Source organism: Oceanobacillus locisalsi (genome assembly GCF_042675985.1).
Classification (GTDB): domain Bacteria; phylum Bacillota; class Bacilli; order Bacillales; family Amphibacillaceae; genus Oceanobacillus; species Oceanobacillus locisalsi.
Genome location: NZ_JBHTKK010000010.1, coordinates 57672 through 115342 on the forward strand (window position 1 = coordinate 57672; position 57671 = coordinate 115342).

The 57671-nt window shown below is 39.9% G+C and carries 59 protein-coding genes (1 of these 59 only partly in view); 54 read left to right on the forward strand and 5 right to left on the reverse strand.

Annotation, left to right across the window (positions count from 1 at the left end; all coding sequences use genetic code 11):
* Positions 1 to 347 precede the first annotated feature (347 nt).
* The 11 genes from ACFQ19_RS09785 to ACFQ19_RS09835 all read left to right on the forward strand — a co-directional run bounded on the left by ACFQ19_RS09785 (position 348) and on the right by ACFQ19_RS09835 (position 9146).
* Complete coding sequence (locus ACFQ19_RS09785; protein WP_379591894.1) at positions 348 to 863, forward strand: YqeG family HAD IIIA-type phosphatase; 516 nt, start codon at positions 348 to 350, stop codon at positions 861 to 863.
* Positions 864 to 865: 2 nt separating this feature from the next.
* Positions 866 to 1975 carry a ribosome biogenesis GTPase YqeH gene (yqeH, locus tag ACFQ19_RS09790; protein ID WP_379591895.1) on the forward strand — a complete coding sequence of 370 codons (1110 nt, stop codon included), beginning with the start codon at positions 866 to 868 and terminating at the stop codon, positions 1973 to 1975.
* Positions 1976 to 2032: 57 nt separating this feature from the next.
* The gene (gene aroE, locus ACFQ19_RS09795) at positions 2033 to 2863 is read left to right on the forward strand and encodes a shikimate dehydrogenase (RefSeq protein WP_379591896.1); all 831 of its coding nucleotides are present in this window, start codon (positions 2033 to 2035) and stop codon (positions 2861 to 2863) included.
* 1 nt (position 2864) lies between these two features.
* A complete protein-coding gene (gene yhbY, locus ACFQ19_RS09800) occupies positions 2865 to 3158 on the forward strand; it encodes a ribosome assembly RNA-binding protein YhbY (protein WP_379591897.1) in 294 nt (97 codons plus the stop codon).
* 120 nt (positions 3159 to 3278) lie between these two features.
* Positions 3279 to 3860: a nicotinate-nucleotide adenylyltransferase gene (locus ACFQ19_RS09805; protein WP_379591898.1), complete on the forward strand. Its 582-nt coding sequence runs from the start codon at positions 3279 to 3281 to the stop codon at positions 3858 to 3860.
* A complete protein-coding gene (gene yqeK / locus ACFQ19_RS09810; RefSeq protein WP_379591899.1) occupies positions 3835 to 4419 on the forward strand; it encodes a bis(5'-nucleosyl)-tetraphosphatase (symmetrical) YqeK in 585 nt (194 codons plus the stop codon). The genes ACFQ19_RS09805 and yqeK overlap by 26 nt, the downstream gene beginning before the upstream one ends.
* On the forward strand, positions 4412 to 4768 hold the full coding sequence (gene rsfS, locus ACFQ19_RS09815) for a ribosome silencing factor (RefSeq protein ID WP_379591900.1): 357 nt from the start codon (positions 4412 to 4414) through the stop codon (positions 4766 to 4768). Before yqeK ends, rsfS begins: the two co-directional genes overlap by 8 nt.
* Before the next feature lie 5 nt (positions 4769 to 4773).
* On the forward strand, positions 4774 to 5520 hold the full coding sequence (locus tag ACFQ19_RS09820; protein WP_379591901.1) for a class I SAM-dependent DNA methyltransferase: 747 nt from the start codon (positions 4774 to 4776) through the stop codon (positions 5518 to 5520).
* A gap of 107 nt (positions 5521 to 5627) precedes the next feature.
* On the forward strand, positions 5628 to 6254 hold the full coding sequence (locus ACFQ19_RS09825) for a helix-hairpin-helix domain-containing protein (RefSeq protein WP_379591902.1): 627 nt from the start codon (positions 5628 to 5630) through the stop codon (positions 6252 to 6254).
* Between the two features lie 25 nt (positions 6255 to 6279).
* Positions 6280 to 6858 carry a ComE operon protein 2 gene (locus ACFQ19_RS09830; protein ID WP_379591903.1) on the forward strand — a complete coding sequence of 193 codons (579 nt, stop codon included), beginning with the start codon at positions 6280 to 6282 and terminating at the stop codon, positions 6856 to 6858.
* Entirely contained in the window at positions 6855 to 9146 is a 2292-nt protein-coding gene (locus ACFQ19_RS09835; protein WP_379591904.1) for a DNA internalization-related competence protein ComEC/Rec2, read from the forward strand. The genes ACFQ19_RS09830 and ACFQ19_RS09835 overlap by 4 nt, the downstream gene beginning before the upstream one ends.
* Positions 9147 to 9224: 78 nt before the next feature.
* On the opposite strand, the gene ACFQ19_RS09840 is transcribed toward ACFQ19_RS09835, so the two are convergent.
* Complete coding sequence (locus tag ACFQ19_RS09840) at positions 9225 to 9359, reverse strand: YqzM family protein (RefSeq protein WP_379591905.1); 135 nt, start codon at positions 9357 to 9359, stop codon at positions 9225 to 9227.
* Between the two features lie 330 nt (positions 9360 to 9689).
* On the opposite strand from ACFQ19_RS09840, the gene holA reads away from it, so the two are divergent.
* Positions 9690 to 10694, forward strand: a complete 1005-nt coding sequence (holA, locus tag ACFQ19_RS09845) for a DNA polymerase III subunit delta (protein ID WP_379591906.1) — start codon at positions 9690 to 9692, stop codon at positions 10692 to 10694.
* Between the two features lie 278 nt (positions 10695 to 10972).
* On the opposite strand, the gene rpsT is transcribed toward holA, so the two are convergent.
* Positions 10973 to 11230, reverse strand: coding sequence for a 30S ribosomal protein S20 (rpsT, locus tag ACFQ19_RS09850; protein WP_379591907.1), 258 nt, complete (start codon positions 11228 to 11230; stop codon positions 10973 to 10975).
* A 260-nt stretch (positions 11231 to 11490) separates the two neighbouring features.
* Here rpsT and gpr point away from each other — a divergent pair, with 260 nt between their 5' ends.
* The 12 genes from gpr (at position 11491) to ACFQ19_RS09910 (ending at position 26962) form a co-directional block, all read left to right on the forward strand.
* Entirely contained in the window at positions 11491 to 12591 is a 1101-nt protein-coding gene (gene gpr / locus ACFQ19_RS09855) for a GPR endopeptidase (protein WP_379591908.1), read from the forward strand.
* 171 nt (positions 12592 to 12762) lie between these two features.
* Positions 12763 to 13881, forward strand: coding sequence for a stage II sporulation protein P (locus tag ACFQ19_RS09860; protein WP_379591909.1), 1119 nt, complete (start codon positions 12763 to 12765; stop codon positions 13879 to 13881).
* A gap of 11 nt (positions 13882 to 13892) precedes the next feature.
* The gene (locus ACFQ19_RS09865) at positions 13893 to 14198 is read left to right on the forward strand and encodes a hypothetical protein (RefSeq protein ID WP_379591910.1); all 306 of its coding nucleotides are present in this window, start codon (positions 13893 to 13895) and stop codon (positions 14196 to 14198) included.
* Between the two features lie 927 nt (positions 14199 to 15125).
* Entirely contained in the window at positions 15126 to 16934 is a 1809-nt protein-coding gene (gene lepA / locus ACFQ19_RS09870) for a translation elongation factor 4 (RefSeq protein WP_379591911.1), read from the forward strand.
* Between the two features lie 180 nt (positions 16935 to 17114).
* A complete protein-coding gene (hemW, locus tag ACFQ19_RS09875) occupies positions 17115 to 18287 on the forward strand; it encodes a radical SAM family heme chaperone HemW (protein ID WP_379591912.1) in 1173 nt (390 codons plus the stop codon).
* Between the two features lie 148 nt (positions 18288 to 18435).
* Positions 18436 to 19467, forward strand: a complete 1032-nt coding sequence (gene hrcA, locus ACFQ19_RS09880; RefSeq protein ID WP_379591913.1) for a heat-inducible transcriptional repressor HrcA — start codon at positions 18436 to 18438, stop codon at positions 19465 to 19467.
* A gap of 103 nt (positions 19468 to 19570) precedes the next feature.
* Positions 19571 to 20134, forward strand: a complete 564-nt coding sequence (gene grpE / locus ACFQ19_RS09885; protein WP_379591914.1) for a nucleotide exchange factor GrpE — start codon at positions 19571 to 19573, stop codon at positions 20132 to 20134.
* Between the two features lie 39 nt (positions 20135 to 20173).
* Positions 20174 to 22021, forward strand: coding sequence for a molecular chaperone DnaK (gene dnaK, locus ACFQ19_RS09890; RefSeq protein ID WP_379591915.1), 1848 nt, complete (start codon positions 20174 to 20176; stop codon positions 22019 to 22021).
* Positions 22022 to 22225: 204 nt separating this feature from the next.
* Positions 22226 to 23356 (forward strand): molecular chaperone DnaJ, encoded by a 1131-nt coding sequence (gene dnaJ, locus ACFQ19_RS09895; protein ID WP_379591916.1) that lies wholly within the window; start codon positions 22226 to 22228, stop codon positions 23354 to 23356.
* 477 nt (positions 23357 to 23833) lie between these two features.
* Positions 23834 to 24775, forward strand: coding sequence for a 50S ribosomal protein L11 methyltransferase (prmA, locus tag ACFQ19_RS09900; protein WP_379591917.1), 942 nt, complete (start codon positions 23834 to 23836; stop codon positions 24773 to 24775).
* A gap of 17 nt (positions 24776 to 24792) precedes the next feature.
* The gene (locus ACFQ19_RS09905; protein WP_379591918.1) at positions 24793 to 25560 is read left to right on the forward strand and encodes a 16S rRNA (uracil(1498)-N(3))-methyltransferase; all 768 of its coding nucleotides are present in this window, start codon (positions 24793 to 24795) and stop codon (positions 25558 to 25560) included.
* Positions 25561 to 25756: 196 nt separating this feature from the next.
* Entirely contained in the window at positions 25757 to 26962 is a 1206-nt protein-coding gene (locus ACFQ19_RS09910) for a Bcr/CflA family efflux MFS transporter (protein WP_379591966.1), read from the forward strand.
* Between the two features lie 403 nt (positions 26963 to 27365).
* Here the strand turns inward: ACFQ19_RS09910 and ACFQ19_RS09915 are convergent, their stop codons facing one another.
* Positions 27366 to 28772, reverse strand: a complete 1407-nt coding sequence (locus tag ACFQ19_RS09915; RefSeq protein ID WP_379591919.1) for a catalase — start codon at positions 28770 to 28772, stop codon at positions 27366 to 27368.
* A gap of 227 nt (positions 28773 to 28999) precedes the next feature.
* On the opposite strand from ACFQ19_RS09915, the gene ACFQ19_RS09920 reads away from it, so the two are divergent.
* From ACFQ19_RS09920 to erm, 5 genes are all read left to right on the forward strand, one after another.
* Positions 29000 to 29791, forward strand: a complete 792-nt coding sequence (locus tag ACFQ19_RS09920; RefSeq protein WP_379591920.1) for a MerR family transcriptional regulator — start codon at positions 29000 to 29002, stop codon at positions 29789 to 29791.
* Positions 29784 to 30719, forward strand: a complete 936-nt coding sequence (locus ACFQ19_RS09925) for an ABC transporter ATP-binding protein (protein ID WP_379591921.1) — start codon at positions 29784 to 29786, stop codon at positions 30717 to 30719. The genes ACFQ19_RS09920 and ACFQ19_RS09925 overlap by 8 nt, the downstream gene beginning before the upstream one ends.
* Complete coding sequence (locus tag ACFQ19_RS09930; RefSeq protein ID WP_379591922.1) at positions 30716 to 31486, forward strand: ABC transporter permease; 771 nt, start codon at positions 30716 to 30718, stop codon at positions 31484 to 31486. The genes ACFQ19_RS09925 and ACFQ19_RS09930 overlap by 4 nt, the downstream gene beginning before the upstream one ends.
* Before the next feature lie 101 nt (positions 31487 to 31587).
* The gene (locus ACFQ19_RS09935) at positions 31588 to 32667 is read left to right on the forward strand and encodes a hypothetical protein (protein ID WP_379591923.1); all 1080 of its coding nucleotides are present in this window, start codon (positions 31588 to 31590) and stop codon (positions 32665 to 32667) included.
* A 318-nt stretch (positions 32668 to 32985) separates the two neighbouring features.
* The gene (gene erm / locus ACFQ19_RS09940; protein ID WP_379591924.1) at positions 32986 to 33732 is read left to right on the forward strand and encodes a 23S ribosomal RNA methyltransferase Erm; all 747 of its coding nucleotides are present in this window, start codon (positions 32986 to 32988) and stop codon (positions 33730 to 33732) included.
* A 69-nt stretch (positions 33733 to 33801) separates the two neighbouring features.
* Here erm and ACFQ19_RS09945 read toward each other — a convergent pair whose 3' ends face one another.
* On the reverse strand, positions 33802 to 33963 hold the full coding sequence (locus ACFQ19_RS09945) for a hypothetical protein (RefSeq protein ID WP_379591925.1): 162 nt from the start codon (positions 33961 to 33963) through the stop codon (positions 33802 to 33804).
* Between the two features lie 197 nt (positions 33964 to 34160).
* Between ACFQ19_RS09945 and ACFQ19_RS09950 the strand changes: the two genes are divergently transcribed.
* From ACFQ19_RS09950 to ACFQ19_RS09975, 6 genes are all read left to right on the forward strand, one after another.
* Complete coding sequence (locus ACFQ19_RS09950; protein ID WP_379591926.1) at positions 34161 to 35108, forward strand: ABC transporter ATP-binding protein; 948 nt, start codon at positions 34161 to 34163, stop codon at positions 35106 to 35108.
* Between the two features lies 1 nt (position 35109).
* Entirely contained in the window at positions 35110 to 35847 is a 738-nt protein-coding gene (locus ACFQ19_RS09955; protein ID WP_379591927.1) for an ABC transporter permease, read from the forward strand.
* The gene (locus ACFQ19_RS09960; RefSeq protein WP_379591928.1) at positions 35844 to 36527 is read left to right on the forward strand and encodes an ABC transporter permease; all 684 of its coding nucleotides are present in this window, start codon (positions 35844 to 35846) and stop codon (positions 36525 to 36527) included. Before ACFQ19_RS09955 ends, ACFQ19_RS09960 begins: the two co-directional genes overlap by 4 nt.
* A 198-nt stretch (positions 36528 to 36725) precedes the next feature.
* Positions 36726 to 37835, forward strand: coding sequence for a sensor histidine kinase (locus tag ACFQ19_RS09965; protein ID WP_379591929.1), 1110 nt, complete (start codon positions 36726 to 36728; stop codon positions 37833 to 37835).
* 24 nt (positions 37836 to 37859) lie between these two features.
* On the forward strand, positions 37860 to 38465 hold the full coding sequence (locus ACFQ19_RS09970) for a response regulator (RefSeq protein WP_379591930.1): 606 nt from the start codon (positions 37860 to 37862) through the stop codon (positions 38463 to 38465).
* Positions 38466 to 38653: 188 nt separating this feature from the next.
* On the forward strand, positions 38654 to 39376 hold the full coding sequence (locus tag ACFQ19_RS09975; protein WP_379591931.1) for an EcsC family protein: 723 nt from the start codon (positions 38654 to 38656) through the stop codon (positions 39374 to 39376).
* 95 nt (positions 39377 to 39471) lie between these two features.
* Here the strand turns inward: ACFQ19_RS09975 and ACFQ19_RS09980 are convergent, their stop codons facing one another.
* Positions 39472 to 39927: a hypothetical protein gene (locus ACFQ19_RS09980; protein ID WP_379591932.1), complete on the reverse strand. Its 456-nt coding sequence runs from the start codon at positions 39925 to 39927 to the stop codon at positions 39472 to 39474.
* Between the two features lie 424 nt (positions 39928 to 40351).
* Between ACFQ19_RS09980 and ACFQ19_RS09985 the strand changes: the two genes are divergently transcribed.
* The 19 genes from ACFQ19_RS09985 to glyS all read left to right on the forward strand — a co-directional run.
* Positions 40352 to 41032 carry a hypothetical protein gene (locus ACFQ19_RS09985; protein WP_379591933.1) on the forward strand — a complete coding sequence of 227 codons (681 nt, stop codon included), beginning with the start codon at positions 40352 to 40354 and terminating at the stop codon, positions 41030 to 41032.
* A gap of 191 nt (positions 41033 to 41223) precedes the next feature.
* Positions 41224 to 42585 carry a tRNA (N(6)-L-threonylcarbamoyladenosine(37)-C(2))-methylthiotransferase MtaB gene (gene mtaB / locus ACFQ19_RS09990; RefSeq protein ID WP_379591934.1) on the forward strand — a complete coding sequence of 454 codons (1362 nt, stop codon included), beginning with the start codon at positions 41224 to 41226 and terminating at the stop codon, positions 42583 to 42585.
* Positions 42586 to 42602: 17 nt separating this feature from the next.
* The gene (gene deoC / locus ACFQ19_RS09995; protein WP_379591935.1) at positions 42603 to 43268 is read left to right on the forward strand and encodes a deoxyribose-phosphate aldolase; all 666 of its coding nucleotides are present in this window, start codon (positions 42603 to 42605) and stop codon (positions 43266 to 43268) included.
* A 110-nt stretch (positions 43269 to 43378) separates the two neighbouring features.
* Positions 43379 to 43558, forward strand: coding sequence for a 30S ribosomal protein S21 (gene rpsU / locus ACFQ19_RS10000; RefSeq protein WP_040980621.1), 180 nt, complete (start codon positions 43379 to 43381; stop codon positions 43556 to 43558).
* Between the two features lie 14 nt (positions 43559 to 43572).
* On the forward strand, positions 43573 to 44019 hold the full coding sequence (locus tag ACFQ19_RS10005; RefSeq protein WP_379591936.1) for a GatB/YqeY domain-containing protein: 447 nt from the start codon (positions 43573 to 43575) through the stop codon (positions 44017 to 44019).
* A 266-nt stretch (positions 44020 to 44285) separates the two neighbouring features.
* Positions 44286 to 45578: an NfeD family protein gene (locus tag ACFQ19_RS10010; protein WP_379591967.1), complete on the forward strand. Its 1293-nt coding sequence runs from the start codon at positions 44286 to 44288 to the stop codon at positions 45576 to 45578.
* 207 nt (positions 45579 to 45785) lie between these two features.
* On the forward strand, positions 45786 to 46781 hold the full coding sequence (gene floA, locus ACFQ19_RS10015) for a flotillin-like protein FloA (RefSeq protein ID WP_379591937.1): 996 nt from the start codon (positions 45786 to 45788) through the stop codon (positions 46779 to 46781).
* Between the two features lie 27 nt (positions 46782 to 46808).
* Positions 46809 to 47363: a hypothetical protein gene (locus ACFQ19_RS10020; protein WP_379591938.1), complete on the forward strand. Its 555-nt coding sequence runs from the start codon at positions 46809 to 46811 to the stop codon at positions 47361 to 47363.
* A 164-nt stretch (positions 47364 to 47527) separates the two neighbouring features.
* A complete protein-coding gene (yqfC, locus tag ACFQ19_RS10025) occupies positions 47528 to 47830 on the forward strand; it encodes a sporulation protein YqfC (RefSeq protein WP_379591939.1) in 303 nt (100 codons plus the stop codon).
* 113 nt (positions 47831 to 47943) lie between these two features.
* On the forward strand, positions 47944 to 49161 hold the full coding sequence (gene yqfD / locus ACFQ19_RS10030; protein WP_379591940.1) for a sporulation protein YqfD: 1218 nt from the start codon (positions 47944 to 47946) through the stop codon (positions 49159 to 49161).
* A gap of 2 nt (positions 49162 to 49163) precedes the next feature.
* The gene (locus ACFQ19_RS10035) at positions 49164 to 50135 is read left to right on the forward strand and encodes a PhoH family protein (protein WP_379591941.1); all 972 of its coding nucleotides are present in this window, start codon (positions 49164 to 49166) and stop codon (positions 50133 to 50135) included.
* Positions 50136 to 50327: 192 nt separating this feature from the next.
* A complete protein-coding gene (locus ACFQ19_RS10040) occupies positions 50328 to 52448 on the forward strand; it encodes an HD family phosphohydrolase (protein WP_379591942.1) in 2121 nt (706 codons plus the stop codon).
* Positions 52448 to 52912 carry an rRNA maturation RNase YbeY gene (gene ybeY, locus ACFQ19_RS10045; protein ID WP_379591943.1) on the forward strand — a complete coding sequence of 155 codons (465 nt, stop codon included), beginning with the start codon at positions 52448 to 52450 and terminating at the stop codon, positions 52910 to 52912. The genes ACFQ19_RS10040 and ybeY overlap by 1 nt, the downstream gene beginning before the upstream one ends.
* Entirely contained in the window at positions 52902 to 53264 is a 363-nt protein-coding gene (locus ACFQ19_RS10050; protein ID WP_379591944.1) for a diacylglycerol kinase family protein, read from the forward strand. The genes ybeY and ACFQ19_RS10050 overlap by 11 nt, the downstream gene beginning before the upstream one ends.
* A gap of 413 nt (positions 53265 to 53677) precedes the next feature.
* A complete protein-coding gene (gene era / locus ACFQ19_RS10055) occupies positions 53678 to 54580 on the forward strand; it encodes a GTPase Era (protein WP_379591945.1) in 903 nt (300 codons plus the stop codon).
* A 196-nt stretch (positions 54581 to 54776) separates the two neighbouring features.
* Positions 54777 to 54938 (forward strand): YqzL family protein, encoded by a 162-nt coding sequence (locus ACFQ19_RS10060; protein ID WP_379591946.1) that lies wholly within the window; start codon positions 54777 to 54779, stop codon positions 54936 to 54938.
* A gap of 133 nt (positions 54939 to 55071) precedes the next feature.
* Positions 55072 to 55818 (forward strand): DNA repair protein RecO, encoded by a 747-nt coding sequence (gene recO, locus ACFQ19_RS10065; protein WP_379591947.1) that lies wholly within the window; start codon positions 55072 to 55074, stop codon positions 55816 to 55818.
* A 386-nt stretch (positions 55819 to 56204) separates the two neighbouring features.
* Positions 56205 to 57083: a glycine--tRNA ligase subunit alpha gene (glyQ, locus tag ACFQ19_RS10070; RefSeq protein WP_379591948.1), complete on the forward strand. Its 879-nt coding sequence runs from the start codon at positions 56205 to 56207 to the stop codon at positions 57081 to 57083.
* A gap of 1 nt (position 57084) precedes the next feature.
* On the forward strand, positions 57085 to 57671 hold the 5' portion of the coding sequence (glyS, locus tag ACFQ19_RS10075; RefSeq protein WP_379591949.1) for a glycine--tRNA ligase subunit beta. The gene runs 1489 nt beyond the window's last position; the window shows 587 of its 2076 coding nt (coding positions 1–587); it begins with the start codon at positions 57085 to 57087; its stop codon lies off the right edge, out of view.

A 57671-nucleotide genomic window follows, 5' to 3' on the forward strand; every position in this document is an offset into this window, starting at 1 on the left:
TGGGTAACCTCGCTTGATATTGTTATTGGTACATTTTCATGTTGATAAAGTTATCCACAAAAACGAATAATATCGGAATTTGTCGAACGATTTTTATGGATTATAAGCATATTTAGAGAATAGCTGGTATCATTTCATGGATTAAAAGAATAGAGCGGAGTGCAATGTCAATTGGTTATACTCGTTTCTATAGAGATAATAATTCTTTGAAAAGCTAGTCAGCTGTAGCAGGATTAGGTATAATGTGTTGTAGCGTGGAGTTACCATACCTAATCGACGTGAAATGAAGGAAGGAACTTTACATAAAAAGAATACTATTAATTAATTGGAAATCTTGAGGTGTATGTATGTTTTCTAAATTTTGGCCGGATGAGCAAATTGATCAAATTTTTGACTTAAAACCTGAAAAATTAAAAGAACAGGGAATAAAAGGTATTATTACGGACTTGGATAATACGCTGGTTGCATGGGATGTAAAAGATGCAACACCTGATGTAATTGCATGGTTTAAAATAATGGAAGAAAATGATATAAAAGTGACCATCATATCAAATAATAATCAAGAACGTGTTACTGTTTTTTCAGAACCACTCGGAACACCGTTTGTATTCAGTGCCAAGAAACCTTTAAGCAGAGCTTTTAAAACAGTAGCAAAAGAGATGGATTTGAATAAAGAAGAGATTTTAGTTGTCGGTGATCAGCTGCTGACAGATGTGCTAGGCGGTAATATAGCCGGTTTTTACACTGTTCTGGTTGTTCCAGTAGTGCAGACAGACGATAAAAAAACAAAATTTAATCGTCTGGTTGAGCGAAAAATTTTAAAAAGAATGCCGGTCAAAGATAACCGTCGTAAGGAGGAATAAGGTTGGAGCAATATATTTGCCAAGGATGTGGAGCTGTTATTCAAACAGAGCATCCCAATGAACCAGGATATGCACCTAAAAGTGCATTAGAAAAAGAGGTTATTTTATGTAAAAGATGTTTCCGTTTGAAGCATTATAATGAAATTCAAGATGTATCCCTGACGGATGGAGACTTTTTAAAAATGGTCAGTTCCATTCGTGACAGAGATGGTTTAATTGTACATCTTATTGATGTTTTTGATGTGGAAGGAACTTTATTAAGTAATTTGCCGCGAATTACAGGGGATAATCCAATTATTTTAATAGGAAATAAACTGGATTTATTGCCAAAATCAACAAATGAGAATAAATTGAAACAATGGCTGCGTCATGAAGCAAGTCAGCTGGGCATTAAAATCAAAGATGTCATTTTAATTTCTTCAGTGAAAGGAAAAGGGATGGACGAGCTGAAGCAGAAAATAGAATTACATCGGGCCAATAAGGATGTCTTTATTGTCGGTGTAACCAATGTTGGTAAATCAACGTTTATCAATCACTTAATTCAAGAGACGACTGGAGAAGAAAATGCTATAACAACATCCTATTTTCCAGGAACAACGTTAGGTTTTATCGAAATACCGTTGGATGAGGAGTCAGCTTTGGTAGATACACCCGGTATTATGAATAAACAACAGATGGCTCACTATGTTTCGGAAAAGGAATTAAAAATGATTACACCGAAAAAAGAAGTAAAGGCTCGGGTGTATCAATTAAATGAACAGCAAACATTGTTTATTGGCGGATTGGTGCGCCTTGATTTTATTAAAGGAGAGAAACAGTCCTTTATCTGCTATTTCTCAAATGATTTGACTATCCACCGGACAAAATTGGAGAATGCGGACGCATTGTATGAGAAACACGCCGGAGAGCTGCTGTCTCCACCATATGAAGACCAGGTGGATCAATTTCCGCCGTTGGTGGCGCACAGCTTTAAAGTAGAGGAAGGTAAAGTGGATATTGTCTTTCCTGGACTGGGATGGATCAGTGTGCAAGGAGATGGTGCTACAGTGGCTGCCCATAGTCCAAAAGGAGTTGCGGTAACAACAAGAAAATCTATTTTATCAGGCCATTAAGAAGGCTGCTATTTTAGACAAGTACGTATTTACTATGGAGAGACGGGAGGCATTTTGTTGCATTTAACATTGAAATTAATCGGTTATCCAATCAAACATTCTTTATCACCTTGGATTCACCATACTTTTATAGAGCGCTCTGGTATAGAAGGGTCCTATTCGCTGCATGAGATACCAAGTGAGGAAGTCTTTGAAGAAGAGATCAACAAGCTGAGAGAGGCAAAAGTTAACGGTTTTAATATTACAGTTCCTTATAAACAGACCATTATACCTTATCTGGACAGAATGGATGTTACTGCAGAGCGGGTCGGAGCAGTGAATACCGTGTCTCTGGAAGGAGATAAATGGGTTGGGTATAACACAGATGGCATCGGTTATGTACAGGCCTTACGTGACAAGTTTCCTGATATGGATCGCAATATCGACGTTTCTATTTTAATACTCGGTGCAGGCGGTGCTGCACGAGGTATTTTTCATGGTCTCATTCAGGCAGGCTATAATGATTTGACGCTTGCTAATCGCACGAAAACAAAATGCGAAGATATTGTCAAAGGATATCAAGCTTCTGTTATTACCCTGGAAGAAGCGGAGGAAAATTTGGCGGCATATGATGTCATTATTCAAACAACTTCGGTGGGGATGAATGAGGCAAAACAAATTGTAGACCTCGCGAATTTACGGAAAGACACTATTGTAAGTGATATTGTTTATCAGCCGCTGGATACACCATTTTTAAATCAGGCAAAAGAAAAAGGCGGGCGCACACATTACGGGCATTTGATGCTGCTTTATCAAGCGCAGAAAGCCTTTGAAATTTGGACAGGTCAACCTATAGATGTTACGGGAATGGACGAAGAAATGATAGCAAGAATTAAAGGAGATAAATAAAATGTTAACAAATAAACAAAAGCAATTTTTACGCAGTGAATCTCATCAAATTAAGCCGATATTTCAGGTTGGCAAGGACGGCGTAAATGAAAATATGGTAACACAAATTAGTGAAGCATTAGAAAAAAGGGAATTAATCAAGGTAAGTATTTTGCAAAATTGTTTGGAAGATAAACATGTTGTAGCTGAGCAAATATCTTCTGGAACCGATGCGGAAGTGGTTCAGGTTATCGGCAGCACAATTATTTTATACCGCGAATCAGAAGATCATAAAGAAATCAAACTACCACAATAAAGAGCATTCCAAAGGTTTCCATGTTTTCGACGAAGTGCGGACGAGAGATTTTGTATAATTCCCCCGCCAAAAACATCGGAAGCTTTTGTACATGTATTTATTATTGCAGAAGGTGAGTATTTGAAAAAGATTGGAATTCTGGGGGGGACATTTAATCCTCCCCATATAGGTCATTTATGGATTGCCGAAGAAGTTAGAATCAGAAAGCAATTAGATGAGATTTGGTTTATTCCCACAAGCACACCACCTCATAAAGAGACAGAAGTTCTTGATGCAGCACATCGGCTGGAAATGCTGCGTTTAGCCATTCAGGATAATCCGCATTTTCAAGTCAATGCTTTAGAACTGGAAAGAGAAGGGAAATCGTACACCTACGATACCGTAAAGGAATTAACAATGAACTACGCTGAAGTTGATTTCAGTTTTATTATCGGCGGTGATATGGTAGCGTATTTGCCCAAATGGAACCGGATAGATGAATTAATGAATATGATTCATTTTATCGGCGTGTCGAGACCGGGATACCGATTAGAAACGCCGTATTCTGTTGAATGTTTGGAAATACACCCGCTGGACATTTCCTCTACCTTTATAAGAACGCGGCTGGAAGAAGGGGAGAAAGTCCGCTATTTGCTTCCTGATGATGTGATGAATTATATTAAGGAGAATCGGATTTATGGATATAGAGAATCTCAAAGTTGATTTGAAAGAAAGGCTGACTGGGGGAAGGTATGAACATACATTGCGAGTGACAGATACAGCAATAAAGCTTGCTGAAAACTTTGGTGAATCAGTGGAAAATGCAAAAATAGCTGCTTTACTTCATGATTACTGTAAATGTGATCCTTTAGAAGATATGAAGCAAACCATTGAGTCAGACAGCAATTTGCCAGATTCACTGCTTTCCTTTCATCACGAATTATGGCATGGTCCAGTTGCGTCGGTTCGGATTGAAGAAAAATATGGCGTTACCAATCAAGCCGTCAAAGATGCTATTTTCTTTCATACAACGGGAAGAGCAAATATGACAAAGCTGGATAAAATTATCTTTCTTGCTGATTATACAGAGCCGGGCAGAAACTTTCCTGGAGTAGATGAAGTAAGGGCTACAGCTGAAACAGATTTAACAAAGGCATGCTATCAGGCGGCAAGAAATACAGTTCGTTTCTTAATGGAAAAGAATAACACCGTATACCCTGACAGCTTTCATGCTTATAATGATTTAAACCAACAAGTTTTTGGAGGAATAGAAAATGGATAATAAAGCATTAATTCAAGCAGTTGCAGAAGCCTGCGATGATAAAAGAGCAGAAAATATTGTGGCATTAGATATGCATGACGTATCGCTCGTTTCAGATTATTTTATCATTTGCCACGGAAGTAATGAACGGCAGGTGCAAGCAATTGCCCGTGCAATCAAAGAAACAGCTGAAGAAAATGGAAACGACGTAAAGAGACTGGAAGGCTTTGAAGAAGCACGCTGGGTTCTTGTTGATATTGGCGATATTGTTTGCCACGTTTTCCATATAGATGAAAGATACTATTACAATTTAGAAAAACTTTGGGGCGATGCCGATCGTGTTGCGCTGAATGTGGCGCAAGAAGGGTAATGAAAATGGCATACCATAAAATGGCTGACGTTTATGATGCGCTGATGGATCATGTTCCTTACGATGATTGGATGGTGATGATTCAGCACATCATAGCGCAGGCAGAAAAGCCGGTTCAATCGATTATAGATATAGGTTGCGGCACAGGTGTTATCACAAGGAAACTGGCAGCGGGCGGCTACACTATGACAGGAGCAGATCAGTCCGGGGACATGCTGAGACAAGCTCAAAAAGATGCAACTGCTGCTAATAGCATAAACTGGCTGGAAGCGGATATTACACAATCAGTTGATTGGGAACAGCACTATGATATGGCAATTAGCTGTTGTGATGTTATGAATTATATAACGGATGTTTCCGAAGTGGAAAAAGCGTTTGATAATATTTATCACGCTTTAAAAACAGATGGGATATTTTTCTTCGATGTGCATTCCATGCATACCGTGGAAGATATCTATATCGGCCAGACATTCGCTGATGTAATGGAAGAAGCGGCATATATTTGGGAATGCATCCCCGGGGATGAAACAGGAGAAATGTATCATCAGCTCACCTTTTTCCAGCAGGAACAAGGAAACCATTTTACCCGTTTTCAAGAAACACATCATCAACGTACATTCCCTGCAGCGACATATCAATCTATTTTAAAAAAAATTGGATTCAAAAAAATCCATATTTACGCTGATTTTTCATTAGAAAAAGGTATTTGGGATGAACAATCGGAAAGAATTTTCTTTTTAGCTGAAAAATAAACGTGTAAAAGTTCATTTTGAGCTGTTTTTTTGAAAAAAGGAGATTACCTTTCTTTGTCGAAATAATATTATGGAATACTATTTTGACAAAGAAGGAGGTAATATCGTTGTATTGGCTGAAGAGAAATAAATTTCTTTTGCTTGGCATGGTTGCTGTTATTGTATTTGTAATTTTTCTCAGTAAGGAAGACACCTCTGATCCGCTGTCTGCCTCATTAATATCTCCTGAACCGGACGAACCGGCAGAAACTCCGCTTGTTGAAGAAGCCGTGGAAGACCAGCCTCAACCTCAGCCGCAAACGCAAACTGCATTGGTCGATGTCAAAGGAGAAGTAACAGACCCGGGAGTATATGAAATGGAAGAAGGCGATCGTGTCCAGGACATGGTGGAACGGGCCGGCGGCTTTACCGGAGACGCGGACGTTGCGCAAGTAAACTTAGCTCAAGCCGTCCAGGATGAAATGGTTATCGTCGTACCTACTGCCGGGCAGGAAGAAGAGACCACAGATAATAATGCCGAAGAAGGGCAGACGGGAGACGGAAAGGTAAACATTAATACCGCTTCCAGTGAGGAAATGACCCAATTGCCCGGTATTGGTCCTGCTAAAGCGGAAGCAATTATTGCTCATCGTGAAGAGCATGGACAGTTTCAAAAGGCAGATGATTTACTAGAGATTTCCGGTATCGGTGAAAAAACGCTGGAGACGCTTATTGAGCACATCCAAGTGCCGTAGAAAAATAGAGAAGGAGGTAATGATTATGGAGAGAATTGCTTGGAATCAGTATTTTATGGCGCAGAGTCATCTTTTAGCTTTGCGAAGTACATGTACGCGCTTGATGGTCGGTGCGACAATTGTTCGTGATAAGCGTATTATTGCCGGCGGTTATAATGGCAGTGTTTCTGGTGATGTGCATTGTATTGATGAGGGCTGTTATGTCATTGATGGGCATTGTGTACGGACGGTACATGCTGAAGCAAATGCGTTGCTTCAGTGTGCCAAATTTGGCGTGCCGACGGAGGGTGCAGATATTTATGTTACACATTTTCCTTGTTTGCAATGCTCAAAACAACTCATACAAAGCGGCATAAAAAACTTATACTACGCAGAAGATTATAAGAATCATCCCTATGCCGTCCAATTATTTGAACAGGCCGGAGTCCGCACGCAAAAGGTGCCGTTGGTAGATGCTATGGTGGATACAAAGTTTGAGGAAAAGAATGCTTTTGTACAGGATCTGATGGAAAAGCTGGATACCGCAAATTTATCTCCTGATGAAAGGGAGAAAATAAAAGCAGATGCCTCGCGGCTATTTTTTAGTGAAGAGAACAAATCGTGAGGGGATACTGGCATTTTCCTGCCATTGCATCTGTATTAGCCATTTTATATCATTTATTGGATATGAAATGGCTGCTCCTGCTTTTTATCCTATGGCTCTTGTGGCTAAAGTTTCTTAAAAACATGAGCACCCTTGTCTGTCTGCTGACACTCCTCAGTTTTACCACTTTTAACTATATGATTCCCGAAGTTCCCCAGACGGCATTTGAAGAAGATGCCGTGCAAGCGGAGATGAACGGTAAGATTGAAGGGGAAGTAAAAATCAGCCCCGAACAAATCCAATTTACACTCGCTCCATCACATCATTCTTCCAAACTTTTGGTTACGTATTTTCCTGAAAAAGATGAAAATTATCGTGAAATTCCTCTCACACATTCCCTGTTTCACGGCTCCATATGTACCCTCCAGCAAAGTATTGAAATCCCGCCTTCCAATACAAATCCCGCCCAATTTGATTTCCGCCAATTTTTACTGAAAAAACAAATTACTCATCAGGCTGTGTTAGAAGACATGAATGAAATAGAATGTACCTCGGAAAAAGGCGTGTTTCCTTTTTTGTATAAATTGCGGACAAATTTATTGAGTCAGATGGAAGATGCATGGAGTGCGGATACATCTCCATGGATTCATGCTATTGTGCTTGGAGATACCTCATCGATGGAAGAATCCGTGACAGAGTTATTCCAGCGATTTGGTTTATCGCACATCATTGCTATCTCTGGCACGCATGTGACACTGGTTATTGCTTTTTTATATTTGATTTTAGTAAAAGGGAATATCATGACCAAAGAGAAAACACAGATCCTGCTTATTTTGTTTCTTCCGATTTATTCCATATTAGCTGGTGCTAATCCGCCTGTTCTCCGTGCTGCTTTGATGATGGCGGTTGTTTTTCTTCTTCAAAAACTGCAATGGAAACTTCCATATTCTGATTTGTTATGTATTATTTTTATGCTGTTTATTCTTTGGGACCCTTATATCATTTATCAAGTCGGCTTTCAATTTTCATTTGCTGTAACCTTTGCCATTCTCTTATCTCAAGAGTGGGTTAGTCGATCAACATCACCTGTATGGAAAGTTTTTCAAATAAGCTTCATTGCGCAAATGGCCATCCTCCCGCTGCAGATTTATTATTTTAATATTTTTCATCCGTTGTCTGTTTTTATAAACTTATTGATTATTCCTTATTTTACCTTCTTTGTTATTCCGCTTTTGTATGCTTTTACCATGCTGCATTTTTTGCCTGCCAGTATGTTAGCTATGTTGGATGACCTCTTTTTATTCATTCATACGAGAGCGTTGCTGTTGTTGGAATGGATTGATAAAACACTGCTTTCACCTGTCTACTTAGATCAGCTTCCCATGTTCGGTGTGATGATTTATTTTGTCTTTTTTTTCTTATTTATGAAATGTGTAGAGCATCGACAGGAGAAATTAGCATGGGCGGCAGGAATTATTTTTATACTCCCGATTTTAATAACTGCGAGCATGCCTTATTTTCAGAAAGAAGGTATTGTGACGATGTTTGATATGGGGCAAGGAGATGCGATTTTAGTGGAATCGGAAAAAAGAGAAGCGGTGGTAATGATTGATGCCGGATCTGCTTTTCATTTTGAAGAGATGGAACCGACACGGGGAGTGTATAAGAATATTATTCGTGCTTATTTTCATCAGCGCGGGATAAAGGAATTGGATGCCATTATTGTGACTCATGACGATATCGACCATTACGGAAGTATCCGCTATATTTTAGAAGAAGTTCATGTTAAAGAGTTAATCGTCAGCCCTTATTTTGATCGCGCTTTATTAGAAGAATTCCAACAGATACAGCCGGATTTAAAAAAGATATATGTGCAAGCAGGAGATGCCCTACAGTTTAATGACGCGCTTTCTTTTCAAGTATTAGCGCCTGACACCGATAAAGGAGATCCGAATGATAATTCGGTTGTCTTATACGCAAATCTGGGGCTGAAGTGGTTGTTTACAGGGGATATCAGCAAAGAGATTGAAGAACAGATTGTACGTAAATATCCGGGACTTCAAGTCGATATTTTAAAAGTTGCTCACCATGGCAGCAGCACATCCACAAGTGAAACATTAATTGATGCTGTCAAGCCGCGTGCGGGGCTGATATCAGTAGGGAGAAATAACCATTATAATCACCCTAATGCAGAAGTGCTGGAAGTGTTGGAAGCTGGTCAAGTCCAAGTGTACCGGACAGATGAGCAGGGATCCATTCAATTTTATTACACGGAAGAGGGAGGAACATTTTCAACCTTTTTACCATAACTTAGAATAAGAAAGTGATTTTTAACAACAAAAAAAGAAGAGATGCCATCCCTTCCTTTTTGACCTTTTCTCTCTTTTTTATTGGCCGATTACGCTGATGGCAACACCAACTCCAAAAATGATAAAGAAAAAGAGAAACGAAAAGGTAAATCCTTTAATGGAGTCTACAACATCGCTGCCTTTGTACTGCGGATCTTTTTCGAAATCGTTCAAGATATACCCCTCCTCTACTCACAACTATAGTATAAATCATCCAAAAGAAAAAATCTACACTCTTTATACGTTTCTTTCCTGATGAATACGACCAATTTTAGCAACAGTTGTCATCTATACTTTTTGCCGGAAAGTGCAAATTATATATAGGCAAATATCGTTCTTAAAATTTGTTTCTAGAGCTTATTTTAAGACGTTTATTATAGATGCTTCATTAGGGAAGAACGCAAAAGTATTGTGTTTCTTCCCTTATTGTTCTTGCGTTTATGTCTGCTTCCATATAGGATAAAAAGAGATGAAATTTTTGCGAGGATAGGAAGCGACATATTCATGATGGATCAAATTACAAAAATTAAAAGCAATCAACTTCAGTCAGTTTACTTTGCTTTCGGAACAGAATCTTTTTTTCTGGAACAATTAAAAAAGCGTCTGGTCAATACAGCGTTAGAAGGGGATAAGACCAATTTGTCCGTTTATGATCTGGAAGAGACACCGATTCAGGATGTTTTAGCGGATGCAGAGACATTTCCTTTTTTCGGCGACCGTAAATTAATATTTGCGATTAATGCTTCGTTTGTAAAAACGAAACCGGATAAAACGCCGTTTGAGCATGATATAGCTTATTTACAGGAATACCTGCAAAATCCGCCCGAATATTCCATTTTACTCATTACCGCCCCTTATGAAAAATTAGATGAACGGAAAAAAGTGACCAAACAATTGAAAAAGCAGACATATGCTGTGGATTGCCAGGCAGTGCAAGAAAAAGATGCAAGAACTTGGATTCAAAGCCTGACGAATTCCTATGGAATAGAAATCGATCGAGACGCAATGGAAATATTAGAAGCAGAAGTATCGAGTAATATTCAGCTCTTGCAAAGTGAAATCGGGAAGCTGGCTCTTTATGTCGGTGAAAACGGTGTTGTTACAAAAGAAGTTGCCCGGCAGCTGGTATCACACACCCCGACCACTACATCCATCGCACTTGTGGATGCTGTTATGAAAGGCAGTATTCAAGAAGCCATTCACATCTATAAAGATTTGGAGAAAATGAATGAAGATCCTATTGCAATGATTGGGTTGCTTGCTTATCAATTTCGGATGATTTTAAGAGTGAAGCAGCTGAAAAAGAAGGGGTATTCGCAATTTCAAATCCAAAAGAATATTGGCGCGCACCCATATGTGATTAAAGTAGCAATGGCAAGGGAAGCAAAATTATCTGAAGAACGTCTGGCTTATATCATTAGCCAGCTTGCAGAAACAGATGCCAAAATGAAGCAAGGGCTAATGGAGAAAGGACTAGCTTTTGAACTCTTGTTAATGGATTTGGTGTAGAATGCGTTACATATTTACTCCATTTACGCATTTTAAAAAATAACTTCCATTCCATAGGAAAAGTGTTTGGTCGTTTCTTTCATCCATCAGTTGATAAATATGGTAAGGGTAAGCGTAAGGCGACCGCTGCGTCGGAAAGCGAAGGACTTGGCCGGAGCGAAAGCTATACACCATACCATGCTTCAAAAATCGAATGATAATTGAATGAAAAGCAATAAAAAAGGTGAAGTATTTACGGTTATTCTCCGTACTTACTTCACCTTTATTTATTCATACGCTTATGCGTTCAATTTTTTTGCTAAACGAGCCTTTTGGCGGTTAGCATTATTTTGGTGGATAACTCCGCTTTGAGCTGCTTTATCAATAAGTTTATTTGCTGATTGATAAGCAGTTTTTGCATTTTCAACCTCGTTTGCTGCTAAAAGTTTCTCCACGCGTTTAATTTCTGTACGCATAGCAGAGAGTTTTTTATGGTTGCTAACTCGTTTCTTTTCGTTAACTTCTACGCGTTTTGCTGCAGATTTAATATTTGCCATGTTCATTCACCTCCTAAAAAAGTGTACGATTCGAAAAAACATGTTTTATGATGGTTTCATCCGTGTCTGTTTTATCCGTACGACAAGATGTATTTTACCAAAGCTGTTCTATCTTTTCAATAGTATTATTACGTAACCGAAAAAATAGTATGAAAAAACGAAATGAGCACATGCTAAGTATGTTTAATAATTGAAGTTAAAATTTCTCTTGAAAGTTTTGTAGCCAGTGAAAAGTGATATGGAGAAAGAGGTGTGTTGGGATGGAAAATGCGGAGAATCAATTTCAGGTAAGAACAGATTTAGCAGTGGAAGCAAAAGACATGTATACGGAAAAACAGGAAAATCAAGAAAAACAAGACGTTTCAGGAGTTACATTTAAAGAAACTACAACTAAAGGAATAAAAATTGCTTATGTAACAATTGATGAAACAGGTGCTGAACAAATCGGAAAGAAGCCGGGAAACTACGTCACCATCCATACAGACAGTGTTAAAGCACAAGATACGGAAAAACAGCATCAGGCAGCAAAAATTTTAGCAAAAGAGTTGGAAGATTTAATAAGGAAGCAAGATTTACCGGATAATCCATCGTGTCTGATTGTTGGTTTAGGGAATTGGAATGTAACCCCAGACGCGTTAGGACCGATGACGGTGGAGAAGGTACTTGTAACCAGTCATCTATTTCGCCTGCAGCCAGAATCAGTCGCAGAAGGCTATGCTGAAGTAGCTGCGATGACACCAGGAGTAATGGGTGTTACAGGAATTGAAACCAGTGATTTTATTTTTGGTATTGTCGAAAAGTATCAGCCTGATATGGTTATTGCTGTTGACGCGCTTGCATCGAGATCCATCAGTAGAGTGAATGAAACCATCCAGTTATCTGATACGGGGATTCATCCAGGTTCCGGCGTAGGTAATAAGCGCAAAGAAATCAGTCAACAGACATTGAACATCCCTGTCATTGCTATTGGTGTGCCAACAGTGGTAGACGCTGTAACCATTACAAGCGACACCATCGATTATGTTTTTAAACATTTTGGGAAAGAATGGAAGGAAAAAGATGATCCGTCCAAGTCGTTAACGCCTGCCGGGATGGATTTTGGGTCGAAACAGCTGACAGAAGAAGATTTACCGGGAAAAGAGCAGCGTGAAAGATTATTTGGCATGATTGGAGGCTTATCAGAGGAAGAAAAGAGACAGCTGATTATGGAAGTATTGACGCCAATTGGTCATAATCTGATGGTTACCCCGAAAGAAGTCGATGGGTTTATGCTGGATATGGCTGAAGTGATAGCAAACGGTTTAAATGCAGCTTTACATGAAGCAGTAACAGTTGATAATTTTTCAAGTTATTCAAGATAAATGGATACCTCTATCAAGTCTATTTTTTTGATTGACGCGGTTCTATTTTCTCTACTTTACTCATAGGTTGAACTATAGAGTGATTAGAGAAAGGTGGGATCGTGTTTTTTTATGAAGCGAAATAACTGGAGCAAGATGGTACAAACCTTTTCTCGGCGAAGCGGCCTTTATATGATATTTTTTGTGGGGATATTTCTTTTAATTAGTATATTAACAGCAGTTCAGCCTGCTTATCGATTTTCATCTGATATGCTTAACGGCTGGACGAAAGAAATGGATAGTACGGTTTTTTATCATTTAATTACAATGGAAAATCGCGCATATCAACAGAGTTTTCCGGAAGGGGAAGCGGAAATACCGAAAATGTCCGATGTATTCTTTGAATTGACTTCAAATGTGAGACCGACTGATCCCGGAACACTCTTTGGAAATGAAATCCCAGGATTTTCGATATATGATAATCAATTATTAATGGCAAGTGATAATGATTTCACCCACTTTCCAATAGAATCCAATCCACCATTAGAAGAAGTGTTACGCGAAAGAGAAGCAGTGATGACAGAAGAAGATGAAACCGAAGAGACCGATGAAGCAGAAGAGCCGGAGGAAGAAAATGAAAATGAACAAACAACCGGGGATAGGGATGTTGTGTTTATCTACAATACCCACAATAGAGAGTCTTTTTTACCGCATTTACCAAATGAAACAGAACCTGACGGGGCCATGCATGGGGAAATTAATATTACCAAAGTTAGTGACCACTTGGCAGAAGAACTGGAAAGGCTGGGGATTGGGACACAAGTAGATGATACAGATTTTGGTGAACTTCTGAATGAAAGGGGAATGGATTATCATCAATCTTATGAAGTTTCCCGCGACATTGTCGCTGAGGCAGTAGCAGGTAACCAGGAGATTCAATATGTGTTTGACCTTCACAGAGATGCCCTTAGAAAGGATAAGACAACGCAAATCCTTGATGGAGAAGAGTATGCAAAAATTTTATTTGTGATCGGCACCGGGCATCCGGATTATGAAAAGAACTTGAAAGTTGCAACGGAATTGCATGGATTGCTGGAAGAAGCTTATCCCGGTTTGAGCAGGGGCGTTTTCCAAAAAGATGGATCCACTGGAAATGGCATATATAATCAGGATATGGCAAACAATGCATTGCTTATTGAGTTTGGCGGTGTCGATAATACGATGGAAGAACTGTACCGTTCTGCTGATGCATTGGCGGAAGTGTTCAGCGACTATTACTGGGATGCCGAGGCAGTACAGTCTGATGAATAGGGGGAGAAAGGATGCGAAATATTATAATCTTGTTATTGCTTGTTATCTTTTTTCTTAGCGGGCTTGTCTTCGGGATGCAGAAGAATGAGACAGCTGCACCGACTGCCTCTTCCAGCATACCTTCAAGTGAAGTCGTTGAAGAAGAACCGGTTGAAAAAAAAGAACAGGAAGAAATCATTGTTGCAGAAACGGATATACTGGAAGAAGGAAATTATTCCTTAACCAACCGGGCAGCTGCAGCAATGGGAGGAATTGTTAAGCAATTATTTGAGGTCATTGTCTCCATCATGTATGGAATAGGAAATTTGTTTTTTTAAACGGTTTGAGGCTCAACTAACGCACCTAAGAATAAGCATATAACCCTTGCTGTTCCAGGATAAACATGAACTCTATTATCATACTTGCTTTTGGTTAGAGCCTCCTTCTATTTTTTGAACAGGATAGGCTGTACAGCTACCGCTCCGGTCAAGCCCTCCGCTTTCCATGGGGACGGCTTCAGCTCGCCCTGTTCCCAAAGGAGTCTACGTGGTTGGCCTGCGCTCTAATAGGATGCTACAGCGTTCGGAAGAAATAACATCTTGATGAAGTGAGATAAAATAATCGATGCTTAGCCTAAATAAACAATCGTTCTGGTGTTTTAAATGGTTGATTTAGCAGTTCAAATCATGACAACATAGATCTCATATCGAGAATCCTTTCATGCACAGAAAGGAAAGCTTGCTGAATATTTTTACCAAGCACCACGAAAAATGTGTTCTGTTTGATCTAATTTTATTTGTTCAGCTATTTCACCGGTATAGAATACCCCTCTAGCGGAGGCGGACCGTTTTGACTCCTGAGGGATCAGCACCCTCTGAAGATGCCCTTTTGCCAAGCGCACTTCTTGGCAAAAGTTAGCTGAAGAGCGTGCCCCTAGGCAGACTAAAGTCGCAACGTCCTGTTGCAACGTCTGCACTAGTACGTCCTGTACGTCGGAAAGCAAAACGGTCCGACGCAGCGGTAGCTTAACACCTTACCTTCTCTTCTTCAACTGTATGATAGAAACGATTAATCACTGTTCCTATGGAATGGAAGTTACTTTATTAAAGCGCAAAAGTTGAATTTGAAGTTAATAAACATCCCTTTACTAAGTTAATCATTGAATCTCAAGGCGTCAATTGCTATAATCAAAGCTAGTAATTGACGCCTTTTTTAGATGAAAGGAAATTTAGGTAGTGCAGGAAAAAATTAGGAGTGTGCGCGAAATGACGAATACAAACAGAAACGTCAGAAATTTTTCGATCATTGCTCATATTGACCATGGAAAGTCAACATTAGCAGATCGAATTCTTGAAAATACAGAGACTGTTACAAAACGTGAAATGAAAGACCAGCTGCTGGATGGGATGGATTTGGAGCGTGAACGCGGTATAACCATTAAATTAAATGCCGTACAGTTAAAATATACAAACAACACTGGAGAAGAATTTATCTTTCATTTAATTGATACACCGGGTCATGTTGACTTCACATATGAAGTGTCTCGAAGCTTGGCTGCTTGTGAAGGAGCTATTCTTGTTGTCGATGCAGCGCAAGGAATAGAAGCACAGACATTGGCAAATGTTTATTTAGCGCTGGAGAATGATTTAGAAATTATCCCGGTCATTAATAAAATTGATTTGCCGAGTGCGGATACAGAAAAAGTTAAAAAAGAATTAGAAGATGTATTAGGCATTGACGGGGACGATGCGATTTTAGCTTCTGCCAAATCGAATATAGGGATAGAGGAAATTCTGGAGCGCATTGCAGCAGATGTTCCAGGGCCTCCCGGAGAAGCTGATGACCCGTTAAGAGCATTAATTTTTGACTCGCTGTATGATACGTACCGCGGAGTTATCGCTTATGTCTGCGTGAAGGAAGGTTCAATTAAAGTCGGCGACAAAATTAAAATGATGGCTACAGGTAAAGAATTTGAGGTGAATGAAGTAGGAGTATTCACACCGAAACAGCTCGCCAAAAAAGAATTAACTGTCGGCGATGTTGGCTATTTAACGGCTTCAATCAAAAATGTCGGTGATTCTCGTGTCGGGGATACGATTACAATGGCTGACAACCCGGCAGCAGAAGCGCTCCCTGGTTACCGCCGGCTGAATCCAATGGTATTCTGCGGCCTCTTCCCGGTAGACTCCAATAATTATAATGATTTAAGAGAAGCATTGGAGCGCTTGGAACTAAACGATTCTTCTTTGCAGTATGAACCGGAAACTTCTCAGGCACTCGGGTTCGGTTACCGCTGCGGATTCTTGGGATTACTTCATATGGAGATTATTCAGGAACGGATTGAAAGAGAATTCGGGATTGGTTTAATCACAACTGCTCCAAGTGTTATTTTTGAAGTAGAACTGACAAACGGCGATGTTTTTTCTGTGGATAATCCATCAGCAATGCCTGATCCGCATACGATTGAAGAAGTGCGGGAACCTTTCGTGGAAGCTACGATTATGGTGCCGAGTGATTATATCGGTGCTGTTATGGAAATTGCCCAAGAGAAACGCGGTAATTTTGTAGATATGCAGTATTTAGATGAGATTCGTGTCAACGTAGTCTACCATATTCCGCTTTCGGAAATTGTTTATGATTTCTTTGACCAGTTAAAATCACAGACAAAAGGGTATGCATCATTTGACTATGAATTAATCGGCTATCAGCCTTCCCGTCTTGTTAAAATGGATATATTGCTTAACGGAGAATCGATTGACGCATTATCCTTGGTGGTTCACCGTGATTTTGCGTATGAACGCGGAAAGCAGATTGTAGAAAAGCTGAAAAATTTAATACCAAGACAGCAATTTGAAGTACCGGTGCAGGCAGCGATTGGTAACAAAATTGTAGCGCGGTCGAATATCAAAGCTATGCGTAAAGATGTTACAGCGAAACTTTATGGCGGGGATGTTTCCCGAAAAAGAAAACTTCTTGAGAAACAAAAAGAAGGAAAGAAACGGATGAAGATGGTAGGCTCCGTAGAAGTCCCTCAAGAAGCGTTTATGGCTGTATTGAGAATGGATGAGGATTAATTCGTATACATGACGGCAAAATAGATACTTGCGATACAATGCAAGTATCTATTTTGCCGTCATGATACCACCGTCATTGATCTGGAAATCTGTCTATTGGTATGTTTGATGATAAAGGAAGCTCATTCACCCTGTATAAAAAGGGATACGGGTTTTCAAAAGAGAAAGGAAGTTCAGGCAATGCAAGTTCAGTCAGTATATATTCATATTCCTTTTTGTAAGCAAATTTGCCATTACTGCGATTTTGTGAAGTACTTTTATATGGAGACGAAGGCAGATGCCTTTATAGATGCGTTAATAAAAGAAATAGACACAGCTATTCCTGGAAAAAGAAACGTTTTTCGAACCATTTATATGGGCGGCGGAACACCTACAGCACTGTCGATGGGACAATTGGAAAAGCTTTTTCAATTTTTACAGGCTAAATTTGACCTTGCTGCTTGCGAAGAGTTTACGATTGAAATTAATCCGGGGGATATTGACGCGGAAAAGGCGAGTTTGCTTTATAATTACGGCGTAAATCGAATTTCATTTGGTGTCCAGGTAATGGATGATGCGATGCTTGAAAAAATCGGGCGTATGCATCGTGTGAAAGATGTTTATACGACAGTGGATATTCTCACCCAGGCCGGGTTTAGCAATATTAGTCTGGATTTGATTTATGCTCTTCCGGATCAAAGTGTTGCTCACTTTGAAAATACATTAAAAGAAGCGCTCCAATTTGATCTTCCGCATTATTCCACATATGCATTGCAAATTGAACCCAAAACCGTATTTTATCATAAGCAAAGAAAGGGAATGCTTCATCAGCCGCCGGAGGATGATGAAGTGGAGATGTACCGGCTGCTTCAGGAGTATATGAAAATGCAGGGAGTGCATCAATATGAGATTAGTAATTTTGCCAGACCGGGATATGAGAGCAAGCACAATTTAACCTATTGGAATAATAATTATTATTTTGGTTTTGGCGCTGGAGCGCATGGTTATCTGCCAGGAAAGCGTATGGCCAATTACAAGCCGTTAGGAACCTATATGAGGGAAATCGATCGTACGGGATCGGCAGTTGAACATCTGGAAGAGATAACACTGCAGGATCAGATTGAAGAAGAATTATTTCTGCAGCTTAGAAAAGCAGAAGGGATTAATGTCCAGGCATTTAGGGAAAGATATCAATTGTCGCTGGAAAAATTATTCCGGGAAGAATTGCGTCGGCTGGTGCAAGATAAATTATTAGTGTATCATGATGGAAACTATGTATTGACAAACCAAGGCATGCTCCTGGGAGACAGGGTGTTTCAGCAATTTTTATTACTGGAGAATTTTTCGGAAAAACTGGAAATTGCCCGTGTTTAAGCGCAGTTTCCGTCCCCCACCTTTTTTCATACAAAAGAAAGCATGGCAAAAAGGGAAGACCAAACCGTTTGACAAAAGAAAATGAATTTGATAATTTTATAATAGATTTAGCACTCATAATAAGAGAGTGCTAACAGAGGTGATCATCATGTTAACAGATAGGCAACTTATGATATTGCAGGTCATTATTGATGATTTTATAGAATCTGCTAAACCGGTGGGGTCAAGGGCATTATCCAAAAAAGATACACTGCCTTTTAGCGCCGCAACAATCCGGAATGAGATGGCGGATTTAGAAGAATTCGGTTTTTTGGAAAAAACGCATACTTCTTCTGGACGTGTCCCTTCTGAAAAAGGATACCGTTATTATGTTGATCATTTAATTGGTCCGGATATTCATCAGAATGGACTGGGTATTATTGAAAAATTAACGAATAACGGAATATATGAATTTGAACAGATTGTACAAACGACAGCAGAGGCTCTTTCCGAATTAACCAATTATACGTCTATTATTCTCGGACCGGAAATGTTTGAAACGACAGTGAAAAATATTCAGGTTCTGACGCTGTCTGACCAATCAGCAGTAGCTATTTTAGTTACAAACACCGGACATGTAGAGCACCGTTCTTTCACCTTGCCAACAGGTATTTCATCATCGGATATAGAAAAGCTGGTGAATATTTTAAATGATCGTCTGCAGGGAGTACCGCTTTATCGGCTGCCTGAGGTGATTCAAAATGAAGTAACTTCTTTAATGATGAAATATATGAACGATGTCGGTTCATCCCTTCATTGGATTCGCGCGCTATTTACACAAGAGCAGGCAGTGAAACTTTATTTTGGCGGCAAAGCGAATATATTAATGCAGCCGGAATTTAATGATGTTGATCGTATCCGCTCATTTTATTCCTTGATGGAACGCGAAGATGAAATTGTAAATCTCTTGAAAAACTCCAATCAAGGTATTAAAGTATCTATTGGACATGAAAATGAAGTGGAAGAGATTAAAGACTTAAGTTTGATCACTGCTTCTTATCATATCGGCGGCGGTCAGATGGGCACCATTGCATTGATTGGTCCTACGAGAATGGAGTACAAAAAGGTACTGTCCTTAATGGAAAGCATCTCTAGGGAAATGACTGGTGCAATGGGGAAATGGTATAGTGATAAATCCTGATATGGAGAGAACATTTTTCTCAGAATAAGGATTTTGGTTTTGTATCTATATCTTCTTATGGTATAGTTTTTAATTGGAATTTAGAAAAGAGGTGCTTGAGTAGATGGCAGAGAATGAGAAAAAAGAAGAAGAAGCGCTGCAAGAAGAACAGGAAATTATTGATTCGACAGCTGACGAAACCAATACAGACACTGAAACTGCAGATGAAAATAATGATGCAGAAACACAGGAAGAAACATTGCAAAATGAAAAAGAAGAGCTTGAAAATCGTGTGCTTCGCTTACAGGCAGAGTTTGATAACTACAAACGGCGCACATCTAAAGAGCGCGAAGCAGAACGTAAATACAAAGCGCAGGATATGGTTCAGGAACTGCTTCCTGTGATGGATAACTTCGAACGCGCATTGCAAGTAGACGTATCCGAAGAAAACAAAGGTATCCTGGAAGGCATTGATATGGTATATCGCCAATTACAAGATGTATTTACATCGCAGGGCGTGTCTGTTATTGAAACAGAGGGCGCTGATTTTGACCCGAATGTACACCATGCTGTGATGCAGATTGAAGATGACTCTGTAGAATCTAATAAAGTTGTTGAGGAGCTTCAAAAAGGATATCTTCTAAAAGATAGAGTTATCCGCCCAGCAATGGTAAAAGTTAATAAATAATGAAACAGTGTACAGAAGTTATGAAGGAGGAAATGAAGAATGGGTAAAATTATCGGAATAGACTTAGGAACAACAAACTCATGTGTATCAGTAATGGAAGGCGGCGAGGCAGTCGTTATCCCAAACCCGGAAGGAAATCGTACAACTCCTTCTGTTGTATCTTTTAAAAATGGGGAAAGACAAGTCGGAGAGGTTGCTAAACGTCAGGCAATCACAAACCCGAATACCGTTCAATCCATTAAACGTCATATGGGTACAGACTACAAAGTAACAATTGAAGATAAAGAATATACACCACAAGAAATTTCAGCAATTATTCTGCAACACATCAAATCCTATGCAGAAGATTATACAGGAGAAACAGTAGACAAAGCCGTTATTACTGTTCCTGCTTACTTTAATGACGCAGAGCGCCAAGCTACAAAAGATGCTGGTAAAATTGCCGGCCTGGAAGTTGAACGTATTATTAACGAACCAACAGCAGCAGCGCTTGCATATGGTATTGATAAAGAAGATCAGGATCAGACCATTCTTGTATATGACCTCGGCGGCGGTACATTTGACGTATCTATCTTGGACATCGGCGACGGTACGTTTGAAGTTGTTGCAACAGCCGGAGATAACCGTCTTGGCGGCGATGACTTTGACGAAGTAATTATCAAGCATATGGTAGAAGAATTCAGAAAAGAAAATGGCATTGACCTTTCTAAAGATAAAATGGCAGGACAACGTTTGAAAGATGCTGCTGAGAAAGCGAAGAAAGACTTGTCCGGCGTAGGACAGACACAAATTTCTCTTCCATTTATCACAGCAGGTGATGCAGGTCCATTACACTTGGAAATGACATTAACTCGTGCTAAATTTGATGAGTTATCAACTGAATTGGTTGAGCGTACGATGAAACCGACACGCCGTGCACTTTCTGATGCCGGTCTATCTAAAAACGATATTCATAAAGTTATTTTAGTCGGCGGTTCAACTCGTATTCCATCCGTACAAGAAGCAATCAAGAAAGAATTAGGTCAAGATCCTTCTAAAGGAGTTAACCCAGACGAAGTTGTAGCACTTGGCGCAGCTATTCAAGGCGGCGTACTGCAAGGCGATGTAAAAGACGTATTACTTCTGGACGTTACACCACTTTCTCTTGGAATTGAGACAATGGGTTCTGTATTTACAAAATTAATTGAACGTAATACAACGATTCCTACAAGTGAGTCACAGGTGTTCTCTACAGCAGCAGACAACCAAACTGCGGTAGATATTCATGTCCTTCAAGGGGAACGCGAAATGGCAGCAGATAACAAAACGCTGGGCCGTTTCCAATTAACAGACATTCCACCTGCACCACGCGGAATGCCGCAAATCGAAGTATCTTTTGATATTGACGCAAATGGTATCGTAAATGTGCGTGCAAAAGACTTAGGAACAAATAAAGAACAATCCATTACAATCAAATCTTCTTCTGGTTTATCTGATGATGAAGTAGAACAAATGGTACAAGAAGCAGAAGAAAATGCAGAAGCGGACAAAGCGCGCCGAGAAGAAGTAGAGCTTCGCAACCAAGCTGATCAGCTTGTATTTACAACAGATAAAACATTAAAAGATTTAGGCGATAAAGTTTCTGATGAGGAAAAACAACAAGCAGAAGCTGCAAGAGATGAATTGAAAGAAGCTTTAGAGTCTAATGACCAAGAGCAAATCCAAGCGAAAAAAGATGCGCTGGAAGAAAAAGTTCAACAGCTTTCTGCTAAGCTTTATGAGCAAGTACAACAAGAAGCTCAGGCAAATCAAGGCGGAGAAAATGCTGAAGGACAACAAGGCGATGACGTTGTTGACGCTGATTATACAGAAGCGGATGATGACAACGACAATAAAGAAAACAAATAAATAAATAGACAATTTGTTTAAAGTTACTGAATAAAAGTCAAAGTCAGGATTCTCTTGGCTTTGACTTTTTTACAGAGGACGGCAAGACAGGAATGAGAAAGGTTTGCAGTTGATTTGATTTACAACTGATATTCATTGTTGCCATAGACAAATGAATAATGATATGATTAAACCTATGCAATCAGAGTGTCGGGAGTGAGTAATGTGGCAAAACAAGATTATTATGACGTTTTAGGCGTTGAGAAGGGCGCCTCGAAAGATGAAATAAAGAAGAATTACCGGAAGCTGGCCCGTAAATACCATCCAGACGTGAATAATGAAGAGGGCGCAGCGGAGAAGTTTAAGGAAGTAAAGGAAGCTTATGAAGTTTTAAGTGACGATCAAAAACGGGCACAATATGACCAATTCGGCCATGCTGGTGCACAAAGCCAAGGATTTGGAGGTTTTGGCGGCGGTGGAGCTCAAGACTTCGGCGGATTCAGCGATATTTTCGATATGTTCTTTGGCGGCGGCGGTCGTTCACGTGACCCGAATGCGCCGCAACAAGGGGACGATTTACAATATACGCTGATTCTTGATTTTGAAGAAGCCATTTTCGGAAAAGAAACGGATATTGAAGTACCGCAAGAAGAAGAATGTGATACCTGTCATGGTTCAGGAGCGAAACCGGGCACAAAACCGGAAACCTGCTCGCATTGTCATGGATCAGGCCAGTTAAATGAAGAGCAGAATACGCCGTTTGGCCGTGTCGTAAATCGTCGTGTTTGTCATTATTGTAATGGCTCAGGTAAAATTATTCCTGATAAATGTGAAACATGCGGCGGTGCTGGCACAGTGAATACCAAGAAAAATATCCACATTTCTATTCCGGCAGGGATTGATGAAGGTCAGCAAATCCGCGTTGCCGGCAAAGGAGATGCAGGGAAAAATGGCGGCCCGGCAGGCGATTTATTCGTAGTCATTCGTGTCCGCAGACATGATTTCTATGTGCGGGAAGGCGACCATATTTTCTGTGAATTGCCGCTCACCTTTGCGCAAGCTGCTTTAGGTGATGAAATTGAAGTTCCGACTGTACACGGCAAAGTTAAATTAAAAATTCCAGCTGGTACACAAGCAGGAAAAACGTTCCGCTTGAAAGGAAAAGGTTCACCAAACGTTCATGGAAGAGGACATGGCGATCAGTATATTAAAGTAAAAGTAATGACGCCAACCAATTTATCAGATAAACAAAAAGACTTGTTACGTCAATTTAATGAATTAGGTGGAAATGAATCCACAGATGAACAAGAGGATAGTATTTTCCAACGTTTCCGTAAAGCGTTCAAAGGTGACTAATCAGAGACCCCTCCAGCTTGTAGTTTTGATGATGTTTTCAGATAAGCAAGCTGGAGGCATCTCTGTTTACATAGATAAAATATAAAATTTTTGGATGAAATTATGTTTATTCAGAAATAGCCACATCCAGCTCCAAGCGCCAAACTTTAGAGATTTCACGTCGCGCCCTACGATAAAGAAGACTTAGCGATTGGCAAGCCGACAGGCGCGGTCAGAGCCGTAGTCGCACTTTCATCGACTAAGAACGGTCACGTCCTGTGACCAACGTCGATACTAGGACGTCGTGTCCGTCGTGCTCTGCGGGTATAAGTCAACATCGGTTCGTTACCTCACCGTGTTTCCTTTATCTCAGGAAGTGAAGGAAGTTCGACCAAGGTCGAACCACCCCCAAAGACCGGGGGCGCAATCTCTACGTTTTTAAACGGGCGCTTTGCGCTTTTAGCTTATAGATATATCAAAAAAACGGCGGTGTTCTATATGAAATGGTCAGAGATTACCATTCTTACAACAAACGAAGCAGTTGAGCCTATTTCGAATATTTTGCATGAAACAGGTGCAAGTGGATTAGTGATTGAAGATCCACTGGATCTGGAGCATTTTGAAGGGGAAGGTTTTGGAGAAGTAGTGGAACTGGATCCTGATGATTACCCGGAAGAAGGGGTTCGTATCAAGGCATATTTGCCGATGAACAGCTTTTTAGGCGAAACGGTGGAGGAGATTAAACAGGCAATCAATCAGTTATTGCTGTATGACATTGATTTAGGGAAAAACCAGGTAAGCCTGAGTGAGGTGCATGAAGAGGAATGGGCAAGTGCGTGGAAAAAATACTATAAACCCGTTAAAATATCCAATCGTGTTACCATCACGCCGACTTGGGAAGATTACAAACCGGTATCGACGGATGAATTAATTATTGAGCTGGATCCGGGCATGGCTTTTGGAACAGGCACCCATCCGACAACGGTATTGAGTGTGCAAGGGTTGGAAGCTTATGTGCAGCCGGGCGATAAAGTCATTGATGTGGGCTGTGGATCAGGCGTCTTAAGTATTGCCTCGGTAAAACTAGGCGCAGCATCCGTACAGGCTTTTGATTTAGATGATATAGCTGTGAAAAGCACAAATGTAAATGTGAAATTAAATCAACTTCAAAGCCAAGTGACGGCGAAACAGAATAATTTGCTTGATGGTGTAGAAGAACAGGCAGATGTCATTGTATCCAATATTCTTGCTGAGATTATTGTCCGTTTTGTAGAGGATGCATATAAAAATCTTCGCCCCGGCGGCTACTTTATTACTGCCGGAATTATTCAGAAGAAAAAAGAATTTGTCCGTGACAGTTTAGCAGAGGCAGGATTTGACATTATTTCTGTCAGTGAATTGGAAGATTGGATTTCTATTATTGCCGGAAAACCGGAATAAAAGCAGGTGATGGAAGCATGCAGCGTTATTTTATTTCGAAAGAACAAGTGACAGATCAGACTGTCAAAATTACAGGTGAGGATGTACATCATATAACAAAGGTGATGCGTAATAAACCAGGTGATGAAGTCATTTGTAATACGGATGATGGATATGCGGCACGTTGTAAAATTATCGAAGTACATGATATAGAAGTACAGGCAGAAATTGAAAACTGGCTGAATGAAACTGCTGAACTACCAGTGGAAGTAACGGTTGCTCAAGGGATTCCTAAAGGAGATAAATTTGAATGGATTCTGCAAAAAGGAACAGAACTGGGTGCAGCAACATTTATTCCGTTTGCTGCGGATCGGTCTGTTGCCAAATGGGATGACCAGAAGTTTTCCAAAAAGGCAAAGCGTTTCCGTAAAATTTTGAAAGAAGCCAGTGAGCAGAGCCATCGCAACCGGATTCCTGAACTGTCTCCTGTCATGCAGTTGAAAGCATTAATAGAAGAAAGTGCGTCTTATACCGTAAAGCTGTTTGCATATGAAGAAGAGGCAAAAGGAGATATTGAAGAACGTTCAACTTTTGCCGCTGCATTGAATAACTTATCTGACGGTGACCGTGTCTTGCTGGTTATTGGTCCAGAAGGCGGTATTTCTGAACAAGAAGCAAAGTTGCTGAAAGAAGCAGGTTTCCAGGCAATCCGGCTTGGAAAGCGGATTTTGCGCACAGAAACAGCAGCGCTATATGCGTTGGCTGGTATTTCTTATCAAATGGAAGAGTTGAGATTGAAAGTGTAGAAGGTAAAAACAGCCGCAATGAGGTTGTTTTACCTTTTTTTAGCGAACAGAGAACAAACTTATTTACGAGCAGGGGAACCAGTTGATTTACATAGAACCTGATGTAAATCAAGATTCTCACTATATAAAGAGATTGAGTGACATACTCTGACGCTGTCAGGAGGGATATGGATTGAAATCTGAAAGTGAAACAACGATACAACATAACCCGACAGGAGCAACTCGGGTGGGACTGGCTCTACTTCTCGGGCTGCTTGCTTTTTTAGGTCCGCTTAATATAGATATGTATTTGCCCAGTTTTCCCGAGATTACACAAGATTTAGATACTAGTGCCACGCTTGTGCAGGCGAGTTTAACAGCGTGCTTGCTGGGGCTTGCAATCGGGCAATTATTTGCCGGTCCTATCAGTGATGCACAGGGCAGAAGAAAGCCGTTATTGATTGCTACCTTTTTGTTTGCATTGGCTTCTCTCCTCTGTGCTATAGCTCCGAATATTATCATGTTGATTGCGATGCGGTTTTTACAGGGATTAACGGCTTCAGCCGGCGTGGTGCTTTCCCGTGCAGTGGTGCGGGATGTTTTCAGCGGGCAGGCGCTGACAAAGTTTTTTTCATTGTTAATGGTAATTAATGCCGTTGCGCCGATGATCGCACCGATGATTGGCGGTTTTATTCTGGCATTTGAATCAACGAGCTGGAAGAGTATCTTTTACTTCTTGAGCATTGTCGGTTTGCTGATTGTTATCATTGTAGCGATGAAGTTGAAAGAAACCCTGCCGCCCCATAAGCGGATTCCGAGTTCAGCAGGAGCTTCGGTAAAAACGATGGGCAGCTTGATGAAAGATCGTTCCTTTATTGGCTATGCTTTGGTTGTCGGTTTTATCCACGGCGGCAGCTTTGCTTATGTGTCCGGAACTCCGTTTGTTTATCAAGATATCTATGGTGTATCCCCACAGGTATTCAGTGTGTTATTTGGTATCAATGGGCTGGCGATTATAACAGGCAGTTTTATTATCGGGCGCTTCAGCGGCATCTTTCCAGAAAAATCGATGCTGCAAACAGCTGTTATTACAGCACTCAGCGCTACGTTTTTATTACTTATCATGACAATCATCGAAGGGCCTTTGGCTGCGATTGTTATACTTATTTTCATTTATATGACGACGATGGGCATGGTATTAACGAGTACGTTCACATTGGGAATGGCTAAACAGGATAACCGTGCGGGAAGTGCGAGTGCTATCTTAGGCATGCTTCCATTATTACTCGGTTCTATCTTTTCACCGCTTGCAGGTATTAATGAGGCTTCAGCCGTTCCGATGGGGATGATTTTATTTGTAACAACACTCATTGGTTTTATCTTTTTCTTTACACTTGTGAAAAAAGACGAAGTAAAAGCATGATAAAGGTTCGTTTGAATTATTTTTGAGTCAACACCAAAATCAATGGTTGAAATAAGGGATTGAATATGGTATTAACATCTAGATAGCGGAGGAAGAACACGGAGACCCCTATGGGAACAGGGCGAGCTGAAGATCCACTTGAAAAGCGGGCTTCTTTTCAAGTTAGCTGAAGCCGTCCCCATGGAAAGCGTAGTGTTCTTCCGCAGCGGTCGTTACTCTTAAAATTTAATTTGTCAACCATAGATTTTGATGAAGAGCCTTATTTTTAAGCTTATTTTTAAGCTATTTTTAAAAATAAAGTTAAAAAGAAGAAGTGCGCATTCTGTCTCATCAGGTGCGCACTTCTTCTTTTTGTTTCAGGCAGTTCTCCCATTTGAATCGCTTTTGCTGGTATATGTGTGAACTACTGCCGTAATCCGGCTGATACACGCTCGCCAAGTTCCTGGGAAGCAAGGGAAAAGTAGTGAAGGCTCTGCCGCTGCAAATTCCGATCTACACCTGTTAATGCACCAACAAGATTCGAAACAAGGTGCGATTTTCCGGTCTGTGATAAGGATTGATAAAACTCTCCCGCCTGCGAAAAATCATCTTGCTTGGTGATATCTGTACGAACGAGTTGCCCTTCTACATAAGTGCCTTCCCCACTTGTCTGTAAATCATTCGGCTGCCAATGTTTTTGCGCGTTTACCGGCACATCGCGGAATCGCGGACCAATACGATAACGCTGTGAATCCCAATAGATATTCGAGCGTCCCTGCAAGATTCTGTCATTGGACAATTCTGCGCCATCTAATAGGTTCGATGGGGAGAATGCAATCTTCTCTACCTGCTCCATGTAGTTATCCGGATTGCGATTCAAGACCATTTTTCCGACCGGATGAGGCGGGAACATCCTTTCATCCCACACTTTTGTATCGTCAAGCGGATCATATGGAAGTTGCTCTGCTTCCCTCGGATCCATCATTTGTACGTATAATCCGTATTCAACGGTTTCTCCGCTTGCGATCGTTTGAAAAAGGTCTTCGCCGGAATAATCCGGATTGATGGCAGCAAGTTTTTCTGCCTCCTCATTTGTAATGTATTCCACGCCATCAAATGGAATCCAAAGATATTTAATGTAGCGGCGTCTGCCTTCTGCATTTCGCCAAACGTACGTACTGACACTGTGGCCTGGGATGTGACGAAAGCTTTTAACTGTGCCGTGATCGGAAAACAGCCGAACAAAAAAGTGCGTAGATTCCGGCGTGCTGGCGACAAATCGCCAAAGTCGGTTCGGATCCATCAAATTATTTTTCGGTGATGGTGCCATAGCTTCCACACTTTCTGCAAAACGTCTCGGATCCCGCAAAGAAAAGATAGGAAGATGATTACAGATCAAATCAAAGATGCCATCATCTGTATAGAACTTCGTTGAAAACCCGCGCACGTTTCGCAGCGTATCTGGCGTACCTTTATTGCTCGCTCCGAGGGAAAAACGGACAGCGACCGGAACAGTTTGACCAGCTTGCTGAAGAAAGGGGAGTTTGGTGTATGCGCTCATGCTGTTGAATGTTTCAAAATAACCGAAAGCACCATACCCTTTCACGTGCAAAGGCCGTTCCACTATTTTTTCGTGAACAAGGTTCTCCAGTGATTCATGCAAGATACTGTCTTGCTCCAATATCGGGCCATTTTTGCCAACTGTCTGTGAATAAAGTGCCTCTGGGTTATTCATCTGTTGAGGCTGACGATTGGCATGTTTGGTTGCTGCCTCTGTTTTACGAACAGGAATGCGCCTTCCTTGTTGTGGATGTTGGTTGTTATCGCTCATTATTTCCTCCTTATGAAAAATGTTCTACCTTATATGGTTATGAAGGAGGTTTGTATCAATATGCATTATTCATAAAGAAGATTTAGGTGTATGAAAGGTGCTTTTAGTAAAAATATCAATTAAAAATGGATTTCTTTATCAATGTGTTGATGGAAATCATTTTTTTATTCATTCTCTTGAAGGTGACGTAACGTAATATGGTTTAATAATGAATAGGAGGTGCTATCGTGAAAAATGAAAATAAATTTTCCATCGGAGAAATCTCCAAGCTTACTGGGGTCACCGTCCGGACATTACAATATTACGATAATATTCAATTAGTGCCATTACAAAAAAGCGAAACAAGCAAACGGAGATATTATACAGAATCCGACTTAACCCGGCTGCAGCAAGTTCTGTTCTACAAATCTTTAGGGTTAAAAATTAAAGATATCGCAACATTATTAGAAGAGACTTCCAACGCGGAGCAGCTTCGGAATGTATTAGAAAAGCAGCGAGACATCTTTTACTATAAACTGCATGATATCAAAAGCAACATTGCTATGATCGAAACGAGTTTGGCCGGAATGGAAGAAAATGATGCACTTCCTTTGGGAAATCTGGTGCAATTAATGATTTCTTTAAATAAGGATACGGTTTATCAATATAAAGATGTTCCCTTTGATAAAAAAGCAGAAGATACTTTTATAGAGCATTATCAGAACCAAGAAGCAGTTATAGAAGTTTATTGGGACTGGAAAGCACTTATCCTGGAAGCTGTTGCGCATATACTCCATGATATCGAGCCGGAGAGTGAACAGGGACAGGACTTTGCGAAAAGGTGGATTGAGATGGTAGTAAGTATTACAGACGGGAGCAAGGAGTTACTCAATGTATATAAAGATTCTTATAAAAATCGGGAGCAATGGCCAATGGAGGACCAGCAGCTGATTGATTTCACGAATACGTTTATCGATAAGGCGGTAGACCACTATTTATCTGCAGGCAAGGCAGACGTTTGGAGGAATCACAATGATTGAAATGAATCATTTAACGAAAATCTTTAAGGGTACCATTTCTGTGAATCAATTGTCGCTGACTATTCAACCAGGTGTTGTGACTGGATTTTTGGGACCGAATGGGGCAGGGAAATCAACGACGATGAAAATGATTTTGGGATGCATGCATCCGAGCGAAGGAAGTGTAACGATTGATGGGCAGAACTATAAAAATTTGAAGCGTCCAGTTTCTAAAGTAGGAGCCTTCATACATGCAGATGCAGTCAATCCCAAATTAACAGCAAAACAGCATTTAGAAATCATCGCTGCAGCAAGCGGTATTTCCGGGAAGCAAATACAGACAATGCTTGCGGAAACGGGATTGGAAAATGTAACAGATAAGCCAATTGGCACATTCTCATTAGGAATGAAACAACGTTTAGGAATTGCCACAGCTCTATTAGGTGATCCGGAAACAGTTATTTTAGATGAGCCATTTAATGGATTGGATGTAGACGGTATTCATTGGCTGCGTGCGCTAACGAAAAGACTGGCACGGGAAGGAAAGGCAGTACTTGTCTCCAGTCACCTCATGAGCGAAATGCAAATGATAGCCGACCGGATGATTATTCTGGCACAAGGAAATTTAATTGCGGATATGGCTATCGATGAATTAGCACAAAACAGTCTCGGTTCCTTTGTCAAAGTATCATGCGAAGATAATGACAAATTACAAGTCTTTCTAACGAAAAAAGGGGCAGAGGTGAAACAGGCGGAAAACGGCGAACTGCATGTTTACCAATTAGGCAAGGAACAAATTGGAATGACAGCAAAGGAAGCGCAGTTGGCTTTATATGAATTAACGAAAGTACAGCCTTCCTTAGAAGATTTATTTGTAGAATTAACAGAAGGCAAGGCAGATTATGTGTCAACAGATAACCTTCTGACAAAAGGTAGGGAAACACCATGAGAAACATTATTCAAGCGGAATATAAAAAGATTTTCTTTATTCGTTTTTCGAAAATGTATTTGCTTTTCACCATTGGAATCAGCTTAGCCCTCGGATTTATTTTTGCTGTGACTACCAATGTGACGCAGGGAACAGCGATCACAGATTTATCCGTCATGGAGGTCGTATCAGCAAATATGTTAGGTGTGGATCTCGCCAGTATCCTATTGATCGTTTTTACAGCGTTAACGATATCCAAGGAGTTCACTGCAGAAACGATTTACACTACGTTAGCAGTTGTTCCGAATCGGAAACAGTTATTTTTAGGGAAATATATTATCTTTTTCCTGTTATCCATAACCGTGAGTATCCTGATGGCAGCTCTCACATATCTGAGTAGTCAACTCATTCTAATGGCCAATAACATGCCGCTCGCCAGTTTAGCAGATACAGACATCCAGCAATTTGTTTTGGGTGTTCTGCTGATGCCGATATTTTACTGCCTGCTTACTGTTGCGGCAACGTTTCTTTTCAAAAGCAGCGGCGGAGGGATTGCTTTTTCTATTATTATACTGGCCATTCCCGCACTGATTAGTATGTTTCCGGGGGCAATTCAGCAAGTGTTGCTACCAGTCATGCCTCAGTCGGCAATACACAGCTTGTCTGGCACAACCGGGGCGGAATCGTTTGAAACAACGGCTGCATTTACTAGTGTCAGCATACTGATTCTCTGGCTGGTAATCACTTCTATCATAGCTGTTTTATCCTTTCAAAAAAAGGATTTTTAATCGATCTTGCGAATGTTCATTTAGCAAGAGAACATTTTTAATACGTGTTGTCATGCGTGAAGAACGATGATAGTAAAAACTTATTTCATATGGAGAGAACAATGAATATTAAAAAGATGTATTTATTTTTAGTGAATATACTGCTTCTATTCTTTCTGATTTTTTTGCTTTCCGTACAGCAATTAAACATATATGCAGTCATCTACGCTGTTTCGGCAGCACTTCTGATTTGCCATCTTTGGCTATCGCAGAATAAAAAAACAACAAAAATTATTTTCACAATCATTTATTTACTGATCATGTCTGCGCAGCAGGTATTTAATACGTTATTTGTATTTTCCGGTACAGATGCTGGTATCGTATTTCTCATGAAGAAAATAACTGCTGTGATCTTTATGCTGGTTCCTTTTTGTGTGTTGTATGTTATGTATCTGTATACAATACAAAACGTCTTTTCCCAATCTGTAAAAGATGCTGCAACCATCAGTTTTAACACGATGAAAGAAATGCAAAAAAGTGCTGTCAGTTTGGGGGACAAATTGAAAAAAGGCAGAAGCTCATTATCCAGGGAAAATTTAAATGAAATCATGGAAGATATTCCAAGACACAGCTATACGAAGTATGTAAATAAAAATTCCTTAACCGATGCTTTCTTTGAGGAGTGTCAGCGAAGTTTAGCGGATGAGCATTTGTATATCGTTATTTCAAGTACCGGAAGTCCTGCAAGCGAGCTAATCGCTGTTTTTACGCAAAAAGTATATAATCATGTTTCCATCAGTTTTGACAGAGACTTAAAAACCATTGTGAGTTATAACGGTGGAGAAAAAATTTCCCCGCCCGGTTTGAATCAAGAGCAGGTAGCAAAATTTCACAAAAAGGATGACGCTGAAATAATCGTTTACAGTCTGAAGGTTTCCAAGGAACAAAAGCAAATGATTATAGATAAGGTGAAAGAAATTAACGACACGGGCAGTGCCTATAATTTTGTGGGACTGGTTACAAAATTCTCCGTCCGTCCCAATATTATGTTTTGTTCCCAGTTCGTATATAATATGTTGAAGGTGGCCGGATTGGAATATTTCCAGAGCCCCGCTACTAAAATAAAACCGACGGACTTCGTGGAGAAAGATTATTATAGAAAATTGGCGTTTTGTTATCGTATCAAATTTAATGCGCTGTAATACTTCATGCAAATTACATGACATTTCACAAGTTGGTTAATTTATTTTCATTTCAATAGTATGATTCTGAATCATTTGTTATAATCTGTGTGAAATATATTTATTATTTGGAGGTAATCGTCATGGGAATGACATCTATTGCTGTTGTAGATAACCGTCTCTACTTCTAGAAAATATGTAATAACTTAATAGGAGGGACGAGATGGGAATTTGTAGTATTGCTGTTGTTAGAACGTTCATTATAAACCAAGAAAAATACAGATGGTTATAATGAACGGTGGGTAAAGTTTGTTATAACCAATAGGATAGAGGGTTATAATGAGCAGAAATAACAGAATAAATCCCAAAGTTAGTCAAAATTTTATTACGTCACAAAAATATGTTCGTGAAATAATATCTCAAACGAATATTGATAAAAAAGATATTGTCATCGAAATTGGTTCGGGGAAAGGGCATTTCACAAGAGAGCTTGCTGAAAATTGTTATTTTCTTACAGCTGTAGAAATAGATTCTAAACTTGTATCTATGACGCGAAAGTCAATCAATAGCTTTGAAAACGTTCAAGTTATCCATGCAGATATATTAAATTATAGGTTCCCTAAAGGAGCTCATTCGTATAAAATTTACGGAAACATTCCTTATAATCGAAGTACGGATATTGTAAAAAAGATTGTATTTGAAAGTGCCGCTGCATATTGCTTTCTAATTGTTGAAGAAGGTTTTGCAAAGCGGCTGACAGATTATAAAAGGTTCCTGGGGTTATCCATATTTCCTGAGGTTGAAATGAGGATTATAAGAAGAATTCCTAGAAATTATTTTCATCCAAAACCGAAAGTTGATTCTGTTCTCATTCGACTTGGAAGAAAAGAATCTGGAATGCCTCCTCTTGATAGAGATTTGTATCAGTATTTTGTATATAAAATGGTAAATAAAGAATATAAAAAACTATTTACCAAAAATCAATTTAGAAAGGCGTTAAAGCATGCTCGTGTAACAGATATAGATTGTTTAACTGGTGAGCAGGTATTATCCATGTTTTATAGTTACAAGTTATTTCTAAATTGAAAATGAAATAAAACAATTCCAATATTTTTTGAAGGAAAAACCGATTTAAAAATCACTGCTTTATATCAGCTAAAATCGATATAAAGCAGTGATTTTAATTAATAAAAGAAGTATTCGTTTGAAACGGAGCCCGTACTTTGGAATATATTTATCGCGGTGTGACTGGCTGGGACTTGCGCTTACTCGCCCCATTGAAAACGTTGTCTCAGGCGTCTGTACTAGTACATTCATGTACGTTACCCCCACTGAAGGAAGTTTCGCTTTATAAAACTTCTTCCTAATATTTTGTCAACAGATGCATAACCTCTTTTTTACTCCCATTAGCAGTATTTAAAAAAGATGCATTGAAATTCATGACATTTGTAACTATTTCCATCAAAATTCTCCTGTAATAATAAAATTATAAGAAATAAAAGGGAGGTTATTGCATGCCCATTGTATATATGAACGACATTGTAAAAAGGTACGGTTCTTTCCGGGCGCTGGATCATGTTGATCTGGAAATAGAAAAAGGAACCATTATGGGGTTACTTGGGCCGAATGGAGCTGGTAAGACAACGCTGATCCATGCACTGGCAGGATTAATAAAGATAGATTCCGGGGACATTTATTTGTTTGGAAAGAAATTGAATGAAAATATGATGGAAATGAAGCGGCAACTAGGGCTGGTGACACAGGAAGTAACCGTATTTGAAGACTTAACAGCTCGTGAGAACCTGGAGTTCTTCGGGGGTATTTACGGACTGAGGGGTGAGGAGTTAAAACAGCGTGTAAATGAAACGCTTGCCTTTGTCGGGTTAACGGATAAAGCGAAAAGTCTGCCCACTAAATTTTCCGGCGGGATGAAGCGCCGCTTAAATATTGCTTGTGCGCTTGTCCATAGTCCCAAACTGTTGATTATGGATGAACCGACTGTAGGAATCGACCCGCAATCGAGAAAGTATATTTTAGATTCGGTCCGTAAGCTGCAGCAGCAGGGAACGACCATTTTATATACGACGCATTATATGGAAGAAGTGCAATCGATTGCTTCTAAAATAGCGATCATGGATAAGGGGCATGTTATTGCTAAAGGGACATTGGATGAACTGATTGAAAATATACAGCATGAGGAAAGAATAGATGTAGAAGTAGTTAACGAACCGACCAGTGCGCTTTTGGAGGAATTGAAAAATCTGGATAGAGTCAAACATGTCATGCAGGATAAAAAGAACATTCAGGTAGTATCCAGCAGTGGTGCAGAAAACGTTGATAATGTACTTGCGATTATTAAAAATGCAGGAGGAGTCCGTTCGGTGACAGCGAAGAAACCAACCTTGGAAGATGTGTTTCTTACGTTGACAGGAAAAAACCTGCGCGATGGAGAGGAGGAATAGCATGCTGCCCAGGTCTACTTATTTTATTTTGCGAAGGATGCTACGGGGTTACATTGGCTTTGTTATTTTAATTCTGCTTCCTATAGCCATCATAACGGTGAATGGTTTTGCGGTAGGTGATGACTTCGTTGATGAAAATGGATTGTCCGGGATGGAGATGATTTCCGTCGGGATCATTATAGGTTTTCAGCTTGTTGGCGGATTTTATACGATGGAAATGATAAAAGAGGATTTATTTTCGGAAAGAAGATGGCGTATGCTTTCCCTGCCTTATCCGATATATATACATGCCTTTTCCATCTTGATCAGCAGTGTGCTGTTTAGTGTTCTGAATGGAAGTGTTATGGTGTTGTTTACCTATTTGGTATTTGATGTGAATTGGGGAAATATCGGCTGGGTTATCTTTGTCTTAATGCTCGTTTCCCTTGTTTCTCAGCTTGTATTCTTAATGGCTGTTACATTAATAAAGCGATATAAAGTGGCGGAATTTATTGGCTATGCGTATGTGTTTCTTTTTATGATTCTGTCAGGATACTTATTTATTCCAATTCCAGACATGGCAATTTTTGATTGGATTAATCAATATATCAATCCGCTGGCGCTTGGGGAGACAGCGATTATTTATCAAATGCAAGGACAGGAAATGAGTGAGGTATATCTCAGTACAGGAATGCTGCTCACTATTTCAGTTTTACTAACGATATGCATCGTGCTTTTCGGAAGGAGGAGATTAACGTGACTGTTTTCTTTTTTGCGATCAAGCGATGCTTCCGGAATATGATGAATATTCTATTCCTATGTGTTCTGCCGGTACTAGTTATTTTGATGCCTGATGAAGAGTGGCTGCCATTACCTTTAGGTTATCAAATTTATGGTGTTCTCTTGCTTTTCGCAGCCGGGAGAATTGTAAGTATTATGATGGATGATCGGGCTAAAGGAATTTTAACAAGAGTCGGGATTTCTCCGATTACACATTTGCAGTATCTATGGCAAAATCTCCTGGCTTATTCGCTTATTCTTATCGTACAAGTCGGATTAGTCGTTGTCGCTGGTATGTTATACGGACATGATTTAATGCAGCCATTTTTACTGTTTGTGGTGTATTCGGTTTTTGCCATCACAGCAATTGGTTTTTCCCTCGCCTGGTTTTCGCTGTTCAGGCATAAAGAGACGGCATTTACGGTTCTGATTGGGTTAATTTTTCTGATGACAATGGCAGGTGGAATGCTTTGGCCGGTAGATATCATGCCGGAACTCATGCAGCGATTTGCGATGCTGCTCCCGACTTACTGGCTGGCAGAATCGATTACGATTGTTGCCAATCAGGAAGCTATATCGGAGCTGATTATACCGTTTGCAATGATGATGCTGTTCACGGTAGCTTTTCTTATCATTGGAAGCAGAAGGCGTATCACGTAGTTTCATGCAAACAGATATCATATTCGCCTGTGCCTGTATGCATTGTTATTCTGGTTATCCGCAAAGTGGAAGTATGCTATTCAATGAATAATAAAAGCATGAGGTTTTCTCTGGTGGTTTGACATGGTAAACTTAAACGGAATAAAACAGTCGAAACGAATATAATAGCGATGAATAGAGCAGAAAGGAGATCAGCCAATGACGTCAAATAAATATGAAGTGTTGACGCCAACAGTATGCACGTTCATATGGCGGTCTCTTGCTGTCTTTTTCCTCGGTTTTTATTGGATGATCAGTGATGGCGAAGAAGCAGGAATTCTCTCTTTATTATTTCTGATAATTATGGCTTTAGCGAGATGGAGGATAGAAATGCCTGCTTGGACAACATTGTTCGATCAGGCTATTTGTATGGTTGCTGTTACATTCTGGCCCGGTGCCTGGTTTGCTTTAGCAATTCCTGTCTTTGAAGCCGCGCTGAAAGGGAGGCCGTGGTTTGTTATTCCTTCCGTTATTTTTTTGGTTATGGAAGCACAATCGTTGCTGATATTGATAATGATTCTTCTTTTGGCAGCATTTGCAGGGATTGCTTTCTATAGCTGGTCAAAGAGTATCGATTTATATAAAAAGGAAGCAGATATGGAGCGGCGGTATCGGTATGAATTAGAAAGTTTCAAGCGTGAATTGCTGCTGGCGAGTACGCAGACAGCGAAAATGGCGAAATTGGAAGAGAGAAATCGTATTTCTAAATCATTGCACGATCATGTAGGTCATGAATTAACAGGTGCTATTTTGGCGCTGACAGCTTTTGAACAACTTTGGAAGGAAGGCGAACCACAAGCAGAGAAATTATTTCTTCAAGCAAAAGAGAGATTTACGGAGAGCTCCCGTCATTTACGGGAAACGGTGCATAATATGAAACCGGTAAGTGCGATTGGAATCGAAAGTTTTAAAGAAATTACAGAGCAATTTACCATGTGCCCCTTACTATTAAATATTTTTGGTGATACATCAAAGGTTTCTTCTTATCTATGGGGGATATTAGAACCAGCATTAAAAGAATCGCTAACCAATGTTACCCGCCATTCGGAAGCAACCCAGGTAAAGGTTTCTTTGGATGTCAGTGAGAGCATTGTCCGGCTGTCTATTTTCAATGATGGTGCTTTAAAAGACTCTGGTGGTCATGGTATTGGGATCCGAAATCTTCGCCAGCGTGCGCAATCCGTCGGAGGAAGTTTGTCAGCTTCTTCTGTAAAGGAAGGGTTCCAGTTAGTCTGTGTTCTGCCACTTGAAAAAGACGAACAGGAATAAAAATAATAGAAAGAGGTCTTTATAGTGAAAATAATTATTGCAGATGATGATTCCATGGTGTATGAAAGTCTTCAATTGTTGTTTTCCCGCGAAGAGGATATTCAAGTTGTTGGAACTGCTGCTAATGGGAGAGAAGCGGTGAAAGCTTGTGAAGAAACTCGGCCGGATGCTGTTCTGATGGATATACAAATGCCAGAAATGGATGGTATTCAAGCAACACGTGAAATTAAAAAGCGCTGGCCCGAAGTTCGGGTGATGATGCTGACAACTTTTGAAGATGAACAAAATATCAGGCTGGCACTATTAGCTGGAGCTGAAGGATATTTGCTTAAATCCGCACCAGTTGAGGATATGGCACAACAGTTACGTGCGTTGGTTTCTGGAAGTTCTGTGTTGAACGCAGATGTTTTAATGCGGTTGACACAACCAGAAAAGAGAGGGTTAGAAAGTTTAACAGCACGTGAAAAGGATATTTTAGAACTTGTTGCACAAGGATGCTCCAATAAAGAAATTGCCGGCCAGCTTTTTGTCAGCGAAGGAACGGTGCGCAATGTGATTACCATTATATTGGATAAGCTGGAGGTTCGTGATAGAACGCAGCTGGCGTTATATTATTGGGGGAGAACTTGAAAAATTTGATTGCTTTTTAGAATATGGTGGAAGGTAGTACATCTAAATGGCAAGCTTGTAAGTATTTTATTTATTGGAATAGAAGGTATGACATGAATAGAATAGTAAAGCATTTGAAACCAAAACGCAATCTCTTTACGAATTAAAAACGTACAAGGAAGTAAAGACAATAAAGGCAGGTTTTGATTATGGATTATGAAACTATCGTATCGAAAGAACTGATGGATTGGCGTAATAAAATGTTGAAAAAACCCAGTTTGTTTAATCAGTTATCGAAAAAAACACAAAAGAAGATGAACAGTATGATTCCGGAAAAGGCACATCAGGTGATTACAGACAGTATAAAAAACATGGTGAAAGCGACGCTCGTCGGCTCTAATATAACTACGAAGAAACCCAAACCATCAGAACTTTCCTTGTTTGAAAGGGATGAAATGGCCAAGGAAAAGTTAATCTCCTATCGTAAAACCGCTGTCGTTGAAGGAGCGGGAACAGGCGCAGGAGGGATTTTCTTTGGACTTGCAGATTTTCCATTGCTATTGTCCATCAAGATGAAATTTTTGTTTGAACTGGCAGCTGTTTATGGGTATGATGCAAGTGAATATGAGGAGCGGCTATTTATTCTCCATGTTTTCCAGCTTGCTTTTTCCAGTGATGAAAAACGGAAGGACACGTTTTATATACTCGAAAATTGGGAGCAGGAGAAGGGGAAGCTCGCTGATATGGATTGGCGTGTTTTCCAGCAGGAGTATCGAGATTATATTGATCTGGTCAAAATGTTGCAGCTTGTTCCGGGCATTGGTGCCATCGTTGGTGCATATGCCAATCATAATCTGATGGATACCCTGGGCGAAACGGCAATGAATGCGTACAGAATGCGTCAATTTGAACGAAATGAGTTGAAGGATTAATGAAGAAGCAACTACTATTATGGGTAGTGAATTTCCCCCTGGAATACCTGGATATGCATGCTTATTCTTAAAGAGAGGACAAATGGCGCTGCTAATTAACCAAAAGACGCAGTAAGTCGAATAATACTCAGCAAAATAAGGGCCGCTCCAAAGATACGCACGAATAATGGTGCGATTTTATCAAATTTTTGCACCCAGCCTTCCCGTTCTTTTCCCAAAAGAAATTTCGCTCCAAACAGATTGGTTGCTCCAACAAATAGGAAAATGAAAGCTAATCCTGCTCCCTCGTATCCTTCAACATGTTGCAGGGTTGAGGTCATTTCAAAGCCAGCAAGAAAAAAGTTATGAATCGTTATCAATAATCCAATAAAGAAAAGGTGAAAAACAAAAAAATTCAGCAGCCGGCTCCGTGGCCATGACATATACACTCCTGTCGAGCCGTCATCCCATCCTTTGCCGTCACTTTGCATAAATCTCCAGGTCGCAAACATCACGAACAAGCAAAACAGGAGCATACCTATTAATTTTATAAACTCCCATAACACATCCATGTTTTGCCTCCTTTAGGCAAGTAGGGCTTATTGATAATATGTATTTCCCTCAATATGTGTATTCAAAACTCAAAATCAAAATGTTGTGACAGACGTCATTGCTCTAACTCCGATTGATTTTATTTCAATCTTTTTTGCAGGTGTTAAAAACGATTTCGCTTAAAGTGTTATATTAACTGATGAAACCATTTTCCATTATTAAAAGTACAGCGTGTTCATAAATGTTTGATGTGGAAGCCGGATTGTATTTGTTTTACTTTATCACAAATTGGGAAGTAGTGTCATAAAAGGATTTTTGCAATACGAAGCTTACAATAATTGGAGAAATGAGGAGGGTGTGAGCAAATAAACGGATCCATTTACCTTTTGTTGTGGGCAGCGCCAGTACAATCATTGAATCTATCTTACGCGAGGAGTTGGAATGATGAAAAAAATGTATTTTCTGTTGGGCAGTGCATTCTTTATGACTGCGTGTTCCATGTCTGAAGAGGATGTTGTGGAAGAAACTGTTGCAGCAAGTGAGGAAGTCAATAATTACACACTCGATATTACAACCTCCCATCCTAATGAGTCAGAAAATAATGAATATGCGTTAAACATTGATTTAGAGAACACACAAGGATATATCACTAGTGATTACAGCAGCGAATATGAGGTATCTTCAGCGGAATTTTATTATAACAGCGATACCGTATATGAAAAGGAACAGGATAGTGACTGGATAGAAAGCTCACTGCAAGTAGAAGAAATGCATGAATTATATTTTGTAGACTATACACAAATTGCTCAAGTACTGGAATACATCGAACCTTTGGAAGAAACATCGTTTGAAGCATTAGATGAGTCATATGCATTTTCATATCAAGCAGGCAATCAAGTTGATGCAATAGATTTGTTAGAGGAATGGGGGTTTAACCTTGGGGATGAACCAGTGATGGACGCTTCAGTTGTCTTTCACATCAATAATGATAACTATTATATAGAGAATATTGCGTTAGAATATACGATGCTGGCAGGAAATGACATGGAGGTAAAACTAACACAACAGCTTGATTATCAGAACATCAATCGTGCAGAGGAAATAGAAAGACCTGAAGATTTATAAAACAACACCAAAATCTATGGTTGCTATTATCAAAATATAGCCAATTATGCCCTCCATACATGTTGGTGAAGCGCCCTTTTTTCATAGTGGAAGAGAGAAAAGTTATTTGTATTCTATTTCTAATAATTTATGATATCATATGTTTATGTTGACTTTAATATAAAAACTGCTAATGAAAGGATGAAAAATATATGGCTGAAAAATTGCCAAAAACGGTGAGCTTCCATACATTAGGTTGTAAAGTAAATCACTACGAAACAGAAGGCATTTGGAGAATGTTTCAAGAACAGGGCTATGAACGTGTAGATTTTGATCATGATGCGGATGTTTATGTTATCAATACATGTACTGTAACGAATACTGGCGATAAAAAAAGCAGACAAACAATTAGACGTGCCATCCGAAAGAACCCTGATGCAGTCGTTTGTGTAACAGGCTGTTATGCACAGACTTCCCCGGGGGAGATTATGGAGATTCCGGGCGTGGATGTTGTTGTCGGCACACAGGAGCGTAAAAATATCTTCAGTTATATTGAAGAGCATGAAAAAACAAAAGAGCCGGTGAATGGTGTCTCCAACATTATGAAAAACCGTGTGTTTGAAGAAATGGATGTGCCTGCATTTACCGATCGTACAAGGGCGTCTCTTAAAATTCAGGAAGGCTGTAATAATTTCTGCACCTTTTGTATTATTCCGTGGTCAAGAGGATTATTACGTTCCAGAGATCCGGAAAATGTGATAGAGCAAGCCAATAAATTAGTTGAAGCAGGATATAAAGAGCTTGTCCTGACAGGAATACATACGGCTGGGTACGGAGAAGATTTAAAAGACTATAATTTTGCGATGCTGCTGGAAGAGCTGGAGCAAGTGGAAGGATTAGAGCGTATTCGTATCAGTTCCATTGAAGCCAGTCAAATTACGGATGAAGTTATCCGGGTACTGGACAATAGCAAAAAGATAGTCCGTCACTTGCATATCCCATTGCAAGCTGGTTCGGATTCTGTATTAACCAGAATGCGCCGGAAGTATTCTACGGATTTCTATCGTCAAAAAGTGAAAAAAATACAAAAAGCATTGCCGGGTCTTGCTATTACATCAGATGTCATTGTCGGATTCCCTGGGGAGACAGAGGAAGAATTTCAGGAGACGTACGATTTCATTAAAGAAATTGGTTATTCCGAACTCCATGTGTTTCCATTCTCTAAAAGAACTGGAACGCCGGCAGCTAGAATGGATAACCAGGTGGATGACGATGTCAAAGATAGACGCGTGCATGAATTAATTACCTTATCCGATCAGCTAGCTAAAGAATATGCTTCTGCTTATCAGGATGAAGTATTGGAAGTAATTCCGGAAGAACATGCAAATGAACTGGAAGATAATCATCTCATCGGATATACTGATAATTATATGAAAGTACAATTTGAAGGTTCAGCCGATTTAATTGGCAAGATTGTCAAAGTGAAGATAACCGAATCCGGCTATCCGATGAATAAAGGTGTGTTTGTTCGGGTCATGGACCACGCGACACATGTTGCAGAAAAACACGCATAAAAGAGGAGAGGACGAACATGAATTTAGCATCTTATATCGACCACACATTATTAAAACCAGATTCTACCAAGCAACAAATTGCAAAAATTGTCGAAGAGGCAAAAGAAAATAACTTTGCATCTGTTTGTATCAATCCGCACTGGGTTGTTTACTGTGCGAGCGAATTAAAAGATTCCCCCGTAAAAGTTTGTACCGTCATTGGTTTTCCTTTAGGGGCTACAACAACACAGACAAAGGTTTATGAAGCGAGAGAAGCTATCGAAAATGGAGCAACAGAAGTTGACATGGTTATCAACATCGGTGAATTAAAGTCTGGAAATGAAGCATTGGTGAAAGCAGATATAAAAGCTGTCGTAGATGCTGCGAATGGAAAAGCATTAACGAAAGTGATTATAGAGACTGCTTTATTAACAGGTGCGGAGAAAGTGCTTGCTTGTCAATTGGCAAAAGAAGCCGGTGCGGATTTTGTCAAAACATCAACTGGATTTTCTGGCGGCGGTGCAACGGTGGAAGATGTAAAATTGATGCGGGAAACAGTCGGACCAGAGATGGGAGTAAAAGCCTCTGGAGGCGTACGTGATTTAGAAACAACCGAAGCGATGATTGCAGCAGGTGCAACCCGAATCGGTGCCAGTGCCGGCGTGGAAATTGTTTCAGGGAAAGAAGGAACTTCAGATTATTAATAAATAACCATTGACCGCTCCCCCGGTTTATATTATAATTTAAAGAGCATGAAAGTCTATTCATGCTCGCATTAAAAATGGTTTTGTGCTTCGGAGGGAGGGAAATTAGCATGTCAAATAATACAACTCGCGTTCGTAAAAACGAGTCTCTTGAGGATGCTCTTCGTCGCTTTAAGCGTAGTGTATCAAAAAGTGGTACATTACAAGAATATCGTAAACGTGAACACTATGAAAAACCTAGCGTACGCCGTAAGAAGAAATCAGAGGCTGCCAGAAAACGTAAATTCTAAAGAAGGTGTGACGTATGACGCTACTTGATCGATTGAATCAAGATATGAAGCAGGCGATGAAGAACAAAGATAAAGAAACCCTGAGCGTTATTCGCATGGTAAAAGCTTCTGTACAGAATGAATCGATTAAGCTTGGAAAAGATACTCTAACTGAAGACGAAGAATTAACTATTCTTTCGAGAGAAGTGAAGCAGAGAAAAGATTCCCTCCAAGAATTTAAAGATGCTGGAAGAGAAGATTTGGTTGACAAAACCGAAAAAGAATTGGAAATACTGGAAAAGTATTTACCAAAACAACTTTCAGATGAAGAATTAAGATCGATTATTCAGGAAGCAATAAAAGAAGTGAATGCTGCCTCGATGAAAGATATGGGGAAAGTAATGGGTTCCGTGATGCCGAAAGTCAAAGGACAGGCTGACGGTTCTAAAATTAAACAAATAGTAGAGCAGGAATTACGATAAAGAAAACCAACCCGGTTCAGGGTTGGTTTTTTTAATATCTCCGGCGGAAACCGGAGATAGAATGAAAGAAACTTTAAACGTGTTAAATTTAGATGACGCTTTCTAATTTCTCGAAACATATGGTACTATCAAGATATACCCATCTACGAAAAATGAAACCTTTTATGAATTACTTTCGTATATAATAGGTAAGGTGCAGTATGAGGGGGTGATTCAAGTTGAAAAGGCATCGCAGACGGTTAGCTGTATACATATTGTTTGTATCCATGTTAACCTTCCTATCCCTATTTACGTTTACCGGAGCAGAGACGGAAGCTGAACAAGGTGAAGGAGAGACTGTTCATATTATCCCGATTGAACGAGAAGTGGAAAGAGGTCTGGAATCATTTATTGATCGGGCTGCTACAGAAGCAATGGAAAGCGGCGCTGATCATATTGTTTTCGAAATTGATACACCGGGCGGCCGTGTTGATTCTGCCGGACAAATTGGTTCACATATCCGGAGTTTGACAATACCAACAACTGCTTATGTTGTTAATGAAGCGTTATCTGCAGGGTCTTACATTGCTTTGTTCTCGGATAATATTTATTTTAATCCGCATGCAACGATGGGGGCAAGCGGTATTATTAATCAAGACGGGACAGCGGCTGATCAAAAAGCGCAATCAGCATGGCTGGCACAAATGAGAAGTGCAGCGGAAGCAAATGGCAGGGATCCGGTTTATGCTGCGGCAATGGCGGATAGCAGTATTGATTTGCCGGAGTATGGAGCACCGGAAGGACAGTTTTTAACATTAGGCCCGAGTGAAGCAGTTGAAGTAGGATATGCAGAAGGAATTGTTTCCGATCGTGCCGAACTGCTGGAGGAACTTAACCTGTCTGAAGCAAATGTTGTGGAAGCAGAACCTTCTATTGCAGAAGAAGCAGCGAGATTGCTAACACATCCTGTGGTGATTCCTATTTTATTATCTGTTGCCAGTATCGGTTTGATTGTAGAGCTGTACTCGCCAGGTTTCGGCGTACCAGGAATATTAGGATTGATCTCTTTAATATTATTCTTCTATGGGCATGTTGTAGCTGGATTAGCAGGGATGGAAGCATTGGTTCTTCTTTTGATTGGTATCGGTCTTATCGTGGCAGAGTTCTTTGTCACCGGCGGCATCTTAGGAGTGCTGGGAATAGGCGCAGTTGTCGGCTCCTTATTTATGTCGGGGTATGATATGGTGCATATGTCCATAAGTATAGGAATTGCCTTTTTAATCAGTGTGATTATTGCAATCATTTTGTTTAGAAGAATCGGAATGAATAAGGGCATTTTCCGTCACATTGTATTACGGGACAGTATCACAAACGAAGAAGGTTATGTATCCTCTGAGAACCGTTTGGAACTTGTCGGACTTGAAGGAAATGCATTAACTCCGCTGCGCCCTTCCGGAATGGCTGAACTGAACAATGAAATCATCGATGTTGTTACAGAAGGTTCTTTTATTGATAAAGGGAAGACAATAAAAGTAATTCGCGTAGAAGGTATTCGTGTCGTTGTCAGGGAAGTGAAATAATTTTAAATTTCGGGAGAAACACACGTGAGTAATGATTTAATCATCCCGCTTTTTATTATTGCGATTGTCAACATTTGAACGTGCAGCTGCGATGGACTTAGAAGGCCGTGACATTAGTGCGTCTGTTAAACAGAGGGTAAATGAAGTATAAGGTATTCGTATCGTTGTCAGGGAAGTAAAATCATTTCGAAATCAGGAGGAATCAGCATGGACCAAAATATGCTTATGCCGCTTATCATTATTGCGGTAGTTATTATTGCTTTAGCAATACTATTTACTTTTGTTCCGGTTACACTGTGGATCAGTGCCTTAGCTGCCGGAGTAAAAATTAGTATCTTTACACTTATCGGTATGCGTTTGCGCCGGGTAGTGCCGAACCGGGTTATTAATCCGCTTATCAAAGCACATAAAGCGGGTATGGACGTAAAAACCAACCAGCTGGAAAGTCACTATCTGGCAGGCGGTAATGTAGATAGAGTAGTAAATGCATTGATTGCAGCACAACGGGCAAATATTGATTTATTATTTGAACGTGCAGCTGCGATTGACTTAGCGGGCCGTGATGTATTGGAAGCAGTACAAATGAGTGTAAACCCGAAAGTAATTGAAACGCCATTTATTGCAGGTATTGCAATGGATGGTATTGAAGTCAAAGCACTGGCGAGAATTACGGTGCGTGCGAATATTGACCGTTTAGTCGGCGGTGCCGGCGAAGAAACCATCATCGCCCGTGTCGGCGAAGGTGTTGTAAGTACAATCGGTAGTTCTGATGCACATACTCAGGTACTTGAAAATCCGGATTCCATTTCAGAAAATGTATTAAGTAAAGGCTTGGATTCTGGAACAGCGTTTGAAATCTTATCGATTGATATTGCCGATGTGGATATCGGTAAAAACATCGGTGCGATGCTTCAAACGGATCAGGCTGAAGCTGATAAGAATATTGCTCAAGCGAAGGCAGAAGAGCGCCGTGCAATGGCAGTAGCTCAAGAACAAGAAATGCAAGCCCGCGTTCAAGAAATGCGCGCGAAAGTGGTAGAAGCTGAAGCGGATGTACCACAAGCGTTGGCAGAAGCATTGCGTTCAGGTAAAATGGGCGTCATGGATTATATGAACTATCAAAATATTGATGCCGATACAGATATGCGTGATTCTATTGGCAAATTGTCCAATGAAAACAAAGATGAAGATCAAAACAAGTAAGTAAAATGATAATAAAGGAGGGGGCATATGGACTGGATATTTGATAATTTGTATCTTGTTATTATCATTCTTTTCGGGATTATTTCTTTTTTAAGCAGTTCCGGAAAGAAAGAAGAAGAACAAAAGAAAAAGCAGTCTACACCTCCGAATAATCCGACCCAGACCAGACAAAGACAACAACAGTCTTCATCGCAAGGGGCAGGAACACAGCAGCAATCACAAGTACAAAGGCAAAGGCAACGCGAACAGCCTCGTGCACAGCGCCAAGTCTATCAGGAAGGTGAACGTCCGGACATTTCTGCTGGAAGTATTGAAGAACAGCAGCAGAAACAGATGGAACGTATGGCCGATCGCTATCAAACCTCTTCTCAAGAAGATTTAGAAGACGCTGAGCAAAACTTTAAAGGCTTGAAGGTGGAGCGTAAAAGTGAAGAAAATGCTCCTGGCCGGGCTGAGATGAAAAGACGTGTCTCCGGGAACCTGGAGGGTAAAGGATTAGTTAACGGTATTATTATGGCGGAAGTATTGGGATCACCACGTGCTAAAAAGCCATATAGAAGTATCATACAAAAAAGAAAATAAGAAAGCATAAAAATGCCCTGTTCGGTGCAGTGATACCGTTCAGGGTATTTTTTTATGGGGTATATTATACGTCGGATAATGATATAGTGATCGGTTCTCCGGCGTTAAAAACTGGTTCTGTTCAACGTATTATTTACATATGTATCAATGAGGGGGGATCATCATTGAAAAAATGGCAACAAAGAATCCGTTCGCTTTTAATGGAGCAATTCTCTCTTCCATCCGATGTTGTTATGGAAATGCCACGCATAACAATTATTGGGCATTTGCATTTTTATATTGAAAATCATCAAGGATTGGCGCTCTATACGAATGAAGAGTTGAAACTAAAAGTAACAAATGGATTTGTCAGCATTAAAGGCCATTCATTTGTGCTGAAAATGATGCTTCCAAAAGAAATTATGTTAGAAGGAACTATCTCCGAGGTGCTGTTTTTAAATCATGAAAATGGTGAAAAAGACACATGATGTTCCTGTTTTCATCAAGCGTTTTGAAACTTCCTTTATAAAATAATGATGCAGCACAGGCAGTATGCTTCTATGCGAAATTTAAAATTGTAAATGGACAACAGGAGGTTGACATGAAAAAACAAAATCCGCCGTCTATACGTGCTTATGTTACTGTTCAAGTCAAAGGAACCAGGCCGGAATTATTCCTGCAAAAGTGTGCCAGCCGGGGTATCCCTGTCTGGGATGTGAAAAAAGTGGAGGAAGACTGTTGTCAGGCTACAATCATGCTTAAAGATGTAGGAACTTTAAGAAAGATAAGGAGAGATTCTTTATATAAAGTTTCCTTTACGGATTCTAAAGGCTTTCCTTTTTTTCTTTCAAGGCTTGGCAGAAAAAAATTTTTACTTGCCGGGGTTTTCGCGGGATTTTTATTTTTTTTCATTTTATCGAACTTACTATGGTCCGTGCATATAACTGGCGTGCCAAAAGAAATTGAAGAGAAAATAGAAGCAGAACTGGAGGCGTTCGGAATATATCCGGGTGTCTGGCTGTTTTCTCTTGCTACGCCTAAGGATATTCAACGGCAGCTCTTAAATGAGGTCCCTGAGCTGCTTTGGACAGGCGTCCATCTTCAGGGGACGTCACTGCATTTAGAAGCTGTTGAAAAAACGATTGTGGAAGAAATTCCGCCTGGAGAGCCGAGGAACTTAGTGGCTGCTAAAAAGGGGGTTATTTCTAACATGTATGTTTCCAGAGGACGAGCTATGGTGAGTGTCAATGATTATGTTGTTCCTGGAGAAATTTTAGTCTCCGGTCATTTAAATGAAGAAGAAGGGGAAGATAGTACCGAAACGGAAGAACAGCCTGATAAACCGATTGCTGCAGAAGCTGAGGTCATTGCGAATACATGGTATGAAGTTTCTGTTACGGTGCCGATTCAATATCAAGCAGAAGAAATAACTGGAAACCGAAAGAAAAAGCATTACTTGCGTTTTGGAGATGTGCAACTTCCTTTTTGGGGTTTTCAAGATCCTGATTTTATTCATTCTCAAGAAGAGAAGCAGGAACAGCCCATCCATTTTTTAAAATGGGAACTGCCGGTGTCGTATGTATCTAGAGAAATAAGGGAAACAGAGCAAATCGAAGAACAGAGAACAAAAGAAGAGGCAGTTGCAACAGGGGTAGAGCAAGCGAAAATACAGTTGCAGAATGAATTAGGACCAGAATCTGCCATCATATCAGAAAAAATTTTACATGAACATACAGACCATGGTAAAGTTGAATTAGTCTTATATCTTTCGGTAGAAGAAAATATTGTAAAAGAAGAACCTATTATTCAAGGAGACTGATTATGCCTGAAAACTTATTGGATATTGATTTACAATTAGAAGGCGCCAATGAAGCACTTGCTTTATTTGGTACAAATGATAAACATCTTAAACAATTGGAAACGTTGCTTGAAGTAGATATTATATCCAGAGGCGAATCCATTCGTGTTTCTGGTGACGAGCAGGCTGCGCAAATGGTACAGGAGATTCTCTTGACCATGTTAAGTGTCATCCGAAAAGGCCAAACCATTTCACAGCGGGATGTTGTCTATGCTGTAGAATTGGCTAAAAAAGGTAAAATAAAACAATTTGAGACCTTATTTGAAGATGTAATCACTAAAAATTATAAAGGTAACCCCATTCGCGTCAAAACGCTTGGGCAGAAGCAATATATTCAAGCTATCAAATCGAAAGATCTCGTTTTTGGCATTGGGCCGGCCGGGACCGGAAAAACGTATCTTGCAGTTGTGATGGCAGTTCATGCTATGAAAAATGGTCTAGTGAAAAAAATTATTTTAACAAGACCAGCTGTAGAAGCAGGTGAAAGCTTAGGATTTTTACCAGGGGATTTAAAAGAAAAAGTAGATCCTTACCTAAGGCCGCTGTACGATGCTCTGCACGATGTGTTAGGGGTAGAGCATACCGCACGCCTGATTGAAAGAGAAACGATTGAAATAGCGCCGTTAGCTTATATGCGCGGCAGAACGCTGGATGATGCTTTTGTCATATTGGATGAAGCTCAAAATACGACACCGGCACAAATGAAAATGTTCATAACCCGTCTTGGTTTTGATTCGAAAATGATTATAACGGGAGACATGACACAAGTGGATCTTCCAAAAGGAGTTACATCCGGATTGAAGGTTGCAGAACAGATGCTGTCTTCTGTGGACGGACTTTCTTTTGTACATCTGCAGCCAACGGATGTAGTGCGGCATCCGCTCGTTCAAAAAATAATAAATGCTTATGGCGGCGAAAGCGAGAATGAAGGGTGAGACAATAGAACGTCTCATCCTTGTTGTTCATGAGACGTAATTTTAACTTGCTGCGCTTGTATAATACATATATTAGAAAGTTAAATGAATAAGTTGTGTGTATCTTTTTGCTGGCTGCGATAAAAGGCAGACTCCGTAAAAAAATGTAGCTTGAATCAAATGCAGATGGCAGAAATACAGGATGAGGTGAAGGTGTTGAAAAAAAGATGGAGAAAAGTCCGTTCTTTTTTTAATGATAAACGTAAATATTTCGTCGCAGTTATTCCTGCGCTTATTATCGGTGTAATCGTCTTCATAACTTTGCTGGATAACGTTCGAACAGATACATATAATATTCAGCGTTTTGCTATTTCTGAAGAAACCATACGATCCCCGATAACGATTGAAAATGAACAGGAAACTGACCAGCGAATCAGAGAAGCTGTCAATGCTGTTCCCGACCGGTACAGTATTTCTGATGAAGTAACGGAAGAAAGATTAAATTACATTCATGAAATTTTTGATGCGATAATAACAATAAAAGAAGAGCATAATGAAGATACCATGGAGGACTCGTACCAGGAAGAGGTTTCGGAATTAAGATCACTGCTCTCAGAAGAAATCGATACAGAAATTTCAGAAGAAACATTTATTTTATTGCTCCAGCAATCCGAAGCAGATTTAGAAGAAGCGGATAGGCTGCTTTCCGAAAGTTTGGAGAATGTGCTAAACCAAGGTATTCGGACGGGGAACCTTCAATCAGGAATAACGAATGTTGAAAGCGATTTAAGAAATGAAGATTGGAATGCGGATATAGAGGAAGCTTTGCGGGAGCTAGCTGCGTTTGCTATAGTGGAAAATTCCTTTTTTGATTATGAGGCAACCGCCCAAGAGAAAAAGGATGCCGCAACGCTGGTCGATCCGGTCATTATCCGTGCCGGAGAAACGATCGTCCGTGAAGGGCAGACCATTACAAATGAAATCTATGAGCAACTTGAATTGGTAGGCGTGTTATCACAGGATGGTAACGTTTATCCGCTTCTTGCGCTGGGATTTCTGGCCGCTGTTATCGCATACTTTTTTGGAATGGAATGCGTACAAATTGCTAAAAATAAAAATTGGAATATACTGCCTATTACCGCTGTTTTACTATTGACCATACTGGCTATCTTCATTATGAAGATTCAGAGTTATTTCTTTGATCAGTCGAATGCCTTATACTTGGTGACTCCGATTGCAGCTATTGCTATTTTATTAAAAGTTTTAATAAGTGATCGTTCAGCTATACATCTTGGCATTTTATATGCTGTATTAGCAGCATTTATGTTTAATAACTATATTGCGGGGATGCTACATGTAGAAGCGGCTATTTATTTCTTGTTTTCCCAGCTGGCTGCAATTGTGCTGATGAAAAAATGGAGCGATCGACTTGTCATTTTAAAAACAGGAATTGGGTTATTTATCATCCATTCTGCTGTCATTATTCTATTTCTATTCCTGTCTTTTGAAAAATATACATGGATAGATGTATTTTTATACCTTGGTTTTGGTATGATAGCTGCATTTCTCTCTGCTGTTTTGGCAATCGGACTATTACCATTATTTGAAAGCTTTTTAGGGGTATTGACAGATATGAAACTGCTGCAGTTAGCCAATCCTAATCAGCCGTTGTTAAAAAGACTGCTGGTAGAAGCCCCCGGAACATATCATCATTCGGTGATGGTGGCGAATATCAGTGAGACAGCTTGCGAGGCTGTTGGAGCAAAAGGCTTATTAGCTCGGGTGGGATCCTATTATCATGATATCGGTAAAACCGTACGGCCGGAATTTTTTATTGAGAATCAAATGCCAAATAAAAACCCGCATGATAAATTACCGCCTAAAGAAAGTGCAGATATTATTATCCGGCATACAACAGACGGGGCAAATTTATTAAAAGCGCATAAAATGCCCGAAGAAATCGTTGATATCGCGAAGCAGCATCATTCCAATTCCTGTGTTCAATTCTTTTATATGAAGGCGAAAGAGATGGACCCGGCAACGGATGAGGCAGACTTTCGATATCCAGGGCCAAAACCAGAAACGAAGGAAACAGCAATTATCTGCATTTGTGATTCCATAGAGCCGGCAGTCCGGTCATTGCAGGAACCGACACCTGAGCAAATTGATTCTATTGTATCTTCAATTATAAACAGTAAAATTTCAGATGGACAATTAGATAATAGTCCTTTAACATTAAGGGAGTTAAAAATCATTCAACATACGGTCTGTGATTCTGTGAAGGGGATTTTCCATTCCAGAATTCAGTATCCGAAGAAGGAAGGCGATAAATAATGCTTATTGATTTTCAGGATGAAACGAATGCTGTATCTGAGCAACATAAAGAACTTGTCGAAAAACTGCTTACCTTTGCCGGGACCGAAGAGAATGTTACTTCGGAAGCAGAGATTTCCATCAGTTTTGTAGATAATGAACAGATTCAAGTGATTAACAGAGATTATCGTGATAAAGACCAACCGACAGATGTTATTTCGTTTGCCATGCAGGAAGTGGAAGACGATGAGATGGAAATTGTCGGAGAAGGTTTGCCGGTTGTGTTTGGAGATATTATTATTTCGATTGATAAAGTAAAAGAGCAGGCGCAAACATATAATCACAGCTTTGAGAGAGAGCTGGCCTTTTTAGCATTACATGGATTCTTACATCTGCTTGGGTACGATCATATGAACAAAGAAGAAGAGCAGAAAATGTTTCAAAGACAAGATGATATCCTAGGTGAATTTGGCATTGAAAGATAAAAAAAGTGTTGTTGGATTCCGCTTTGCTTGGGCAGGGCTGAAAGCAGTCATGAAAAAGGAATCAAATTTTCAACTGCATTTGACTGCAACTGCGATTGTAATTGCAGCTGGTTTCTTTTTCCACCTTTCTCTCATCGAATGGGCCGTTATTTTGTTAACAATAGGTCTCGTACTTATTACAGAAATGATAAATAGTGTCATTGAGCGGATAATGGATTTTACCCAGCCGGGTTATGATGAACGAATAAAGGAAATAAAGGACATTGCAGCAGGTGTCGTGCTTGTGACAGCGATAATCTCCGTTGTCGTCGGAGCGCTTATATTTGGCCCGAAAGTGATGCAATTGCTGTGAGGGTATCTATTTCTATATAAATTGAACTTCACTTTCTCAATTTTTAAAGTAACTGCCATTCCGTACAGCTGTTGAGAAAGATGAGAAGGTGAAGTGTAAGGCTACCGCTGCGGCGGAGGGCTTGGCCGGAGCGGAAGCTAGACACCATACCCTGTTCAAAAATAGAAGGACTCTCTAACGAAAAGCAAGTATGATAACAGAGTTTAGTTCATGTTCACCCTGGAACAACAAGGGTTGTATGCTTATGCTTAGGTGCGAAAGTTGAGTAATAGACAAAAAGGGAGGGTTTATAAAACCTCCCTTTTTGTCTTCCAATGTATCTTTATTAAAGGTTTTGTCGATATAATGAAACGAACTGAAAAATGTAGTATGATGGATAATAAGTAAACAATAGAAATTCGGAGGAAAACAGCATGACAAATCAATTCAAATCAGGATTTATTGCAATTGTTGGCAGGCCAAATGTTGGTAAATCAACCTTTATGAACCGGGTTATTGGACAAAAAATAGCAATAATGAGTGATAAAGCGCAAACGACAAGAAATAAAATCCAAGGTGTTTTGACAACAAATGAATATCAAATGATTTTCATTGATACACCGGGAATTCATAAGCCTAAACACAAACTGGGCGATTTTATGGTACAGACAGCAGAAGATACATTGAATGAAGTAGACAGTATTATATTTATGATTAACGCAGATGAAGGTTATGGCCGCGGAGATCAATACATTATTGATTTACTGCAGAAAGTAAACCAGCCGGTTTATCTGGTTATCAATAAAGTTGATAAAATACAGCCGGAAAAGCTGATGCAGATGATTGATCAATATAAAGATCTGTATACATTTGCGGAAATTATTCCAATATCTGCACTGGAAGGGAATAATGTGAATCATTTATTGGAGGTACTAGCCAATCAAATGTCGGAAGGCCCGCAATATTACCCGGAAGATCATATAACTGATCATCCGGAAAGGTTTATTATCTCTGAGCTAATCCGCGAAAAGGTATTACATCATACCAAGGAAGAAATACCGCATTCGATTGCTGTTGTTCTGGAAAGCATCGAAAGAAATGAAAATGATAAATTACATGTACAAGCAACCATTATTACGGAAAGAAGTTCGCAAAAAGGTATTTTGATCGGCAAGCAAGGAAGCATGCTGAAAAAAATTGGCCATCAGTCACGTCGTGATATCGAAGCACTGCTTGGATCGAAAGTGTATCTGGAACTGTGGGTAAAAGTGAAAAAAGATTGGAGAAATAGACAAAATCAATTACATGAATATGGTTTCCGGCTGGATGAGTATTAAAGCAGGAATGTCTTCCAAACAGAACAGGTCACTTGCGGTTTTTTGAACATCCTTGTAAAGATGGTAATTTTTTATACTAATGAAAACCACATAATCGAACCAACCTATAGAAGAAGCGGGATTTTTAATATGAAGCTGTACTTTTAGCAAGTGCTAATGTTTAGCAAGAAAATAAATTGGAAAGGCGGGGTTTCTTGTGTTAAATGCAACATGGAATTTATTTTATCAAACAGGAAACATTGAAACCTATTTATTACTAAAAGAACTGGAGCAGCAAGAAGAATTAAACCCGGAGCAGGAACAAAACAATCAAGCATCCTCTGATGCTTCTAAAGGTATAGACTTGCCATCTCTCTAAGCAAATGTTCAAAAACAAAAAATGTAAGTGGCGTTTTTTTAAGATGGACCAGCTTTTTGAACACGCACCTTCAACATTCCTATAGGAAGTATACATTTTCTGTTCAATATAAAGTAAGGCCGGGTGATGGACGATGTTGGAACAGATAGACGGTATGGTATTGAAAACAAAAGATTACGGTGAAACGCATAAATTAGTGACAATCTACAGCGGAAAAGTCGGAAAGTTTCAAGCGCTGGCAAAAGGTGCCAAAAAACCGAAAAGCCGAATGGCTGCTGTTACGCAGCCATTCGTATTCACTCGCTTTTTTGTTTATATGGGCAGCGGATTAAGCACCATACAGCAAGGGGAATTATTACATTCGCATCGGACTATCCGTGAAGATTTTGTAAAAACCGCTTATTGCTCTTATGTAGCAGAACTGACAGATAAGCTAGTGGAAAATAAAAATGCAGATCCCTATTTATTTAAGCAATTTCAACAGACAATAACTTGGATTGAAGAGAATGAACAAGCGGAAATTCCAATTATCATGTATGAATTAAAGCTCTATAAAATAGCTGGATTCGCGCCTGTGTTAAATCAGTGCCTGAACTGCGGAAGTACACAACAGCCTTTTGTATTTTCTGTTGTGGAAGGAGGTTTCTTGTGCCCTGCTTGCCGTCATATTGACCCGGAAGCAATCGAACTTTCCACGAAACTGGCGAGGCTATTATATCTTTTCTCAGAAGTGGAATTAGAACGTATTGGCTCTATCCGGATGAAGCCGGAGAATGTCACATTGATCCAGAAGTTATTAAAAGCGTATTATGACCGTTATGGTGGATATTACATTAAATCACGAAAATTTTTAGATCAGCTTGATTTATTTAAGGAATAATTGACAAGCAGCAGGGAAATAGAGTATGATTTGTACATATAGTGAAACTATTAATCCCTAGTGGATTCTCTGTGATAAGTACGGTTAATTAAAATATAACAGGACGATGAAATAAAACTGTGATGATGAAGAAAAGTACTGAAGCATTTCCGTAACAAGCGATTCCGGGATGGTGTGAGCCGGATTTACAGGGGCCTCAGGAAGGAGCTTTGGAGCAGCCGAAATGTAAAGCGGCTCTTAAGAACGAGAGCAAGTAGGGTGGAACCGCGGTAAAAGCCGTCCCTATGTCTGTTAGTCACTAACAGACATAGGGACGGCTTTTTGCTTCGTTATAACCCTGTCCATACTTACAGCAAATTTCTTTCTCATTTAAAGGAGTGGAGTAAATGAATATTCAGGAAATGATTTTAACCTTACAAAATCATTGGTCAGAGCAAAATTGTATCTTAATGCAAGCCTATGATACAGAAAAAGGGGCAGGAACGATGTCTCCTATGACATTACTGCGCAGTTTAGGGCCGGAGCCGTGGAATGTTGCTTATGTAGAACCATCCAGACGTCCGGCAGATGGCAGATATGGGAAAAACCCGAATCGTCTGTATCAGCACCATCAATTTCAAGTCATTATGAAACCTTCCCCGGAAAATATCCAAGAACTGTATTTAGAGTCCTTGAAAAAACTCGGGATTGATCCGCTTAAGCATGATATTCGCTTTGTAGAGGACAACTGGGAGAACCCGACACTTGGCGCTGCCGGCTTGGGCTGGGAAGTATGGCTAGATGGGATGGAAATCACGCAATTTACCTATTTCCAGCAAATTGGCGGTCTGGAAGCCAACCCGGTAACGGTTGAATTAACATACGGAATTGAACGGTTAGCTTCTTATATCCAGGATAAAGAAAATGTATTTGATTTAGAGTGGAATAATGGTGTAACCCTTCGTGATATTTTCTATCAGCCAGAATATGAACATTCTGTCTATACATTTGAAACATCCAATACGGATATGTTATTTGATTTATTTACGAAATATGAACAGGAAGCAAGAGCCGCCATGGAGCATGGATTGGTTTTCCCAGCATATGACTATGTTTTAAAATGTTCGCATACCTTTAATCTGTTAGACGCGAAAGGGGTTATTTCGGTAACAGAAAGAACAGGTTATATCAGCCGTATCCGTAACCTTGCCCGCAGTATCTCTAAGGTTTATGTACAAGAACGTGAAAAATTAGGTTTTCCAATGTTGAAAAAGGAGGCAAACTAGGGTGGCACAGGATGTATTGATTGAAATCGGACTAGAGGAGCTTCCGGCTCGCTTTATAGACGATGCAGAACAGCAATTGTTAGATAAAACCATAAGCTGGCTGAATGAACAGCGGATTTCTTATGATTCTGCCGTTTCTTTTTCAACCCCGCGCAGATTGGCAGTCCTTGTAGAGGCGATAGCGGAGACTCAGACCTCGATAGAAGAAGAAGTAAAAGGCCCTGCCGTTAAGATAGCAAAAGATGATCAGGGTAATTGGACCAAAGCGGCGGAAGGTTTTACCAAAGGCCAAGGAAAAACAACTGAGGATATTTATGTTAAAGAGATAAAAGGAACCTCCTATATCTATGTAAAAAAATATATTGAAGGAAAACCTGTGCAGTCCTTACTTCCGGAGTTCAAGGATATTATTGAATCCATTACATTTGGTAAAAATATGCGCTGGGCAAATGAAACATTGCGTTATGCGCGTCCTATTCGCTGGCTGGCAGCGTTATATGGCAGGGAAGTCATTCCGTTTGAAATTGCGCATGTCCATACAAGTAATATTACCTATGGTCATCGTTTCCTCAGCGGCAAACTTACCCT

Bases quoted from the DNA above. Each gene is read 5' to 3' on its own strand.
- ACFQ19_RS10020 (WP_379591938.1), top strand. From the start codon at position 46,809: ATGGACTGGATATTTGATAATTTGTATCTTGTTATTATCATTCTTTTC.
- lepA (WP_379591911.1), top strand. From the start codon at position 15,126: ATGACGAATACAAACAGAAACGTCAGAAATTTTTCGATCATTGCTCAT.
- ACFQ19_RS10010 (WP_379591967.1), top strand. From the start codon at position 44,286: ATGTTAACCTTCCTATCCCTATTTACGTTTACCGGAGCAGAGACGGAA.
- ACFQ19_RS09980 (WP_379591932.1), bottom strand. From the start codon at position 39,927: ATGGATGTGTTATGGGAGTTTATAAAATTAATAGGTATGCTCCTGTTT.
- ACFQ19_RS09865 (WP_379591910.1), top strand. From the start codon at position 13,893: ATGCGAAATATTATAATCTTGTTATTGCTTGTTATCTTTTTTCTTAGC.
- ACFQ19_RS09985 (WP_379591933.1), top strand. From the start codon at position 40,352: ATGAAAAAAATGTATTTTCTGTTGGGCAGTGCATTCTTTATGACTGCG.
- ACFQ19_RS09955 (WP_379591927.1), top strand. From the start codon at position 35,110: ATGCTGCCCAGGTCTACTTATTTTATTTTGCGAAGGATGCTACGGGGT.
- ACFQ19_RS10005 (WP_379591936.1), top strand. From the start codon at position 43,573: ATGACGCTACTTGATCGATTGAATCAAGATATGAAGCAGGCGATGAAG.
- ACFQ19_RS09945 (WP_379591925.1), bottom strand. From the start codon at position 33,963: ATGAATGTACTAGTACAGACGCCTGAGACAACGTTTTCAATGGGGCGA.
- era (WP_379591945.1), top strand. From the start codon at position 53,678: ATGACAAATCAATTCAAATCAGGATTTATTGCAATTGTTGGCAGGCCA.
- gpr (WP_379591908.1), top strand. From the start codon at position 11,491: ATGGAAAATGCGGAGAATCAATTTCAGGTAAGAACAGATTTAGCAGTG.
- hrcA (WP_379591913.1), top strand. From the start codon at position 18,436: ATGTTAACAGATAGGCAACTTATGATATTGCAGGTCATTATTGATGAT.
- dnaK (WP_379591915.1), top strand. From the start codon at position 20,174: ATGGGTAAAATTATCGGAATAGACTTAGGAACAACAAACTCATGTGTA.
- recO (WP_379591947.1), top strand. From the start codon at position 55,072: ATGTTGGAACAGATAGACGGTATGGTATTGAAAACAAAAGATTACGGT.
- ACFQ19_RS09935 (WP_379591923.1), top strand. From the start codon at position 31,588: ATGAATATTAAAAAGATGTATTTATTTTTAGTGAATATACTGCTTCTA.
- erm (WP_379591924.1), top strand. From the start codon at position 32,986: ATGAGCAGAAATAACAGAATAAATCCCAAAGTTAGTCAAAATTTTATT.
- ACFQ19_RS09965 (WP_379591929.1), top strand. From the start codon at position 36,726: ATGACGTCAAATAAATATGAAGTGTTGACGCCAACAGTATGCACGTTC.
- ACFQ19_RS09975 (WP_379591931.1), top strand. From the start codon at position 38,654: ATGGATTATGAAACTATCGTATCGAAAGAACTGATGGATTGGCGTAAT.
- rpsU (WP_040980621.1), top strand. From the start codon at position 43,379: ATGTCAAATAATACAACTCGCGTTCGTAAAAACGAGTCTCTTGAGGAT.
- deoC (WP_379591935.1), top strand. From the start codon at position 42,603: ATGAATTTAGCATCTTATATCGACCACACATTATTAAAACCAGATTCT.
- yhbY (WP_379591897.1), top strand. From the start codon at position 2,865: ATGTTAACAAATAAACAAAAGCAATTTTTACGCAGTGAATCTCATCAA.
- mtaB (WP_379591934.1), top strand. From the start codon at position 41,224: ATGGCTGAAAAATTGCCAAAAACGGTGAGCTTCCATACATTAGGTTGT.
- grpE (WP_379591914.1), top strand. From the start codon at position 19,571: ATGGCAGAGAATGAGAAAAAAGAAGAAGAAGCGCTGCAAGAAGAACAG.
- yqeK (WP_379591899.1), top strand. From the start codon at position 3,835: ATGGATATAGAGAATCTCAAAGTTGATTTGAAAGAAAGGCTGACTGGG.
- ACFQ19_RS09915 (WP_379591919.1), bottom strand. From the start codon at position 28,772: ATGAGCGATAACAACCAACATCCACAACAAGGAAGGCGCATTCCTGTT.
- ACFQ19_RS09820 (WP_379591901.1), top strand. From the start codon at position 4,774: ATGGCATACCATAAAATGGCTGACGTTTATGATGCGCTGATGGATCAT.
- rpsT (WP_379591907.1), bottom strand. From the start codon at position 11,230: ATGGCAAATATTAAATCTGCAGCAAAACGCGTAGAAGTTAACGAAAAG.
- ACFQ19_RS09830 (WP_379591903.1), top strand. From the start codon at position 6,280: ATGGAGAGAATTGCTTGGAATCAGTATTTTATGGCGCAGAGTCATCTT.
- glyQ (WP_379591948.1), top strand. From the start codon at position 56,205: ATGAATATTCAGGAAATGATTTTAACCTTACAAAATCATTGGTCAGAG.
- holA (WP_379591906.1), top strand. From the start codon at position 9,690: ATGATGGATCAAATTACAAAAATTAAAAGCAATCAACTTCAGTCAGTT.
- yqfD (WP_379591940.1), top strand. From the start codon at position 47,944: ATGAAAAAACAAAATCCGCCGTCTATACGTGCTTATGTTACTGTTCAA.
- ACFQ19_RS10035 (WP_379591941.1), top strand. From the start codon at position 49,164: ATGCCTGAAAACTTATTGGATATTGATTTACAATTAGAAGGCGCCAAT.
- rsfS (WP_379591900.1), top strand. From the start codon at position 4,412: ATGGATAATAAAGCATTAATTCAAGCAGTTGCAGAAGCCTGCGATGAT.
- ACFQ19_RS09950 (WP_379591926.1), top strand. From the start codon at position 34,161: ATGCCCATTGTATATATGAACGACATTGTAAAAAGGTACGGTTCTTTC.
- ybeY (WP_379591943.1), top strand. From the start codon at position 52,448: ATGCTTATTGATTTTCAGGATGAAACGAATGCTGTATCTGAGCAACAT.
- ACFQ19_RS09925 (WP_379591921.1), top strand. From the start codon at position 29,784: ATGATTGAAATGAATCATTTAACGAAAATCTTTAAGGGTACCATTTCT.
- ACFQ19_RS09905 (WP_379591918.1), top strand. From the start codon at position 24,793: ATGCAGCGTTATTTTATTTCGAAAGAACAAGTGACAGATCAGACTGTC.
- ACFQ19_RS09930 (WP_379591922.1), top strand. From the start codon at position 30,716: ATGAGAAACATTATTCAAGCGGAATATAAAAAGATTTTCTTTATTCGT.
- prmA (WP_379591917.1), top strand. From the start codon at position 23,834: ATGAAATGGTCAGAGATTACCATTCTTACAACAAACGAAGCAGTTGAG.
- ACFQ19_RS09785 (WP_379591894.1), top strand. From the start codon at position 348: ATGTTTTCTAAATTTTGGCCGGATGAGCAAATTGATCAAATTTTTGAC.
- floA (WP_379591937.1), top strand. From the start codon at position 45,786: ATGGACCAAAATATGCTTATGCCGCTTATCATTATTGCGGTAGTTATT.
- hemW (WP_379591912.1), top strand. From the start codon at position 17,115: ATGCAAGTTCAGTCAGTATATATTCATATTCCTTTTTGTAAGCAAATT.
- ACFQ19_RS09860 (WP_379591909.1), top strand. From the start codon at position 12,763: ATGATATTTTTTGTGGGGATATTTCTTTTAATTAGTATATTAACAGCA.